51 protein-coding genes and 1 pseudogene (2 of these 52 running past the window's edge) are annotated in these 55938 nt (G+C 62.7%); 22 read left to right on the top strand and 30 right to left on the bottom strand.

All coding sequences use genetic code 11. From position 1 onward, the window contains the following. Positions 1-37, bottom strand: the 5' end (the start) of a protein-coding gene (locus ACLRDN_RS17975; RefSeq protein ID WP_413457396.1) for an MFS transporter. 1205 nt of this gene lie to the left of the window's left edge; 37 of the gene's 1242 nt are visible here — the first part of the coding sequence; its start codon is at positions 35-37; its stop codon lies beyond the left edge, outside the window. A gap of 108 nt (positions 38-145) precedes the next feature. After that, on the bottom strand, positions 146-1159 hold the full coding sequence (locus ACLRDN_RS17970; protein WP_413457395.1) for an aldo/keto reductase: 1014 nt from the start codon (positions 1157-1159) through the stop codon (positions 146-148). Positions 1160-1269: 110 nt separating this feature from the next. Between ACLRDN_RS17970 and ACLRDN_RS17965 the strand changes: the two genes are divergently transcribed. Continuing rightward, on the top strand, positions 1270-2166 hold the full coding sequence (locus ACLRDN_RS17965; RefSeq protein WP_413457394.1) for a LysR family transcriptional regulator: 897 nt from the start codon (positions 1270-1272) through the stop codon (positions 2164-2166). A gap of 248 nt (positions 2167-2414) precedes the next feature. Continuing rightward, a complete protein-coding gene (locus ACLRDN_RS17960; RefSeq protein ID WP_413460455.1) occupies positions 2415-2744 on the top strand; it encodes a hypothetical protein in 330 nt (109 codons plus the stop codon). A 235-nt stretch (positions 2745-2979) separates the two neighbouring features. Here ACLRDN_RS17960 and ACLRDN_RS17955 read toward each other — a convergent pair. Both ACLRDN_RS17955 and ACLRDN_RS17950 read right to left on the bottom strand, forming a co-directional pair. Next, positions 2980-3081, bottom strand: a pseudogene (locus ACLRDN_RS17955) (helix-turn-helix domain-containing protein); the annotation flags it as partial. An 816-nt stretch (positions 3082-3897) separates the two neighbouring features. Beyond that, positions 3898-4584 (bottom strand): glutathione S-transferase, encoded by a 687-nt coding sequence (locus ACLRDN_RS17950; protein ID WP_413457393.1) that lies wholly within the window; start codon positions 4582-4584, stop codon positions 3898-3900. A 125-nt stretch (positions 4585-4709) separates the two neighbouring features. On the opposite strand from ACLRDN_RS17950, the gene ACLRDN_RS17945 reads away from it, so the two are divergent. Next, a complete protein-coding gene (locus ACLRDN_RS17945; protein ID WP_413460410.1) occupies positions 4710-5306 on the top strand; it encodes a TetR/AcrR family transcriptional regulator in 597 nt (198 codons plus the stop codon). A 57-nt stretch (positions 5307-5363) separates the two neighbouring features. On the opposite strand, the gene ACLRDN_RS17940 is transcribed toward ACLRDN_RS17945, so the two are convergent. Then, complete coding sequence (locus tag ACLRDN_RS17940) at positions 5364-6314, bottom strand: NAD-dependent epimerase/dehydratase family protein (protein WP_413457392.1); 951 nt, start codon at positions 6312-6314, stop codon at positions 5364-5366. A 114-nt stretch (positions 6315-6428) separates the two neighbouring features. Between ACLRDN_RS17940 and ACLRDN_RS17935 the strand changes: the two genes are divergently transcribed. Next, complete coding sequence (locus ACLRDN_RS17935) at positions 6429-7325, top strand: LysR family transcriptional regulator (protein ID WP_413460409.1); 897 nt, start codon at positions 6429-6431, stop codon at positions 7323-7325. A gap of 200 nt (positions 7326-7525) precedes the next feature. On the opposite strand, the gene ACLRDN_RS17930 is transcribed toward ACLRDN_RS17935, so the two are convergent. Then, positions 7526-7915, bottom strand: coding sequence for a DUF4148 domain-containing protein (locus ACLRDN_RS17930; RefSeq protein WP_413457391.1), 390 nt, complete (start codon positions 7913-7915; stop codon positions 7526-7528). A gap of 285 nt (positions 7916-8200) precedes the next feature. Continuing rightward, positions 8201-10963: a magnesium-translocating P-type ATPase gene (gene mgtA / locus ACLRDN_RS17925; protein ID WP_413457390.1), complete on the bottom strand. Its 2763-nt coding sequence runs from the start codon at positions 10961-10963 to the stop codon at positions 8201-8203. An 884-nt stretch (positions 10964-11847) separates the two neighbouring features. Between mgtA and ACLRDN_RS17920 the strand changes: the two genes are divergently transcribed. Further along, on the top strand, positions 11848-12030 hold the full coding sequence (locus ACLRDN_RS17920; protein ID WP_413457389.1) for a hypothetical protein: 183 nt from the start codon (positions 11848-11850) through the stop codon (positions 12028-12030). A gap of 212 nt (positions 12031-12242) precedes the next feature. Here ACLRDN_RS17920 and ACLRDN_RS17915 read toward each other — a convergent pair whose 3' ends face one another. Further along, positions 12243-13487 (bottom strand): diguanylate cyclase, encoded by a 1245-nt coding sequence (locus ACLRDN_RS17915; RefSeq protein WP_413457388.1) that lies wholly within the window; start codon positions 13485-13487, stop codon positions 12243-12245. A 355-nt stretch (positions 13488-13842) separates the two neighbouring features. Here ACLRDN_RS17915 and dacB point away from each other — a divergent pair, with 355 nt between their 5' ends. Beyond that, entirely contained in the window at positions 13843-15282 is a 1440-nt protein-coding gene (dacB, locus tag ACLRDN_RS17910; protein ID WP_413457387.1) for a D-alanyl-D-alanine carboxypeptidase/D-alanyl-D-alanine-endopeptidase, read from the top strand. A 310-nt stretch (positions 15283-15592) separates the two neighbouring features. Here the strand turns inward: dacB and ACLRDN_RS17905 are convergent, their stop codons facing one another. Genes ACLRDN_RS17905 through ACLRDN_RS17895 form a run of 3 tightly spaced genes read right to left on the bottom strand, consistent with a single transcriptional unit; the run spans position 15593 to position 17603 of the window. Continuing rightward, complete coding sequence (locus ACLRDN_RS17905; protein ID WP_413457386.1) at positions 15593-16126, bottom strand: TPM domain-containing protein; 534 nt, start codon at positions 16124-16126, stop codon at positions 15593-15595. 1 nt (position 16127) lies between these two features. Beyond that, on the bottom strand, positions 16128-16988 hold the full coding sequence (locus tag ACLRDN_RS17900; RefSeq protein ID WP_413457385.1) for a TPM domain-containing protein: 861 nt from the start codon (positions 16986-16988) through the stop codon (positions 16128-16130). Positions 16989-17009: 21 nt separating this feature from the next. Further along, a complete protein-coding gene (locus ACLRDN_RS17895) occupies positions 17010-17603 on the bottom strand; it encodes a LemA family protein (RefSeq protein ID WP_413457384.1) in 594 nt (197 codons plus the stop codon). Positions 17604-17767: 164 nt separating this feature from the next. Here ACLRDN_RS17895 and pyrF point away from each other — a divergent pair, with 164 nt between their 5' ends. Further along, a complete protein-coding gene (gene pyrF, locus ACLRDN_RS17890) occupies positions 17768-18586 on the top strand; it encodes an orotidine-5'-phosphate decarboxylase (protein WP_134223034.1) in 819 nt (272 codons plus the stop codon). A gap of 73 nt (positions 18587-18659) precedes the next feature. Here pyrF and ACLRDN_RS17885 read toward each other — a convergent pair whose 3' ends face one another. The 3 genes from ACLRDN_RS17885 to thiL form a co-directional block, all read right to left on the bottom strand. Further along, positions 18660-19142 (bottom strand): CinA family protein, encoded by a 483-nt coding sequence (locus tag ACLRDN_RS17885; protein ID WP_008331030.1) that lies wholly within the window; start codon positions 19140-19142, stop codon positions 18660-18662. A 139-nt stretch (positions 19143-19281) separates the two neighbouring features. Continuing rightward, positions 19282-19827, bottom strand: coding sequence for a phosphatidylglycerophosphatase A (locus ACLRDN_RS17880; RefSeq protein WP_413457383.1), 546 nt, complete (start codon positions 19825-19827; stop codon positions 19282-19284). Beyond that, positions 19824-20789 carry a thiamine-phosphate kinase gene (gene thiL, locus ACLRDN_RS17875; protein ID WP_413457382.1) on the bottom strand — a complete coding sequence of 322 codons (966 nt, stop codon included), beginning with the start codon at positions 20787-20789 and terminating at the stop codon, positions 19824-19826. Before thiL ends, ACLRDN_RS17880 begins: the two co-directional genes overlap by 4 nt. Before the next feature lie 402 nt (positions 20790-21191). Here thiL and ACLRDN_RS17870 point away from each other — a divergent pair, with 402 nt between their 5' ends. From ACLRDN_RS17870 to ACLRDN_RS17855, 4 genes are all read left to right on the top strand, one after another. Continuing rightward, positions 21192-23504, top strand: a complete 2313-nt coding sequence (locus tag ACLRDN_RS17870; protein WP_413457381.1) for an NADP-dependent malic enzyme — start codon at positions 21192-21194, stop codon at positions 23502-23504. Positions 23505-23926: 422 nt separating this feature from the next. Continuing rightward, on the top strand, positions 23927-25318 hold the full coding sequence (locus ACLRDN_RS17865; protein ID WP_413457380.1) for an MFS family transporter: 1392 nt from the start codon (positions 23927-23929) through the stop codon (positions 25316-25318). A 108-nt stretch (positions 25319-25426) separates the two neighbouring features. After that, complete coding sequence (locus ACLRDN_RS17860; protein ID WP_413457379.1) at positions 25427-27247, top strand: sensor histidine kinase; 1821 nt, start codon at positions 25427-25429, stop codon at positions 27245-27247. Beyond that, positions 27240-28571: a sigma-54-dependent transcriptional regulator gene (locus tag ACLRDN_RS17855; RefSeq protein WP_413457378.1), complete on the top strand. Its 1332-nt coding sequence runs from the start codon at positions 27240-27242 to the stop codon at positions 28569-28571. Before ACLRDN_RS17860 ends, ACLRDN_RS17855 begins: the two co-directional genes overlap by 8 nt. 140 nt (positions 28572-28711) lie before the next feature. On the opposite strand, the gene ACLRDN_RS17850 is transcribed toward ACLRDN_RS17855, so the two are convergent. Genes ACLRDN_RS17850 through ACLRDN_RS17840 form a run of 3 tightly spaced genes read right to left on the bottom strand, consistent with a single transcriptional unit; the run spans position 28712 to position 30437 of the window. Beyond that, entirely contained in the window at positions 28712-29374 is a 663-nt protein-coding gene (locus ACLRDN_RS17850; RefSeq protein WP_413457377.1) for a DUF799 domain-containing protein, read from the bottom strand. Then, positions 29371-29742, bottom strand: coding sequence for a DUF4810 domain-containing protein (locus ACLRDN_RS17845; RefSeq protein ID WP_413457376.1), 372 nt, complete (start codon positions 29740-29742; stop codon positions 29371-29373). Before ACLRDN_RS17845 ends, ACLRDN_RS17850 begins: the two co-directional genes overlap by 4 nt. A 26-nt stretch (positions 29743-29768) precedes the next feature. After that, positions 29769-30437 carry a CsgG/HfaB family protein gene (locus ACLRDN_RS17840; RefSeq protein WP_413457375.1) on the bottom strand — a complete coding sequence of 223 codons (669 nt, stop codon included), beginning with the start codon at positions 30435-30437 and terminating at the stop codon, positions 29769-29771. Positions 30438-30737: 300 nt separating this feature from the next. Between ACLRDN_RS17840 and ACLRDN_RS17835 the strand changes: the two genes are divergently transcribed. Next, entirely contained in the window at positions 30738-31376 is a 639-nt protein-coding gene (locus ACLRDN_RS17835; protein WP_413460408.1) for a carbonic anhydrase, read from the top strand. A 113-nt stretch (positions 31377-31489) separates the two neighbouring features. On the opposite strand, the gene ACLRDN_RS17830 is transcribed toward ACLRDN_RS17835, so the two are convergent. After that, a complete protein-coding gene (locus ACLRDN_RS17830; RefSeq protein ID WP_413457374.1) occupies positions 31490-32194 on the bottom strand; it encodes a dienelactone hydrolase family protein in 705 nt (234 codons plus the stop codon). A 498-nt stretch (positions 32195-32692) separates the two neighbouring features. Between ACLRDN_RS17830 and ACLRDN_RS17825 the strand changes: the two genes are divergently transcribed. Next, positions 32693-33877, top strand: coding sequence for a thiolase family protein (locus ACLRDN_RS17825; protein WP_413457373.1), 1185 nt, complete (start codon positions 32693-32695; stop codon positions 33875-33877). A 78-nt stretch (positions 33878-33955) separates the two neighbouring features. Here the strand turns inward: ACLRDN_RS17825 and ACLRDN_RS17820 are convergent, their stop codons facing one another. Together ACLRDN_RS17820 and ACLRDN_RS17815 are read right to left on the bottom strand one after the other, a co-directional pair. After that, a complete protein-coding gene (locus ACLRDN_RS17820) occupies positions 33956-34930 on the bottom strand; it encodes an alpha/beta fold hydrolase (protein ID WP_413457372.1) in 975 nt (324 codons plus the stop codon). Positions 34931-34976: 46 nt separating this feature from the next. Continuing rightward, entirely contained in the window at positions 34977-35663 is a 687-nt protein-coding gene (locus ACLRDN_RS17815) for a glutathione S-transferase family protein (protein WP_413457371.1), read from the bottom strand. Positions 35664-36044: 381 nt separating this feature from the next. Between ACLRDN_RS17815 and ACLRDN_RS17810 the strand changes: the two genes are divergently transcribed. Further along, positions 36045-36617 (top strand): TetR/AcrR family transcriptional regulator, encoded by a 573-nt coding sequence (locus ACLRDN_RS17810; RefSeq protein ID WP_413457370.1) that lies wholly within the window; start codon positions 36045-36047, stop codon positions 36615-36617. 144 nt (positions 36618-36761) lie between these two features. On the opposite strand, the gene ACLRDN_RS17805 is transcribed toward ACLRDN_RS17810, so the two are convergent. Both ACLRDN_RS17805 and ACLRDN_RS17800 read right to left on the bottom strand, forming a co-directional pair. Next, positions 36762-37793 (bottom strand): aldo/keto reductase, encoded by a 1032-nt coding sequence (locus tag ACLRDN_RS17805; protein WP_413457369.1) that lies wholly within the window; start codon positions 37791-37793, stop codon positions 36762-36764. Beyond that, complete coding sequence (locus ACLRDN_RS17800; RefSeq protein ID WP_413457368.1) at positions 37790-38236, bottom strand: MerR family transcriptional regulator; 447 nt, start codon at positions 38234-38236, stop codon at positions 37790-37792. The genes ACLRDN_RS17805 and ACLRDN_RS17800 overlap by 4 nt, the downstream gene beginning before the upstream one ends. Positions 38237-38411: 175 nt before the next feature. Here ACLRDN_RS17800 and ACLRDN_RS17795 point away from each other — a divergent pair, with 175 nt between their 5' ends. Then, entirely contained in the window at positions 38412-39155 is a 744-nt protein-coding gene (locus ACLRDN_RS17795) for a 2-keto-4-pentenoate hydratase (protein WP_413457367.1), read from the top strand. Between the two features lie 14 nt (positions 39156-39169). Here the strand turns inward: ACLRDN_RS17795 and bla are convergent, their stop codons facing one another. Next, positions 39170-40069: a class A beta-lactamase gene (gene bla, locus ACLRDN_RS17790; RefSeq protein WP_413457366.1), complete on the bottom strand. Its 900-nt coding sequence runs from the start codon at positions 40067-40069 to the stop codon at positions 39170-39172. Between the two features lie 114 nt (positions 40070-40183). On the opposite strand from bla, the gene ACLRDN_RS17785 reads away from it, so the two are divergent. From ACLRDN_RS17785 to ACLRDN_RS17775, 3 genes are all read left to right on the top strand, one after another. Further along, positions 40184-41047, top strand: a complete 864-nt coding sequence (locus ACLRDN_RS17785) for a LysR family transcriptional regulator (protein ID WP_413457365.1) — start codon at positions 40184-40186, stop codon at positions 41045-41047. 207 nt (positions 41048-41254) lie between these two features. Next, complete coding sequence (locus tag ACLRDN_RS17780) at positions 41255-41404, top strand: hypothetical protein (RefSeq protein ID WP_008330992.1); 150 nt, start codon at positions 41255-41257, stop codon at positions 41402-41404. A 320-nt stretch (positions 41405-41724) separates the two neighbouring features. Next, the gene (locus ACLRDN_RS17775; RefSeq protein ID WP_413457364.1) at positions 41725-42966 is read left to right on the top strand and encodes an HD-GYP domain-containing protein; all 1242 of its coding nucleotides are present in this window, start codon (positions 41725-41727) and stop codon (positions 42964-42966) included. 72 nt (positions 42967-43038) lie between these two features. On the opposite strand, the gene ACLRDN_RS17770 is transcribed toward ACLRDN_RS17775, so the two are convergent. Both ACLRDN_RS17770 and ACLRDN_RS17765 read right to left on the bottom strand, forming a co-directional pair. Further along, positions 43039-44034: a M48 family metallopeptidase gene (locus ACLRDN_RS17770; protein WP_413457363.1), complete on the bottom strand. Its 996-nt coding sequence runs from the start codon at positions 44032-44034 to the stop codon at positions 43039-43041. 3 nt (positions 44035-44037) lie between these two features. After that, the gene (locus ACLRDN_RS17765) at positions 44038-45159 is read right to left on the bottom strand and encodes a YjgN family protein (protein WP_413457362.1); all 1122 of its coding nucleotides are present in this window, start codon (positions 45157-45159) and stop codon (positions 44038-44040) included. 354 nt (positions 45160-45513) lie between these two features. Between ACLRDN_RS17765 and ACLRDN_RS17760 the strand changes: the two genes are divergently transcribed. From ACLRDN_RS17760 to ACLRDN_RS17745, 4 genes are all read left to right on the top strand, one after another. After that, positions 45514-46281 (top strand): dienelactone hydrolase family protein, encoded by a 768-nt coding sequence (locus ACLRDN_RS17760; RefSeq protein ID WP_413457361.1) that lies wholly within the window; start codon positions 45514-45516, stop codon positions 46279-46281. A gap of 207 nt (positions 46282-46488) precedes the next feature. Continuing rightward, positions 46489-47211, top strand: coding sequence for a gluconate 2-dehydrogenase subunit 3 family protein (locus ACLRDN_RS17755; protein WP_134223018.1), 723 nt, complete (start codon positions 46489-46491; stop codon positions 47209-47211). Positions 47212-47213: 2 nt separating this feature from the next. Further along, entirely contained in the window at positions 47214-48995 is a 1782-nt protein-coding gene (locus ACLRDN_RS17750; protein WP_121045165.1) for a GMC family oxidoreductase, read from the top strand. 14 nt (positions 48996-49009) lie between these two features. Further along, positions 49010-50335: a cytochrome c gene (locus ACLRDN_RS17745; RefSeq protein WP_413460407.1), complete on the top strand. Its 1326-nt coding sequence runs from the start codon at positions 49010-49012 to the stop codon at positions 50333-50335. A 95-nt stretch (positions 50336-50430) separates the two neighbouring features. Here the strand turns inward: ACLRDN_RS17745 and ACLRDN_RS17740 are convergent, their stop codons facing one another. From ACLRDN_RS17740 to ACLRDN_RS17720, 5 genes are all read right to left on the bottom strand, one after another. Next, positions 50431-51312 carry a carbohydrate ABC transporter permease gene (locus ACLRDN_RS17740; RefSeq protein WP_039784561.1) on the bottom strand — a complete coding sequence of 294 codons (882 nt, stop codon included), beginning with the start codon at positions 51310-51312 and terminating at the stop codon, positions 50431-50433. Beyond that, complete coding sequence (locus tag ACLRDN_RS17735) at positions 51312-52211, bottom strand: carbohydrate ABC transporter permease (RefSeq protein WP_288063907.1); 900 nt, start codon at positions 52209-52211, stop codon at positions 51312-51314. The genes ACLRDN_RS17740 and ACLRDN_RS17735 overlap by 1 nt, the downstream gene beginning before the upstream one ends. A gap of 170 nt (positions 52212-52381) precedes the next feature. After that, on the bottom strand, positions 52382-53713 hold the full coding sequence (locus tag ACLRDN_RS17730) for an ABC transporter substrate-binding protein (RefSeq protein WP_413457360.1): 1332 nt from the start codon (positions 53711-53713) through the stop codon (positions 52382-52384). Between the two features lie 129 nt (positions 53714-53842). Beyond that, positions 53843-54934 carry an ABC transporter ATP-binding protein gene (locus tag ACLRDN_RS17725; protein WP_413457359.1) on the bottom strand — a complete coding sequence of 364 codons (1092 nt, stop codon included), beginning with the start codon at positions 54932-54934 and terminating at the stop codon, positions 53843-53845. Positions 54935-55149: 215 nt separating this feature from the next. Then, a protein-coding gene (locus ACLRDN_RS17720; RefSeq protein ID WP_413457358.1) for a C-terminal binding protein crosses the window boundary here: on the bottom strand, positions 55150-55938 show its 3' portion. It continues 171 nt past the right edge of the window; only the last 789 of its 960 coding nucleotides appear in the window; the start codon falls outside the window, past its right edge; the stop codon is at positions 55150-55152.

Below are 55938 nucleotides of genomic sequence, written 5' to 3'. Positions count from 1 at the left end.
GGATGGCCGACGGAGCGGGATGGGTTGGTTTGTGCATGGAATTTCTCCTCGATGATTGACATTGCAAGGACAAGCGCTCCCTCACCGGTAGCATTGCCCGGTGCCGGTCAGGCCGAGGAGGGAGGCCGATATGCGGTGTGGCCGATCAACTGCCTGCTGGCAGCGGTGCCTGCGGATGGATCAGGCCGGCTGCGCGCAGATCACGCCAGAAATCGGCAGGGATGATTTCGGCCAGGGCCGCGCGATCCTCGGCCAGGCGTTCCGGACGGCTTGCCCCAGGAATGACCGCAGCCACCGCAGGATGGGCCAGCGAAAACTGCAGGCCGGCGGCTTTCATGCTCACGCCGTACCGTTCGGCGAGCGTCTTGATGGCCTGGACGCGGGCCTGGATGGCGGGCGTGATGGGCGCATATTCAAAATTCGGCCCACCGACCAGGGCACCCGAGCTATAGGGACCACCGACCACGATACTCAGGCCGCGCTCGCTCACTCGCGGCATGACACGCTGCAGGGCGCGCTCATGATCGAGCAGGGTGTAGCGGCCGGCCAGCAGGAAGCCATCCGGGCGCGGCTCCTGCAGGTCCAGCAGCAGTTCGATCGGCTCCACCCTGTTCACACCCAGGCCCCAGGCACCAATCACGCCCTCATCGCGCAGCCGGTCCAGGGTCTTGAAGGCGCCATTGCGGGCGGTCTCGAAGACGCTCAGCCATTGGTCGCCATAAAAGTCCTGGGCGACGTCGTGTACCCAGACGATATCGAGCCGGTCGGTCTTGAGCCGTTGCAGGCTGTCGTCAATGGAGCGCAGGGTGGCATCTTCCGAGTAATCGTTGACGATGCGGTTGGCACGGCCGTGGCGGAAAACATCGCCTTTCTCGCCAAGGTCGCGTGCGCTCACATCTTCCAGTTCATCCATGACCAGCCGGCCGACCTTGCTGGCCAGTACATAGCTGGAACGGTCCTTGCCGGCGAGCGCGTCGCCCAGCCGCGCCTCGGCCAGGCCTGCGCCATAGAAGGGCGCGGTGTCAAAGAAGCGGATGCCGTCGTTCCAGGCAGCCTCGACGGTGGCGCGTGCTTCCTGCTCGGGAATGGCACGAAACATGTTGCCCAGCGGTGCGGTCCCGAAGCCCAGTGTGCCGGGGAGAAGATTCTTCAAGCTCATGGTGTACTCCTGTTCAGTTGTGGTTGCGATGAACGACATCTTCGGCATTGAGGAGAGATTCGGCAAATTTATTATTGATAAATCAGATTTATTGTGGAGAATATATCTCCATGAAATACGACCTGAATCTGCTCCCCGTTTTTGTTGCCCTGATGGAAGAACGCAGTGTCACCCGCGCTGCATTGCGCCTGGGCATGACGCAGGCTGCCGTGTCCAATGCGCTGGCACGGCTGCGTGGCACGCTGCAGGATCCGCTCTTCATCCGCGAGCGCTACAGCATGCGTCCGACCCCCAAGGCTGAGGCGCTGGCTCCGGTATTGGCCTCGGCACTGGCGTCGATGGATGCGGTGGTCCTGGGCCAGCAGGCGTTTGATCCGGCCCGTGCCGATCACCAGGTGACGATCGCCCCCAACAGTTACGTGGAGTTCGTGCTGGTACCCAGGCTGGTGGCCCGCCTGAGCCAGCTGGCGCCGGGAATACGGCTGCGCACCTTGAACTTTGGAACCGATCTGGCCGAGACCGGGGTCAGCGCGGGCGATACTGCCATGGTGCTGGGGAGAATCGAGGAGGCGCCCGACAATCTGGTGGTCCAGCACATCGCCGACGATGGGCTGGCATGCGTGGTCCGGGCCGACCATCCCGTCATCGGCAATCGCATCGGCAAGAACCAGTACGAGCGGCTCAAGCACGTCAACGTGCTGCCGTCGGGACGCCTGCGCACGGGCGTGTTCCAGGCCCTGCAGAGGCAGGGGCTCAAGCGGGAAGTGGTGGCGTCGGTCACGCACTTTGCATCGATTCCGGAAATCATCGCGGCCACCGATTATTGCGCCACCTTGCCCCGGCTGATCTGCCAGCGCCTGGTGCAGGATCGCCGGCTCAAGGTGCTGCCCACGCCTGTGGATCTGGGCAGCTTCCCGCTGCATATGGCGTGGCATGTGCGCTACAGGGATGATCCCGCGCACGGGTGGTTGCGCAAGCTGGTGGCCGAGACTGCGGCGGCGCTGTAAGGGCGGCGATGGATATGGCAGGGAAGGACTTCGATCCAGGCTGAAATATAATTTCTTCCTTCCCCTTATTTCCACTATCTACATGATCCATTTTTTCCGAACCTTATTTGGCCGCATATGGGCGCCTCCGTTCAAGCGGGCGAAAGAGGCAGATGATGCCCTCTCGGAGAAAATAAATCAGGAGCTTTCTGTTTAAGGTCTCCTAACGGCCAGGAGCTGACATCCCTATCGGCATTGAAGAGAAGAAAATGACATTGTTGACGAAAGAAGAGATCGTTCAGGGCTTGGAGCTTAAATATCGGGAGGACGTACAACAGTTTCCCACGTACTTCAATGGTGTCATTCCCAAGGCAGCGACAAAAGATCAGGAGAGAGAAATCTCGGCAGAGATATTTAACGTCTCCGGCATAAAGGCGCCTGATAGCTTTCGAGAGATGCTGCGTGAATGGGATTTAGGGGATTTGAAGCTTCTGAATTTTCGCTTTGGGAACGGAGGGAGCTTTTCCTCAGCGCTTCGAAAAATGAATACAGCGCCAGATGGACTAAATTGGTGGGTGTTGATTTGCTCGCAGATTTGACCCTCTCCATTTGACCCACCTTCCATTGCCTGCTGAAGGCAGCCACCCGGTCATACGACCCCTCGTATCCCAGCTCTCTTAAGTCCAGGAACATCTGTTTCAGGGTCCTTCTTTGCTTCCGAGATTTGACCGCCTCTGCGCTGAGCCAAGCGGAGAGCCTGGCGGTGAAGTCATCGAGCGAGCTTGGCGAACGCCTTGCTGGATAAGCAGGTTCGCTGACATCGGATCGGATGTAGCGGCGAACTGTGTTGCGGGATATGTCGAGCCTGCGGGCGATTTCCCGAATTGAGATGCGGTCTCTGATGTACCAGCGTCGAATAATTCCAAGTAGGGCCACGTCTATCACTCCGTTCTCCCGCTCGCTGTCATGAGCAGGATTGTGGTCTAAACATGGGTCAACTTTGGATGCAAATTTCCTGGGAAAGTGGGTCAGTTTTCAATGCAAATCAACAGGCCAAGAGGAGATTTTGTCGGTCGAGGACATTACCTCATTTGTTATGGAACAGCGTAAAAACGCTACGGGTGACTTTCAAAGCCTCATTGTTCCTACGGAATTTCCCTATCCATTTCCTGGCAAACGCTTGGGGCGTTAACCTAGGTCTGCAATTGGCCGAGGCTGTGTAAAAACGCAAATCTCCTGGGAAATCGTGGGTAGGGAGACTCTTACCGATATCGAGAAAATTGAATACGGCTCGATCTGATAGGTCGATTCTTCGATTGGTTAAAAATTCCAACGTTTTTACACAGCCTCGGCCAGAAGCAGATATCCGAACGCGTTGCCGAGCGATCATGCGCTTCCCTCAAAGATACCAATCAAGAAAAGCAAAAAAGCTCGGCCAGCTATTCTGAACAATGCCTTTCAGGAAATCATCGTGCCGGGCCAGGTCGAAATCCTGTGCTTCTCCGGTTTTATGTCGTAGAGATAGGCACCTTCACCTTGACAGCTGGTCATGCAGATATATCTGTCCGGAATTTTCCATGTTAGATGTATGAAGCGGGTTCCTGCCAATTCCGTTGTCGCAATGTTGCACAAGCTCATTGCTTGCCGCTTCTTTCGTAAAGCCGCCTCACTCGAGACGTCCGCTATCGGTGCCCAAAGCGGGCGTTTTCCCTCTCGCCCAACGCCCGCCTCTCGCAACCCCGAAAAGTCCTCTTATCCGGCAAACGCCGGCTGACTCGCCACGCTATCGCGCGCCTTCATTCTTTCGTACCAGGACAAAAGCGCTCTGCATTCCGCAGGAATTTCCAGCTTGACGATGGCTGCAAAGACGAGCGCACCGATGAGCGTGATGTCGGCCATCGAAAACTGCTCGCCAGCGACATACGGCTGGCGCTGCAGCACCTGGTCGATGTAATGCATGCCCCGCAGCGCCTTGTCGCGCTGGCGGAAACCCCACTCCGGATTCTGGTACAGCTCCACCAGCGGCCCCAGGCCTGGCGTGCCGTGGTGAAAATAGACGCTGATGGCGTCCAGCAATTCGATCTCCACCCGCTTGTTCATCATGTGGATCAAGCCTTGCTCCAGCGGCGTGGTGCCGGTCAGGCTGGGCGCACCCTCCAAGCTATCGAGATATTGCGTAATGGCCGTGCATTCGGCGATGAGGGTGCCATCGGCCAGCTCCAGGACAGGCAGCGTGCCCGAATAGTTTTTTTGCGCGATGAATTCCGGTGTCTTGTGCTCCCCCTTGTAGAGATCGACCAGCTTGAATTGGACCTTGTCCTGCAGCCCCTTCTCGGCGATGGCGATACGCACCCGTGTCGGGTACGGCCCGACCGGAAAGTCGTAGACCGTCATCAGGGAAGGGCTGTGCGGGTCTTTGTGTGTGGCGGTGGATGACATTGCATGCTCCAGAAGTAAATGAAAAGTGATGGGACCTCAACGAAAACTACCTAACGATCGTTAGGTTAACGATATTGCGTTATACTTTGCCGTGTCAACGCTTTTCTCTAGGAGCTGTGGTGAAAATGGAAGCAGGCGTCAATTCAAGGGAAAGAATCCTCGTGGAAGCCACGAGGATTGCGCAAGCGCATGGCTACAACGGCCTCAATGTGCGCGACCTGGCCAGTGCCGTCGGCATCAAGGCGGCCAGCGTCTATCATCATTTCGCCAGCAAGGCGGAGCTGGGCGCGGCCGTCGCCAGGCGCTACTGGGAAGACGCCGAGGCGGCACTGCGGGCGATGGAGGAGGCCGCGGCGTCTCCGCTCGAATGCCTGCGCAGCTACCCGGAGACCTTCCGCCATGCGCTTGACCGGGACAATCGCATCTGCCTGTGCAGTTTCCTGGCAGCGGAGACGGACGATCTTCCCGAGGAGATCAAGCGTGAGGTGAGGAAGTTTGCAGAGGTCAATGTGGCCTGGCTCAAGCGCATGCTGGCAAGCCACGCCCCGGCCTCCGACAAGGAAAGTACCCGCCGGGCAGAAGCCATTTTTGCGGCCGTGGCGGGTGCCCAGTTGATCGCACGCAGTCGTCGTGACATCACCGTGTATGACGAGCTCATTCGCAGCTATTTCGCTGCAGGCTTGTTGCCCGGCAAGCCCGCTTCGAGAAAAAAACCATCGTGATGGCCAGCATCGCAGTAGCGCGTGCAGCGATCAAGCCGTGCGGCCTTGTCGCCTTGCTCAGGAGCGCCTCCAGCCTTGGGCTTGCAGCGCCATCCGAATTCCCTCGCCATACGGCGTTTTCTTGATCGGCCCGATCAACTGCTGTAGCGCCGTATCGTCCATGATCACTGGCTGCGCCAGCAGATAGTGCATCTCCACCAGCTCGCGCATCATCGGATTGAAGAGTCCGATCAGACGCAGCATGGTCTTGCCTGCTACGCGTTTTTTCAGCTTGCGTCCGGTCTGGCGTTCCATTTCGTCTACCAGGGTCTGCTGCGTCGTCACGCCGGCACCGGCCAGATGCCACACCTTGCCGAAGGCGGCAGGCGTGCTCACCAGCCTGGCCACCACCGGCCCGACATCCGGCACGAAGACGAACTCGTGCGGACGGTCCAGCGGCCCGATCATGTCGGCCGTGCCACCCTGGGCTGCGGCCTTGATCGCGCCATGCAAGAAACTGGCCTCGACGCCCGGGCCGTAGAAATCCGGCAGGCGCAATACGGCTGTACGGACCTGTCCTTCCTTGTGTGCCTGCATCAGCAAGTCTTCCTGCGCCTTGCGCATGCGGCCCTTGAAAGTGTGCGGGTTGCGCGGATGGTCTTCCCGTATCGGCGCGGACTGTGGCAGACCATAGGGGTAGACCGTGCCGATGAGGAGGATCTGCTTGACGCCCGCACGGATGGCACCAGCCAGAGTCTTGCGCATCAGTTCCGGATGCAGTTCGAACTGCGTGTAGTGCACGCCCACCAGGTAGATCAGGGTTTCGACACCGTGCGCCGCCGCTTCGACCGAGGCCGGCGAATCGGGATCCCAGGTGCGGATCTCGGCCAGGGGATCGGCGCCGAAGGCCTGGCGCAAGCTGGTGTCGTTGCGCCCGACCACGCGGTAGGGCTGCCCTTGGGCACTGATGGCAGTGGCGATGCTTTGACCGATGGCGCCGGCGGCGCCGAAGAGGGCAATCCTGGACATGGGGTTCTCCTGGGTGAAGGTGTGTGTGTATGTGCGAACATCCCCAGTATGCAAAATTGCGGTATAAATGATAATTGCATAAAACAGCCTAGCCCCTATACATAAATGAATACCCTGGCCGAGATCGAACCCAACTGGGAGTGGTACCGCAGTTTCCTCAAGGTCCTGGAGACGGGATCGCTCTCGGCGGCCGGGCGCGAGATGGGCCTGACGCAGCCCACCGTGGGCCGCCATATCGAGCAACTGGAAGCGGCGCTCGGGCTCAAGCTCTTCGTGCGTTCGTTTGATGGGTTTTCGCCTACGGATGCGGCGCTGGAACTGAAGCCCTATGCGGCTGGCATCGCGGCCACTTCAGCCGCGCTGCGCCGGGTCGCCAGCAGCCACGGCAGGGAAGTGCGCGGCACGGTGAGGATCACTGCCAGTGAGGTCATCAGCGTGGAAGTGCTGCCGCCCATCCTGGCCGAACTCAAGCATCGCCATCCGGGGCTGTGCATCGAGCTGGTGATGTCGAACCGGGCCGATGACCTGCTGCAGCGGGAGGCCGATATTGCCGTGCGCATGTTCAAACCGGCCCAGGATGCGCTGGTGGCCAAGCGGCTGGGCAGCATCGAAGTCGGATTGCATGCGCACCAGCGCTACCTGGCCGCACACGGGGTCCCGCATTCGATCGCCGCGCTGGCCGGCCATGCGCTCATCGGCTTCGACCAGGAGAACGCCTACGTGCGCAAGGTGCAAGAGCAATTCCCCTGGCTCACGCGCGCCGGCCTGGCGTTTCGGGCCGATAGTGACCTGGCGCAATTGGCGGCTATTCGTGCGGGCTTCGGTATCGGGATTTGCCAGGTGGGCGTGGCCGCCAGGGAAGAGGCGCTGGTGCATCTGCTGCCCAGGAAATTCTCGGTCAAGATGGAAACCTGGATCGCCATGCATGAGGATCTGCGCGCCAGTCCGCGTTGTGCCGTGACTTTTGCTGCCTTGGTGGCGGGGTTGGGCGCGTATATACGTGGCGGCTGATGCGCCCCCGGGCTTTTTGCGAGAAGGCATGCATGGCCGATATGGCTGCGCCGCCCGGATCGTCGGGCAAAGATGCGCCATCCGCCTGATGCTGCGCTTGCATGCCGAACAGACGTTCTCGGTTCAGTGATTCCAGTGTGCGGGCCAAGGGCGACAGGGGAGAGAGCAACCAGCAGGCAGGCGGAAGGGGGCTGTCGTGATCAGTAGTCGCGGTACAGTTCGTTGATGTCACCGTGTCGCTGGGCTTCCAGCAATTCAGCTTTTACTTCTTCACGTGTCTTGCTGTAGGAAGGTGCAGGCGTAGGAGGATAGTCCACGTCATTGATGTTGAGGAGGCCTTGCGCGCGTGCTTGCTTCAACTCTTCGATGACCTGGCCACGGGTCTTGGTTGATGCAAATTCAGGCAGGATCGGATAATCGACATCCCCTCGGCTCACCAGTCCTGCGGCCTCGGCATCCTTCAGTTCCTGGATCACTTCTGCGCGTGTCTTTCCCTGGACAGGTGTTTCCTGGGCGTGGGCGGTGGCCGTCAACAGGCAGCCATTAGCGCAGATGATTGCAGTTAAAGCGAATAGCTTGAACGACTTCATTTTTTCCTCATGAGTTGATTTCTTCTTCGGACCTGCAGTGCTGTGTCGGCAAGGCAGGGCACCTGTCACACCGGCATCGAAGCGATATCGGGCGGCCATTGCAGTTTATTGTTTCGATTTCGAGGGATAAACTCGATATATGTAAAATAACCATTTCATAAAAAGAAATAATTTACGGGGAAGTGTCGGCAGGAGCTTGGCCTCGCCAAAATGGCTGCTTGAAAAAAAATGCCTGCTCCGTGGAGCAGGCATCTTCATTCTTCATTCCAGCACCAAGGCGCTGGGTTACTGCCACCCATACCGCTTGGCATACCACCCCTTCATCGCCTGGATCAGCACCGCATAGGCGACCAGGATCGCCACCAGCCACGGGAAGTAGGACAGCGGCAGCGCCTCCAGCTTGAAGTAATGTGCCAGCGGCGTCATCGGGATCGCAATGCCGATGGCCATGATGACCAGCGTCATTCCCATCAGCGGCCACGAGGCGCGGCTCTGGAAGAACGGGATGCGGCGCGTGCGGATCATGTGCACGATCAACGTCTGCGACAACAGCCCTTCGATGAACCAGCCGGACTGGAACAGGGTTTGATGTTCCGGCGAGCTGGCACCAAAGACATACCACATCAGGGCGAAGGTCGTGATGTCGAAGATCGAGCTGATCGGGCCGAAGAAGACCATGAAACGGCCAATATCCCCCGCATCCCAGCGCTGCGGCTTTTCCAGGAATTCCTTGTCGACGTTGTCGAAGGGAATCGAGATCTGCGAGACGTCATACAGCAGGTTCTGCACCAGCAGATGCAAGGGCAGCATCGGCAGGAAAGGCAGGAAGGCGCTGGCAATCAGGACCGAGAAGACATTGCCGAAGTTGGAGCTGGCCGTCATCTTGATGTATTTCAGCATGTTGGCGAAGGTCTTGCGGCCTTCCAGCACGCCTTCTTCCAGCACCATCAGGCTCTTCTCCAGCAAGATGAGATCCGCCGCTTCCTTGGCGATATCCACGGCCGTATCCACCGAGATGCCGATGTCGGCCGCACGCAGGGCCGGCGCATCATTGATGCCATCGCCCATGAAGCCGACCACGTGGCCACGGTCATGCAGCACGCGCACGATGCGTTCCTTGTGCGCCGGCGAGAGCTTGGCGAAGACGGTCACCGTTTCCACCGCCTCAGACAATTCGGCATCGCTCATCTTCTCGACATACGAACCCAGCAGCATGCCCTTGACCTCCAGCCCCACTTCGCGGCAGATCTTGGCGGTGACCAGTTCGTTGTCGCCGGTCAGGATCTTGACCTTCACGCCATGCGCACGCAAGGCGGCCAGGGCAGGGGCGGTCGATTCCTTGGGCGGATCGAGGAAGGCGATGTAACCGATCAGTACCAGGTCCGATTCGTCAGCGAGGCTATAGACCTCCTTGGTCGGCGGCAGGTCCCTGGCGGCCACACCGACCACGCGCAGGCCTTCGGCGTTGAGACTGCCGGTGGTGGCGCGGATCTCGTCGAGCAGGGCCGGCGTCAGCGGCACCACTTGGCCATTGACGCGGGCGCGCGAGCAGACCGAGACGATTTCCTCGACCGCACCCTTGCAGATCAGTTCGTGGTGATCCTCGCGCTCGGACACCACCACCGACATGCGGCGGCGCTGGAAGTCGAAAGGAATTTCGTCGACCTTGCGATAGGCCGAGGCGATGGACATTTCACGTTGCAGTTCGGCGTGCTCCAGCACGGCCACGTCCAGCAGGTTCTTCAGGCCGGTCTGGTAATAACTGTTCAGGTAGGCGTATTGCAGCACTTCGTCGTCGGGTGCGCCGTGGATGTCGGTATGACGTTCCAGGAAAATCTTGTCTTGCGTCAGCGTGCCGGTCTTGTCGGTGCACAGCACGTCCATGGCGCCGAAGTTCTGGATCGCATCGAGCCGCTTGACGATCACCTTCTTGCGCGACAGCGCCACCGCGCCCTTGGCCAGGGTCGAGGTCACGATCATGGGCAGCATCTCGGGCGTCAGGCCCACGGCCACGGAGAGGCCGAACAGGAAAGCCTCCACCCAGTCGCCCTTGGTGAAACCGTTGATGAAGAACACCACCGGCGTCATCACCAGCATGAAGCGGATCAGCAGCCAGCTGACCTTGTTGACTCCCGCCTGGAAGGCAGTCGGCGTGCGGTCCGTAGCGGTGACGCGTTCAGCGAGCGCGCCAAAATAGGTGCGCTTGCCGGTGGTCAGCACCACGCCCGTGGCCGAACCGCTGACCACGTTGGTACCCATGAAGCAAAGGTTGTCCAGCTCCAGCGGGCTGCTGGTGTTGAGGTTGCCGGGTGTGACGAATTTTTCCACCGGCAGCGATTCGCCGGTCATCGCGGCCTGGCTCACGAACAGGTCCTTGGCGGCCAAGAGGCGCAGGTCAGCCGGAATCATGTCGCCCGCCGAGAGCAGCACGATGTCGCCCGGTACCAGCTTGTGGATGGGCACCTCGACGCGGCGTGCGCCCTTCGGGTGCAGCATCACGTCAAAGTAACGCTGCGCTTCGGCGGCGATCTCTTCGACCTGGTCGTGGCGCATCACGGTGGCGGTGTTGCTGACCATGGCCTTGAGCTTGTCGGCGGCGGTGTTGGAGCGCGCTTCCTGCACGAAGCGCAGCAAGGTCGAGACCACCACCATGGTGCCGATGACGATGGCGGCCTTCATGTCCTCGGTGTAGAAGGAGACCGCGGCCAGCAGGGTCAGCAGCAGGTTGAAGGGGTTCTTGTAGCAGTGCCACAGGTGGACGTACCAAGTGAGCGGCTTTTCGTGCTCGACTTCGTTGGGGCCGCTGTGTTCACGGATGGCATCGGCTTCCGACTCGGTCAGGCCGTCGGGGCGCGACTGCAGGCGCTGCAGCAGGGCCTGGACCTCGCTGCGGGAAGCTTGGCTCAACTGCTCGGCCAGGGTTTGCGGGACTTCCTTGGTCACCTGGGCGCTGCGGAACATGTCCATGCCCAGGCGGCGGAAGTGACGATCCATACCGCGTGCGCGGATGAAGCTGACAAAGGTTTCTTTCAGCAGGTTCAGATTCATGGCGTGCTTCTTTTCTTGTTGGGCCTCGTCCCGTGGACGAAGCGGTTTGCATCGCGTCGGCCTGCAGCAGGGCAGGCCGGCATCGGGGTCAGCGCCGTGGACGGCCCCCGCCAAGACGGGCGGCCGCACGCGGCGCGCTGGGTCTTCGCGTGTTCATGATGGATGTGTCTGTCGCATTGCAGCCTCCGCCTGGTTGAGCGGAGTCCCTGTCATCGGCGCCTGAAGGCGCGAGCAGACGTGCAGCCGCATGGCGGTTGGCCATGCGGAAGGCGTTGCGTCATGGCGCGCGCGGCATCAGGCGAGCCGGCTGCCGGCTCGACGGAGCGGGCCATGCGGTCGCGATGCAGCTGCGTTCTGACGCCGTGTCTGCGGCGGTCGATCGTCGATCTGTCGTTGTGAGGGAATGTCGTGGTCAGCGGCGCTGCTGAAAACCGGCCCGTAAAGACCGTGCGCTGCCGACATGAATTGCCGTCATCTGCCTGGTGCAAGATGACGACAGGATGAAGTCCTGCTGAAATCCTTGCTGAGGCTTAACCCGGAATTAACCGGCAACAACTGTCACCCGAACAAGTGCCCATGAGAGGGACTCCAAAAAATGAGAACGGGCGAATTCTACGCCCGCGCGGAAAACAGGGTCAAGGCAAATTCGCCCGCGTTGCCGAAAATTTGTGCATCTGCAACAAGCCGGAGTGGAAGCTTTTTACTTCACGGTGGGGATCAGGAAGCTGATTTTTTCTGCTGCGGACGCTGCTCTGCAGCACCGATTCTCGCCCGCAGCGCCTTGTCTTCCATGGTGTACGGCCTATACTCGATACGAGGCAAGCCCGAACAGAGTACGCGCAGCAACCCGCGCAAAACCAATAAACTCGACCAGGAGACGCATCATGCCCAACCTCATCATGAACAATCTGATGTTCTTCGTTCCCATGGCGCTGGCGGGTTTGTTGCTATGCGGGGAGGTTCCGGTGGCCTCAAGGATGGTCCGAACCAGTTTGAGAGCAGTGGGCGCGGTCTTCGGCGCACTGCTCGCCCTCTTAGTACTGGAAGCATTGCCAGTGCTAATTTAGCGGGCTTTCTGCGGCCCGCTTTGCCGCTCGTTGCGGCAGTGGCCGGGGCATCGGCGCAGGCATTTTTTTAGGGAAGTACGCCTATCATTCCGTCATGCCGATCGCCCCGCCTTGATTTCCCTAGGTCGATGTTTTCACAGTGGTCTCGTGGCGGCCCCGAAAACATCGGCCTTTTTTGCGTCCATCGTTTTCGTGCGTTCATCGCCTGCGGCTCATGTGCAGCAGGGCGGCGGCGGTTGATTGGGCGCGCTGGCGCGTTCGAGCGCAGGATGCCAGACCACCAGCCGGTCCCGTCCGCTTTCCTTGGCGCAGTACATGGCGTGGTCCGCCCGTTGCAGCCAGACGAAATGGGCCTCCATGTCGGCCGAGAACGGCACCAGTCCTCCGCTGACGGTGCAGCCATATAAATTGTTTATATCATTATGGATGCGCGCCGCTTCAACCAGGCCCTGTGCCAGGGCCAGCGCGTCGGCGGGCCGCATGTCGCGCAGAATCACTCCGAATTCTTCTCCCCCGTAACGCCCGATCCAGTCCTGCTCGCGCAGCCGGGTGCGCAGCAGGCGCGCGAAGTTGCGCAGCACTTCGTCACCGATCAGGTGGCCCCAGGTATCGTTGATGCTCTTGAAGTAATCCAGGTCCAGCAACAGCAGGAAGGTCTGGGTCTCTCCCGGTAGCTGGCGGTGGCGGCGTTCGAATTCGTCCAGCAGCAGGCTTTCCCAGTAGCGGCGGTTGAAGAGCAGGGTGAGGCCATCGAGCTGGCTGACGATCTCGAACTGGCGCGAGCGCTCGGCCAGCTTCTTGGACATCAGGTAGGTGGACTGCCCCAGCGCCAGCGGATAGAGCGCCATCATGGGCAGGCAGGCGAGAATGGTCGTCAGGTCCGACTGCGGCAGGAAATGCGCACCCAGCAGCCACCACCCCAGTGCGCAGGCAAGGAGGCTGGCATAGAGCCCGCGCAGGAACAGGCGCAGTCCGCCGGCGGCAATATTGTCCATCGACAGCATGGAGATGATGACTGCGCTGGGCACCAGGTTGCCCTGCAGGGCGGCGATCCAGAAGCCGCCGAGGGCGGCATCGATGACCAGGTTGCGCCGTTCGGCGCGATAGGGAATGGCGCTGCGCAGCGCCCAATGGCGCGCGACGTGCGGCCATGCGTAGCCATGCGCCACCAGCAGCAGCCACAGCGGCCACGCGACGGGATGTTGCAGGAAGCCGGCAGCAACGCAGAAAAACCCCACACCCAGGCCGATCACCCGCAGACGGTAGATGCGCTGCACGAAGCGCACGCCCTTGCCGGCCAGTGCGGCCGTGGCGGCGTGGCTGTCACCGGCGGTGCGCGGGCGATACAGCGCCAGCGGATCCACGAGATTGAGCAGCAGGCGCCGCAGGCGCGGCCAGCCTGAGGGGGCGGAGTGCGCGGGTGAGCAATCGGGGTTGGAGGGGGAGGACATGTTCATGTTTTTCTTTCGTCGGGACCGCAGGCGCCGGCAGCCGGACAACGCCGCCTGAACGGCTGGTACGCGCCGGTTACATGGCAAGCATGATTATCGGTCACGCAGCGTAACGCCTTCTGGCGGCTCTTCGCAAGCCTGGCCTGCCCCGGCCTTGACCCTGATCTGCCGCCCACGGGGAACCGTTTCCTGCGGGCATCTGTCTTTGGGAAGCCGGGCCAATGCACCGTCCCTGTTCCTGTTGCTGGTGTAAAGCCCTTAGTGTCGCATGGCAAGGTGACGCGCCGATGTCCTCGGGGCAGCGTGCCGGCGGCCTGTCATGCATCCCCTATAATGCCTGCTCCTCACTTCTGCCTGAATCATGTTCCGCTTCCCCCGCCTCCTGCAGTGCCACCGGTTTGGTTTTTCTTCGTTCATCGTTTCGCTCCTGGCCAGCAGTGCCGTCTGCGCGCAGGGCCTGCCGCCGGCTGTGGTCGGTGCGCTGCGGGTGGCCCATATCCCGCAGCAGAACACGGGGGTGGTGGTGGTCGATGCCGAAAGCGGCAAGCGCATGCTGGCGGCCAATAATACCGCACAGCCCTTCAATCCTGCTTCCGTGATGAAGCTGGTGACCACGGATGCGGCCTTGGAGATCCTCGGCCCGACTTATACCTGGAAGACCCAGGCCTACATTGACGGCACGCTCTCCGGGGGCGTGCTCAATGGCGACCTGATCCTCAAGGGCGGGGGCGATCCCAAGCTGGTGCTGGAGAATTTCTGGCTGTTCCTGCGCCAGTTGCGCGCACGCGGCATCAAGGACATCCGCGGCAACCTGGTGCTGGACCGCACTTATTTTGCGGAGTCCAGCTATGACCCCTCGCAGTTCGATGGCGATCCGCAGAAGCCGTACAACGCGGGCCCCGATGCGCTGCTGATGAATTACCGCACCCAGGCTTTCCGTTTTGAACCGGATGCGGTCAATGGCGTGGTCAACGTGAGCATGGATCCGCCCATGGCCGGTATCACCCTCACGCCGCCACGCCTGTCGCAGGAACCCTGTGGCGACTGGCAGGGCAAGCTGAAGATGAACAACGACCCCAACGCCGTCAGTTTTACCGGCAGCTACAGCGCCGACTGCGGGCCGCGCGTATGGTATGTACATCCTTATCGCATGAATAATGTGCAGTATGTAGGCGCGAGTTTTGGTCAGATGTGGGCCGACCTGGGCGGCAGTTTTGCCGGACGCGTGCTCAACGGGCAAGTCACGCCTTCGGCGCGGCTGATGGCCGAAGTGCAGTCGCCACCGCTGCCGGAAGTCATCCGCGACATCAACAAGTACAGCAACAATGTGATGGCGCGCCAGGTGCTGCTCACGCTGGGGGCGGAGATGACCGGCCAGCCCGGTGACACCGTCAACGCCGCGCGCGCGGTGCGCGGCTGGCTCAATGACAAGGGCATCGATACCAATGGCCTGGCCATCGAGAACGGCGCCGGTCTTTCGCGCGTGGAGCGCGTGACGCCGGCGCTGCTGGCCAGCGTGCTGGTGCAGGCCTATCGTTCGCCGCTGATGCCGGAGTTCGTGTCTTCACTGCCGCTGGTCGGTTACGACGGCACCATGCGCCGTCGCCTGAAGACGCAAAGCGTGGCCGGACAGGCGCACATCAAGACGGGCACGCTCAATGACGTGCGTTCGATTGCGGGCTATGTGCAGGCGGCCTCGGGCAAGACTTATGTGGTGGTGTTCCTGATCAATCACGCTGCTGCGCCCAATGGGCAGCAGGCGCAGGATGCCTTGTTGCAATGGGTGTACGAGAACGGTTGAGATGAAGAGGAGGCGGCTTCAATCGCAGCCGCCACCGCCTCCGCCGTCACCCCCTCCGCCGCCGTCCCCGCCGCCGCAATCGCCCCCGCTTCCTCCATCGGAGCCACTGCCCGAGCTGCTGACGTCGCCCGCCCAGCCAGCGCCGTTGCTTGCAGGAACACCCGGTGAGCTATAGCGTGTCTTGCTGTAATAGGAGGGAGCGCGATAATGCACCGGTGGCTGTGGCCGGGGCATCACGCGGCGCATGATCATGCGCAGGAGCAGCAACAGCGCGGCAAGCGCTACCAGCCAGAACAGTATTTTCATGGCATCAAAGTAGCAACGGTTTGTCCGAGAGTTCGTTGCGCAGCTCGTCGTGACCTTCAGGGTCGCGCGGCAAGACCTTCGCCAAGAGGGCGTGCAGGCTGGCCAGCGCTTGCAGTGTGCTGGCCTCGTATTGGCCGGCGGCATATCCGGCAGTCATTTGCTTGCACACCTTCTGCCATTGCTCCCGCGTGACGCGCGCGTTGATGCCGCGATCAGCCACGATCTCGACCTTGCGGTCGGCCAGGTTGAGGTAGACCAGCACGCCGCAGTTTTCTTCGGTATCCCAGATGCGGTAATGCGAAAACAGCTCATGCGCGCGCTGGCGGGCGCTTTCGCCGCGCCGCACTGCGCCCAGCGTGAGCGCGGCTTCGACGATCACGCGCACTTGGGCGCGATGTTGCCTCTCTCCTTCGCCGATGCTGGCCTGGATCGCCTTGAGGGTAGAGGAGGGAAAGATGCGCCGCGCGGCCGCACGTGTCATGCGCAAGTGGCGCAGCAGGCGCGCAAACAGGGAAGGGGATGCGTTGTTGTGCGCCATGTCACCAATCTCCCGAGGCACCGCCGCCATCAAATGTACCGCCACCGCCGGAGAAGCCGCCACCCGACGATCCTCCAAATCCACCACCGAAGCCGCCGCCACCCGAACGCGAACCGCCCCGTCCGGAACTGGCCTGGCGCAAGGCCTCGTCGACCAGGCTGCCGATGATGACGCCGGCGGTCGTACTGCCGCCGCGTCCCCAGTCATTGCTGTTGAGGGCATTGCGGCTGCTGCGGCGCGACTTCAGCAAGACCGTAAAGAACACCACCAGGAACAGCCCGATCACCATCAGCGTGATCCAACCACCGCCATCATCGGTCTGTACCGAGCCGGAGGAACGTTTGGCCGGTGGCAGCTTTTCCTGTTCCAGCAAGGTGGTGATCGCCGTCACGCCCGCCGCCAGCCCGCCATAGAAATCGTTCTGGCGGAAATGCGGGGCGATCACGTCTTCCAGGATGCGCTTGGTTTGCGCATCGGTGAGGCTGCCCTGTACCCCACGCCCGGCTTCGATGCGCAGGCGGCGCAGGGATTTGGGATTGTCCTTGGCGACGATCAGGATCACGCCGTCATCCACGCCCTTGCGGCCCAGTTTCCAGGCGTCGGCCACGCGGATGCTGTATTGCTCGATGGCTTCGGGCGCGGTGGAGGACATCAGCAGCACGCCGATCTGGCTGCCGGTACGCTGTTCGATCTCGGCCAGCACGCCTTCGAGGGCCTGGCGCTGCTGCGGCTGCAGCAGGTGGACCTGGTCGATCACGCGGGCCGACAGCGGTGGCACCGGCACCAGGCCGTCATCGGCACGGGCCGGGGCCGCCAGCGCGATCCACGCCAGCAGCCAGCAGGTCAGGAGCAGCTTGCGCATGGCCAGTCGGGGCTCCCGTGCTTATTTGCCGAAGTTGACCGCAGGCGCGGTCGAAATGGCTTTTTCGTTTTCTACCGTGAACGAGGGTTTGACTTCATAGCTGAACAGCTTGGCCGTGAGGTTGGTGGGGAAGCTGCGTGCCAGGATGTTGTAATCCTTCACAGCGGCAATATAGCGCTGGCGGGCCACGGTAATGCGGTTTTCAGTGCCTTCCAGCTGCGATTGCAGGTCGCGGAAGCTGGTGTCGGCCTTCAATTGCGGATAGTTCTCGGAGACCGCCATCAGGCGCGACAGCGCCGAAGACAATTGCCCCTGTACTTCCTGGAATTTGGCAAAGGCCTTGGGATCGTTGAGCACTTCCGGGGTGATCTGGAAGCTGGTGGCCGCTGCACGGGCGCGGGTGACGGCTTCCAGGGTGTCCTTCTCGTGGGAGGCATAGCCCTTGACGGTGTTGACCAGGTTCGGGATCAGGTCGGCGCGGCGCTGGTACTGGTTGACCACTTCACCCCAGGCGGCCTTAGTGGCTTCATCCTTGGCCTGGAATTCGTTGTAGCCGCAGCCGGAGAGGGTGAGGGCCGTCATGGCGATGGCCAGCCAGGCGAAGAGTTTTTTCATGTTGTTTTCCTCGTAGCAAAAGTGAAGCAAAGGGAGCGCATGAGACCATGCAAACCTCCTGAAGTGCCCGATGTTCCGTGAAAAACCCTGAACATCAGTCAAAAATCGAGGTCTGGGCAGGCCGGCGCGCTACAATAGCGCATCTTTCAGTTAAAGGCATCACCGTGACATTCATCGAGAAACTCAACGCTGCGTGGACCTCGCGCAATTCCCTGCTGTGCGTCGGCCTGGACCCCGACCTCAAGAAATTCCCCGCCGAGCTGCAGGGCAAGCCGGACGCCATCTTCGAATTCTGCCGCGCCATCATCGATGCCACCGCCGAAGCCGCCTGTGCCTTCAAGCCGCAGATCGCCTATTTCGCTGCGCTGGGCGCGGAAGAGCAGCTGGAGCGCATCTGCGCCTATCTGCGCAGCAATTACCCCGAGATCCCGCTGGTGCTCGATGCCAAGCGCGGCGACATTGGCGCCACCGCCGAGCAGTATGCCCGCGAAGCCTTCGAGCGCTATGACGCCGATGTCGTCACGGTCAGCCCCTATATGGGCTGGGATTCGGTCTCGCCCTACCTGGAATGGAAGGATCGCGGCGTGATCGTGCTGTGCCGCACCTCCAACGCCGGTGGTTCCGACCTGCAATTCCTGGAAGTCGATGGCAAGCCGCTGTACCAGCACGTGGCGCGCCTGGTGGCCGAGAAGTGGAATACCAATGGCCAGTGCGGCTTGGTGGTCGGTGCCACCTTCCCGCACGAACTGGCCCAGGTGCGCGCCATCATCGGCGACATGCCGCTGCTGGTGCCGGGCGTGGGTGCCCAGGGTGGCGACGTGCAAGCGACGGTCACCTCCGGCAAGACGGCCTCGGGTACGGGCATGATGATCAATTCTTCACGTGCCATCCTCTACGCCAAGCCGGAAGCCGGCGAAGATTTCGCCGCTGCGGCGCGCCGGGTGGCCATCCAGACGCGTGACGAGATCAACCGCTTCCGCTGAACCGCGCAAGCAGAGATGAAGAAAAAGGCGGCGACTCCATGGGAGCGCCGCCTTTTTCTTCATGCGTGCCGCTTCAATCTGCCAGAAGCTTCAGCAAGCCCTTGAGCGAATGTTCCACCGTCTGGGCCCGCACCTGCTGGCGGTCGCCCTTGAAGACCAGGCGTTCGGTATAGGTCTTGTCGCCCACGCGCCAACCGAAGCAGACGGTGCCGACAGGCTTGCCCGGTACCGCGCCACCGGGGCCGGCGATGCCGGTGGTGGAGACGGCCACGTCCGAGCTGCTGTTGGCCACTGCCCCTTCGGCCATGGCGCCGGCGATTTCCTCGCTGACTGCGCCATGCTGGGCGATCAGCGCCTCGGAGATGTCCAGCAATTCGTTCTTGGAGGCGTTCGAATAGGTCACGAAACCGCAATCAAACCATTCTGAGGAGCCGGCGATTTCAGTGATGGCGTGGGCGATGCCGCCACCGGTACAGGATTCTGCAGTGGCCAGGAGCAGGCCACGGGCTTTGAGGGTGTGGCCTACGCGGGTGGCCAGGTCCAGGGTGCTGTCCATGAGTGTCATCCTCGGCTGTGCCGCAGTCGGCGCCACGTGGCGGACGCGCTGCGGTCGGTTGATCAACGAAGTGCGTGGACTAGGATACTCCGATGTCAGGAAATGTTGTATCGGACAAGCTCCGATTGTTCACTTCCCGTTACCAATAAGTGCGCCAGAACGCGAACACCAGCAGCGTATAGAAGGCTGCCACGATGTCATCCCACATCACGCCGAATCCGCCCTTGAAGCGCCGGTCGAACCAGGCGATCGGCGGCGGCTTGACCATGTCGAAAAAGCGGAACACCACAAAAGCCGCGAACTGCGTCTTCAGGCTGGCCGGCATCACCAGCACCAGCACCAGCCAGAAGGCGATGATCTCATCCCACACCATGCTGCCGTCATCGGGCGAATTGAGCGCCTGCCCGGTGCGATGGCAGGCCCAGATGCCGATGATGAACCCGGCCGCAATGATCACCAGCCAGTTGGCCGCCGTGAAGACCTGCGGCCAGCGTGTGGACAGCACCACGTAGGACAGCCACGCGAAGAGCGTTCCGGCCGTGCCCGGCATGATGGGCGAGAGGCCGCTGCCGAAGCCCTGGGCGATCCAGTGCGCCGGATGCGCCAGCATGAAGTGCGGGGTCGGCTTGCGTTTGCGGGGAGAGGCCGAAGGCGGCGGCGGGAAGGGTGAAGAAGCTTGGTTCATGAACGGAAATGATCGAAGGAATCCGGCGCGTCCTGCAACGGCTCACCGGCGGCATCCAGCAGCCGCAGGCCGGCTTGCGCATCGATCTGGCCGATGCGGGTGACGGCGGTGCCGGCGGACTGGGCTGCCTTCAGGACCGCCTCGCGCTGGCGTGCCGGGGCAGTGAAGCAAAGTTCGTAATCGTCGCCACCGGACAAGGTAAAGCGGCGGCGCAGGTGCAGGTCGCGCTGCTGCAAGGCCGCGCCGGGCGGCAGGGCGTCCACGTCCAGCGTCGCCCCCACATGTGAACGATCGAGGATGTGGCTGAGGTCGCCCGCCAGGCCATCGGAGATGTCGATGGCGGCATGGGCAATGCCGCGCAGGGCCAGACCCAGCGCTACGCGCGGGGTTGGCGCATGCATGCGCGGGGCGGCCAGCTGCAGTTCTTCGCTGTTGATGTCGAATTCCTGGCGGTAGCCTGCCAGCGCCAGGCGGGCATCGCCCAGCGTGCCGGAGACCCAGATGTCATCGCCTGCACGGGCAGCATCGCGGCGCAGCGCCTGTTGCGGCGGCACTTCGCCGAAGACCGTGATGCTGATGGTCAGTGGCCCCTTGGTGGTGTCGCCGCCGATGAGCTCGCAGCCATGGGCATCGGCCAGCGCCAGCATGCCTTGCGAGAACGGTGCCAGCCACTCGGCACGGGCTTCCGGCAAGGCCAGGGCCAGCGTGAAGGCAATCGGCTGCGCGCCCATGGCGGCCAGGTCGGAGAGATTGACGGCCAGGCACTTGTGGCCCAGCAGCAGGGGATCGGCATCCGGGAAGAAGTGGCGGCCCGCCACTAGCATGTCGCTGGAAATGGCCAGCTGCATCCCCGGGGCCGGTGTCATCAGCGCGCAGTCGTCCCCCACGCCCAGGGCCGTGCGGCTGTCGGGAGCGGGTGGGCGGCTGAAATAGCGCGCGATGAGTTCGAATTCGGAAAGCATGGCGCGATTGTAACCAATCCGTCACGGCTTCAGGCGCACAATATCCCGGCGACGATGCATGTTGCGATGCAGCGCAAATTGCCCGGATGCGGCGTCACGGCAGGGTGCGCGAGAGGCGGGTGAAGGGATAGGGGTTTTCCCCAATACCGGATAGACAAGGGCGGTGTCAGCCTCTCGTACGGGAAATCAAGCTGCGCGCAACTGCGCACATCAGGCGACAACTGGTCGTCATCTGGCCCCGGAAATGCCATGTTCGCGGTCATCACGGGTTTGGGTCGACAGGCCGCAAAGCCAGTCCGGAAAAGGCTTTGCGCGGAGCAGCATGAGCCCGGCGGCCTATGATTGAGGGCCGACCTCTGCTAGAATCGACCCCCTTCGCAAGTCAACTAGAGAATACAGAGTATGGATTCGATGATCAGTAAGAAAGAAGAAGTGCGTCAGCAACTTCGTCAGGCAGCGCTGGACTACCACGAGTTTCCCACCCCGGGCAAGATCGCGGTCACGCCCACCAAGCTCCTGACCAACCAGCGTGATCTCTCCCTCGCGTATTCTCCGGGCGTGGCGGCGGCCTGCGAAGAAATCGTCGCCGACCCGCTCAACGCCTTCCGCTACACCGCCCGTGGCAACCTGGTGGCCGTGATCACCAACGGTACCGCCGTGCTGGGCCTGGGCAACATCGGTGCGCTGGCGTCCAAGCCGGTCATGGAAGGCAAGGGCGTGCTGTTCAAGAAGTTCGCCGGCATCGACGTCTTCGACATCGAAATCAATGAAACCGACCCGGACAAGCTGATCGACGTCATCGCGGCCCTGGAGCCGACCTTCGGCGGCATCAACCTGGAAGACATCAAGGCACCGGAGTGCTTCTACATCGAGCGCAAGCTGCGCGAGAAGATGAAGATCCCGGTCTTCCACGATGACCAGCACGGTACCGCCATCATCGTTGGCGCGGCCATCCTGAACGGCCTGAAGGTCGTGGGCAAGGACATCAAGAACGTCAAGCTGGTGGTCTCCGGCGCGGGCGCGGCGGCGCTGGCCTGCCTGGACCTGATCGTCGACCTCGGCTTCCCGATCGAAAACATCTTCGTCACCGACCTGGCCGGCGTGGTCTACAAGGGCCGCAAGGAACTGATGGACCCGGACAAGGAACGTTTCGCCCGCGAAACCGATGCCCGCACCCTGGCCGAAGTGATCCCGGATGCCGACATCTTCCTGGGCCTGTCCGCCGCCGGCGTGTTGAAGCCCGAGATGGTCAAGCAGATGGCGGCCCGTCCGCTGGTGCTGGCCCTGGCCAACCCGACCCCGGAAATCCTGCCGGAAGAAGTGATGGCCGTGCGTGACGACGCCATCATTGCCACCGGCCGTTCGGATTATCCGAACCAGGTCAACAACGTGCTGTGCTTCCCCTACATCTTCCGCGGCGCGCTCGATTCGGGTGCCACCACCATCACCCGCGAGATGGAGATCGCCACCGTCCACGCCATCGCCGAACTGGCCCAGGCCGAGCAGTCCGATATCGTGGCCTCGACCTATGGCATCGCCAACCTGTCCTTCGGCCCGGAATACATCATTCCCAAGCCCTTCGACCCGCGCCTGATGATCAAGATCGCGCCGGCCGTGGCGCGTGCTGCCGAAAGCTCCGGCGTGGCGGCCCGTCCGATCCAGGACATGGATGCCTACATCGAGAAGCTGGAACAGTTCGTCTACCACAGCGGTACCTTCATGCGCCCGATCTTCCAGGTCGCCAAGAAGGCTGCCGAGGCCAAGAAGCGCATCGTCTACGCCGAAGGCGAAGAAGAGCGCGTGCTGCGTGCGGTCCAGGTGATCGTCGATGAAAACCTGGCCAAGCCGATCCTGGTGGGCCGTCCGGAAGTGCTGGAACAGCGCATCAAGAAGTTCGGCCTGCGCCTGCGCCCGGGGACCGACTTCGAGGTCATCAACCCCAATTTCGACAACCGCTACCGCGATTACTGGCAGAGCTTCCTGGAGATGTCGCGCCGCAAGGGCGTCACCGAGCAGTACGCCAAGCTGGAAATGCGCCGCCGCCACACCCTGATCGGCTCCATGGCCATCCACAAGGGCGATGCCGACGGCATGATCTGCGGCACCTACGGCACCACCCAGCTGCACCTGCACTACATCGACCAGGTGCTGGGCAAGCGCGAAGGCGTCAACGTTTATGCCGCGATGAATGCGGTGATCCTGCCCAATCGCCAGCTGGTGATGGTGGACACCCACGTCAACGAAAACCCCAACGCCCGCGAGCTGGCCGAGATCACCATGCTGGCCGCCGAGGAAATGCGCCGTTTCGGCCTGCATCCGCGTGCTGCACTGCTGTCGCATTCGAACTTCGGTTCCAGCAACAGCGAATCGGCCCGCAAGATGCGCGACGCCTTGGCCATCCTGCGCGAGATCGCGCCGGACCTGGAAGTCGATGGCGAAATGCACGGCGATACCGCGCTCGATTCCAAGCTCTTGAATGCGGTGATCCCGGATTCGCCGTTGAAGGGTGACGCCAACCTGCTGGTCATGCCCAACATCGACGCCGCCAACATCGCCTACAACCTGCTCAAGACCGCATCGGGCAACGGTGTGGCCATCGGCCCCATCCTGCTGGGTTGTGCCAAGCCGGTGCATATCCTGACCCCGTCGGCGACGGTGCGCCGCATCATCAACATGACAGCCTTGTGCGTCATGGATGCCTTGTCCGAACGCTGATCGCAGCCTCGGTCGGACCGTAAGACCGTAGACCGCAAGACCTTGAAAGCGGCGCATGTCGAAAGACATGCGCCGCTTTTCATTGTGCGCGTGGATGGATTCCCGGACATGCCGCGCAGCAGCATTCCGGGAATCCGCACCGGGTTGGCGGGTTCTTTTTGGGTGATTTTTATAAAACCGTTTGCAATCAATGGCTTGCGATCTGATTGCCCAGCTTTTCGTGCTGGCACGAAGCCTGCAATATGAACATCAAAACAAAAAAGCATACACGGAGACAGACACCTGATGCGCTCATGCATCGTCTTCACGCGCCTGGTCCCGCTGGCCTCTGCGTTATGCCTTGTTCCGGTTCTATCAAAGCAAGATGACCCGCCGCACGTCGCGTCCATCGGACAGGCCTGTGGCCATAACAGGAGATCTCCATGAGTGTCACCCCGCAAAGCAGCGCGCCCAGCACCACCAGCACGCCCTTGAGCGCCGCCGAATACCGCAAGCGCATCTTCGCCATCCTCGGTGCCTCCTCCGGCAACCTGGTGGAATGGTTCGACTTCTATGTCTATTCCTTCTGTGCGATCTACTTCGCGCCGGCCTTCTTCCCCAAGGGTGACGCTACCAGCCAGTTGTTGAACACGGCGGGCGTGTTTGCCGCCGGTTTCCTGATGCGTCCCATCGGCGGCTGGCTGTTCGGCCGCATCGCCGACAAGCACGGCCGCAAGACCTCCATGCTGATTTCGGTGTTGATGATGTGCGGCGGCTCGCTGGCCGTGGCCGTGCTGCCGACCTATGCCACCATCGGTGCCTGGGCACCGGCGCTGCTGCTGCTGGCGCGCCTGTTCCAGGGCCTGTCGGTGGGCGGTGAATATGGCACCTCGGCCACCTACATGAGCGAAGTGGCGCCCAATGGCCGCCGTGGCTTCTTCGCCTCCTTCCAGTACGTGACCCTGATCGGCGGCCAGTTGCTGGCCGTTCTGGTGCTGTTCGCCATGCAGCAGTGGCTGACCAAGGCCGAGCTGATGGCCTGGGGCTGGCGCATTCCCTTCGTGCTGGGCGCGGTCGGTGCGCTGGTGGCGATGTACCTGCGCAGCTCGCTGGCCGAGACCTCCTCGGCCGGTGCCCGCAAGAAGAAAGAGGCCGGTACCCTCAAGGGCTTGCTGCAGCACAAGCGCGCCTTCCTGAACGTGGTGGGCTTCACCGCCGGCGGCTCGTTGATGTTCTATACCTTCACCACCTACATGCAGAAGTATCTGGTCAACACCGCCGGCATGGACCCCAAGGTCGCCAACGGCGTCATGACCGGTGCGCTGTTCGTCTACATGATCCTGCAACCGATCTTCGGTGCCATCTCCGACAAAATCGGCCGTCGCAACTCCATGCTGTGCTTCGCCTTCTTCGGCATGGTCGGCACCTTCCCGATCCTGCATTTCCTCAAGGACGTCTCCAGCCCCGGCGTGGCCATGGCGCTGGCCATCCTGGCCCTGACCATCGTCAGCTTCTACACCTCCATCAGCGGCCTGATCAAGGCCGAGATGTTCCCGCCTGAAGTGCGTGCGCTGGGCGTGGGCCTGTCGTATGCGGTCGGTAACGCCATCTTCGGTGGTTCGGCTGAATTCGTGGCGCTGTCGCTGAAGTCGGCGGGCGTGGAATCGGCCTTCTACTGGTACGTGAGCGCACTGTGCCTGGTGGCGCTGATCATCAGCCTGCGCATGCCGGATCCGCAACGTGACGGCCACCTCAAGGGTGATGTCGCCATGAACCCGGACGATGAGCACGGCGAGGCCGATGCCGCTTCCGGCAAGCTGCACAAGCCGGCCTGATCGGCCCTTGTCCGCGCGCGGCTGCCTGCGGTGGCGCGCGGCGCGTTATCATGACGCCTCCAACGCGGCGCCCTGCGGGGCGCCGCGCTGCTTTTGACCCCAACCTTCATGCGCGCGCGACGAAACCTGCTGATCCTGACCCTGTTCCTGGCGGCCACCTTGCTGGTCTGCGGGCTGACCTATCGCATCGCGCTGGGACGGGCCGAGAGCGATCAGCAGAACCAGGCCGCCGCCCAGCTGCAGATCGCGGCACTGGACCTGGAATCGATCCTGCAGAAATATGAAGCCTTGCCCTTTGCCCTGGGCTTCCAGTCCGATGTGCGGCAGGTCTTGCAGCATCCTGAAGATGCGCTGTCGGTGGATCGGCTCAATCGCGCGTTCAAGACCATCCAGCAGCAGTCGCGTGCGGTCAATATCTTTATGCTCAACCGCCAGGGGGTGACGCTGGCTTCCAGCAACTGGGATGAAGAATTCAGTTACGTTGGCCGTGACTTCGGTTTTCGTCCCTACTTCCGCGAAGCCATCCAGGGCAGGGCAGGGCGCTTCTACGGCATCGGCAACATCTCCAGCGAACCGGGCTATTTCATCGCCCAGCCCATCTATCGCCGCCAGGACCAGGCCGAGGGCGACCTGCCCATCGGGGTGATGGTGGTCAAGGTGGACCTGGCCGAGTTCGAACATACCTGGCGCAGCAGCAGCGATCCGATCACGCTCACCGATGCCGGCGGCGTGGTGTTCCTCAGCAACCGGCCCGAATGGAAGTACCACAGCCTGCAAGCGCTGAGCGCGCCGGTGCAGCGCGAGCTGGAAGGCACCCATCAGTATGCGGACCTGCCCATCACGCCGGTCTCGACCTTGCCGCCGGCTTTGCAGCGCGGCTTCGGTACTCACGTATCGCGGCCGGTTGGGCGGCTGGGATGGCAGCTGATGCTGTTCCCCTCGCAGGCGCGCATGCAGCGTTCGGCCATGCTCTCGGCGATGGCGGCGGCGCTCTTCATGGTGGCGCTGGCCATTTCCTTGCTGGCCTGGTACCAGCACCGGCGCCGCCTGCAGGAACGGCTGGCCTCGCGCAACGCCTTGCGCCGCGCCGCCGAGGAGCTGGACCAGAAGATCGCGCAGCGCACCGAAGAGCTGACCGCCGCCAACCAGGCCATCGCTGCCAAGTACGCCAAACTGCAGCAGACCGAGAGCCTGTTGCGCACCACCCAGGACGAACTGGTGCAGGCCGGCAAGCTGGCCATGCTGGGCCAGATGGCGGCGGGAATGACGCATGAACTGAACCAGCCGCTGGCGGCCATTCGCGCCTTCGCCGACAACTCGGTGAAGTTTCTGGCACGCGGCCAGGCGGCGCAGGTGGCCGAGAACCTGGAGCACATCAGCCATGCCAGTGCCAGCATGGGCAAGATCATCGGCCAACTGAAGGGTTTTGCCCGCAAGAGTGGCCAGGCAGTGGCGGCGGTCGACCTGCGCCAGGCGGTGGAAACTTCGGTACGGCTGCTCTCCAGCGACTTCGAGAAGCAGGGCGTGGAAGCCCGCATCACCATGCCGGAGCCGGTCCAGGTGACGGGGGACGCGGTGCGTACCGAGCAGGTCATCATCAATCTCTTGCGCAATGCGCTCGATGCGGTGGAAGAGGCGCCGCAGCAGTGTGTCTGCGTGGTGCTGGAGGTCGATGCAGAGCGTCAGCAGGCCGTGCTGCGCATTCGGGACTCCGGCGCGGGCATCGCCGATGAAGTGGTGCCGCACCTGTTCGAGCCCTTCTTCACGACCAAGTCCTCGAGCAAGGGGCTGGGCCTGGGGCTGGCGATTTCTTCGTCCATCGTCCAGGCCATGAACGGCCAGTTGAGTGCACATAATCATGAACAAGGCGGCGCGGAATTCGTGGTGCGTCTGCCGCTGTTGAAGACGGAGAATGGATCTGATGGATAACCCCGCCGCTGCCCCCAGCGCCTTGCTGATCGAAGATGAACAGGCCGTGCGCCGCGCCACCGCCCAGGCCCTGGAGCTGGAAGGCTTTACGGTGACCGCCTGCGCCAGTGCCGAAGAGGCCCTGCCGCTGCTGACCCGGGATTTCCCGGGCGTGCTGGTGACCGACGTGCGCCTGCCGGGTTGGTCGGGTTTGCAGGTGCTGGCCCATGTGATGCGCATCGATGCGGATTTGCCGGTGATCGTGGTCACCGGCCATGGCGACGTCAGCATGGCGGTCGAGGCCATGCGCGCCGGCGCCTATGATTTCGTGGAGAAACCCTTCGGTTCAGACAGCCTGCTGGAGATCGCCCTGCGGGCCCAGGAGAAGCGCAGCCTGGTGCTGGAAAACCGCCGCCTGCGTGAAGCCTGGGCCCATGATCCCGAGCTGCCGCCGCTGGTGGGCCAGTCGCCGGCCATCGAGCGGGTGCGCACCCTCATCCGCAGCCTGGGGCCGGCCGATGTGGATGTGCTCATCAACGGGCAGACCGGCAGCGGCAAGGAGGTGGTAGCGCGCCAGCTGCATGCCGCCAGTGGCCGCAAGGGGCCGTTCGTGGCCCTGAACTGCGGGGCCTTGCCGGAGACCGTTTTCGAAAGCGAGATCTTCGGCCATGAAGCGGGGGCGTTCACCGGTGCCCAGAAGCGCCGCATCGGCAAGCTGGAATACGCCAACGGCGGCACGCTGTTCCTGGATGAAATCGAAAGCATGCCGCTGGCCCTGCAGGTCAAGCTGTTGCGCGTACTGCAGGAGCGGCGTCTGGAACGGCTGGGGGGCAATGAATCGGTGGCCATCGATTGCCGCGTGGTGGCGGCCAGCAAGGCTGACCTGCTCAAGCTGTCGGCCGACGGGCAATTCCGCGAGGACCTGTATTACCGCATCGGCGTGGTCTGTATCGACCTGCCGGCCCTGAACCAGCGCAGCAGTGATATCCCGCTGTTGCTGGCGCACTTCTGCCAGGCCGCATCGATACGCTACCGGCGCGAGGTGCCGCCGTGGACGGCGGCCCAGATGCAGCAGTGGCAGCAGCGCGAATGGCCGGGCAATGTGCGCGAATTGCGCAATTTTGCGGATCGCTGGGTGTTGGGGGTGGAGCAGATCGCCACGGCCGGTGCGCCGGTATCCTTGTCGCAATCTCTCCCCGAACAGGTGGAACAGTTCGAGGCGGGCCTGATTGCAGCCGCCCTGAAGGACAGCCAAGGCAGCGTAGCGCAGGCAGCCGACCGGCTGGGCATTCCGAAGAAGACGCTCTACGACAAGATCCGCAAATATCAGTTGGCCGGTGCTTGATGGCTTGAGCGTGCGTGCGCGTCTTTTCTTCAGGTGAGCCTGTGCGCAGATGAAAAAACGCCGCTGCGGTGATGATCCGCAGCGGCGTTTGTGCTCTTGAGCAGTGCTTGCATACGCAGGCACCGCGAGCAGGGTCCTGCTCAGTCCTTCTGGTATTGCGGCGAACGCGGGCCATACAGCAAGCCGTTGTTGCCACCGGCACGCAGCAGGCGGTTGCTGGTCACGCTGGCCATCTTGTAGCTGGCGTCGGTGGTGGTGCTGATGATCTGGTTGACCACGGCCGAGAGCAGTACGCCCAGCAGACCATTGCCCTGGTTCTGACGACCTTCCGCGCTGGAGGCGGTGGCCGAACCCTGCCACAGGGTCTTGCCGGAACGCAGGTCGACCAGCTTGGCCTCAGCCGACACCACCGTATCGCTCTGCACCACCTTGTAGGAGGTGCCATAGTCGGTGATGTTGATGTACAGCCCGGCGTCGGCGCCGAAGATATCACGCAGCTTCTTGACCGGCACTTCGTGAATGTCGGCCGCGTTGGCCAGACCGTTCTGCTTGAAGGTCTCGCTGGCCAGCGAGACCGGGATCACGTAGTAGCCCGATTCGGCCAGCGGCAGCGTGGCCTGCGCCAGCATGCCGTAGGGGGCGATGACTTCGGAAGAACTGTTCATCGGCGGCAGCACCAGGATCGAGGCCGGACGCGCTGCCTTGAACTCGGCATAGTCATACGGCTTTTGCTGGGTGGCGCAGCCCGAAGCCAGCAATGCCAGCAGTACGGCGCCAAGCGCCTTGAATTTGTTCAGCATCATTTGCTCAATCCCTTCTTGTAGTTGCGCATCAGGAAGTCCATGTAGGGTGCCGATTCCGGGAACAGCGACTTCTCGGTCTGCAGTTCCTGGATCAACTGGTCTTCCTTGCCGATGGAGGCGTACAGCAGGCCCAGGTGGGCGTGGTAGCCGGGGGGGACGGCGTCGTTGTTGGCGCGCATCTTCTGCAGGTTCTCTTCAAGTGCGGCGATCTCGGCGGCATTGCCGTTGCCTTCGGTCTTGAAGTGTTCGTACAGCTGGTCCTGGTAATTGCCCCAGCCATAGAGGGATTTCTGCTGGTGATTGGCGCAGCCGGAGAGGGCCAGCGCCAGGCCGAGGGCGAACCCGGCAGCGAGTTTCTTGTTCATCATGGTCAGTCTCGGTCGTGTAAGGGGGATCAGGGCTTCCATGCGCCGGAATCGATACCGGCCACGAGGTTCTGCACGGCTTCACGGATGGCCAGGTCCAGCACCTTGCCATTGAGCGTGGAGTCATAGCTGGCGGTACCGCCGAAACCGACGATCTCACGGTTGTCCAGGCTGTATTCACCCGCGCCTTGCGACGAATACACCACCTGCGAGGTGTTTACGTCCACGATGTTCAGGGCCACCTTGGCATAAGCCACCTGCGACTTGCCGCGACCGAGGATGCCGAACAGCTGGCGGTCACCGGTCTCCTTGCGGCCGAACTCGGTGACGTCGCCGGTGACCACGTAATTGGCACCCTTGAGGGATTGGGCCTGCTTGTTCAGCTTGGCTTCCTGGGCCAGCTCGCCCATGTTGTCGCGGTCCATGACCGAGAAGCGGTTGCTCTGCTGCAGATGCGTGATGAGGATGGTCTTGGCCTGGCCGCCCAGACGGTCCACGCCATCCGAGAAGATGCCGCGCAGATAGCTGGAGCGGTTGTCGAACTTGCCGACGGCGATCGGACTGCGCGCCCCTTGATAGGCCTGCTGCGCACTGGCCACCTGGGCCACCGGCAGACTGCGTGAGTTTTCCGTGGCGCAACCCCCCAGCGCCGTCACCATGGCGACCGCAGCCACGGTCGTGACATACCTGCTAAACATAGTTATTTCCCCGAATTGTTGATCTCGACCAGGGCAACCCAAATGCCCTTCGATATAAGTTTGATGCCCCCGAAAACGCCGCGCCTTGCGCGCTAGCAAGTTTCGAGACGGCAATTTTATCAGTAGACAAGAGTTTAAATGGTAGAAAAATCGCTATTTCTTGATGAAATTTAACGGGAAGCGGTAATTCGTTATTACGCTTATAACGTCGTGCGCAGGCTGGCCTGTTTGCTGGTGATATCATCCGCCTCACGCGGACGCCTGGCGTCCATCTTCATCAAGAATCAAGGCCATCCCTTCATGCGCGACATCATCAACGGCTTCCTGCGTTTCCAGCAGGACGTCTTCCCTTCCCGTAAAGAACTGTTCAAGAGCCTGGCCAACGGCCAGACGCCAACGACCCTGTTCATTTCCTGTTCCGACAGCCGCATGGTGCCCGAGCTGGTGACCCAGCGTGAGCCGGGCGACCTGTTCGTCATTCGCAACGCGGGCAACATCGTGCCGTCATTCGGTCCGGAGCCGGGCGGCGTGAGTGCCACGGTGGAATATGCGGTGGCCCAGCTGAAGGTGTCGGACATCGTCATCTGCGGCCACTCCGATTGCGGCGCCATGACGGCGGTGGCCACCTGCGCCTGCCTGGACCACATGCCGGCCGTGCGCAACTGGCTGCACCACACCGATGCTGCGCGGATGATCAACGAGTCGCGTCATCACGAGACCGAAAAGGACCGCATCGATGGCATGGTGCGCGAGAACGTGATTGCGCAACTGAACAACATCCGCACCCATCCTTCGGTGGCCGTGGCGCTGGCGCAAGGCCGTCTGGGTTTGCACGGCTGGGTCTACGACATCGAAAGCGGCTCCATCCTGGCGCACGACACGGCCACCAATACCTTCGTGCCGCTGGCGCAGCATCCTGCGGCCAGCAGCGACGAGTGATCCGCACCCCACCTCTGAAGCGATTGAGCAGCTGTTTGCCTGGCTCATGGCTTACCGGGCCGACCAGGCAACAGGCTGATCACTGAAGCGATGCTCAGTGTGGTGGCACCACCTCAGCCGGCCTTGAGATGCCGCTCGAAGAAAGCCGCCGTGCGCGCATTGGCCAGCGCCGCATCAGCGGCGTGATAGTGTTGTCCGTCCGGGCGCGCGAAGGCGTGATCCCGCTCTGGATAGCTGTATATCTCCGACTCGGGCAGAGGCTGAAGGGCCTTTTTGATCTGCTGCTGGCTGGCGTGGTCGATGTACTCGTCTGCCTCCGCCAAATGGTAGATCAGCGGCGCCTTGATCAGCGCGGCCCGGTCCAGGTACTGTTCGGTCGCACCACCGTAGTAGGCTGCGAAGGCATCCGCATCGGTGCGCGCTGCGCTCAGGTAGGTCAGCAGGCCACCCAGGCAGTAGCCGGTCACGCCTACCTTGCCATTGCTGTTGGCCAGGGAGCGCGCGGCGCCAATGGTGGCCTGGATATCGGCAACGCCCTTCTCCAGGTCATAGCCGGTGTAGAGGGCAAATCCCCGTTGCCAGTCTTCCTGCCTGGCATCTGACAGTTCCAGTCCCGGGGCCTCGCGCCAGAACAGGTCCGGTGCCACCGCAATATAACCTTGCGCTGCATAGGCTTGGGCAATCTGGCGGATGCCCGCATTGACGCCAAAGATCTCCTGCAGGACCACAATCACAGGATGGCTTCCGGCTGTCTCTGGCCAGGCCACGTAGCAGTTGAACCCACCTTCGGCTACCTCGATTTTCAATGACTGTTGCATGTTTGCTCCTTCTGAACGTGATGGTAAGCAGCCTTTCCGCAGGGGCGGAGGTCTGCAATGGTGCTAGCGCAAGAATACGGCCTTGATCTCGTGTGCAATCTCTGCGCTCTTTTCTTCAAGCGCAAAATGGCCCGTGTCGTCATGACGCAGGGTGGCCGAAGGAATCAGGGTCTTGACGATATCGCCGGCCGCTGCGGGCGAAGATTAAGATTATTATGATAATCCAAAAAATAACGACGAGATGCTCTTTGGGGAAGATGGTGAAAGACACCGCGAGCCCTCTTTACTGAGCGCGGATATCTAAGGCTGTGTCTGGATTCCTTGAAATTCAGAAAGATCATGGATTTTTCCGGCCACGACAACAGCAAAACTACGAGATGCCAAGCCAGCACCAGAATGATAGGATATATTCACTTGCATAGTGAAAGTTAACTCTTTGTTGCCGAATTAGAGGTCTAACAACTTCTTATCTTCATCTTTTTTAGGAAAGAGCTGCTCATGCCACAGGAAATCGTGATTTGTTCGCCGCTGCGCACCGCCATCGGCAGTTTCAACGGCAGCCTCAAGGACGTGCCTGCCGTCGCCTTGGGGGCGCATGCCATCGGCGCCGTCTTGCAGCAGACCCGTATTGCGCCCGAGCGCGTCGATGCGGTCATCATGGGTAACGTGATCCAGGCCGGCAATGCCATGAATCCGGCACGCCAGGCCGCCATCAAGGGCGGGCTGCCGGTTGAGACACCGGCCATGGCGATCAACCGCGTCTGCGGTTCGGGGGCGCAGGCGGTGGTCTCGGCGCTGGCCGAAATCAGGGCGGGATTGGCCAGCGTGGTCATCGCCGGCGGGATGGAGAACATGGAGCGTGCCCCCTACCTGCTGCCGGGCGCGCGCGCCGGCATGCGCATGGGCGATGGGGCGGTGATCGACGCCATCCTCAGCGATGGTCTCAATGATGCCTTCTCCGGCAAGCATTCCGGCTGGCACACCGAAGACCTGGTCACGCAATTCGGCCTGAGCCGCGACCAGCAGGACAGCTATGCAGTGCAAAGCCAGCAGCGTTTCGCGGCGGCCCAGCGCAGCGGTTTCTTCGCGCGCGAGATCGTGCCGCTCACCTTGGCCGGCAAGGGCGGCGAACGCCGCTTCGACCAGGATGAATCGGTCCGGCCGGATACCACCGTGGAATCGCTGGCACGCCTGAAGCCCGCCTTCCGCAAGGACGGCACCATCACGGCCGGCAATGCGCCCGGCATCAATGCAGCGGCGGCCGCGATGATCGTCTGCACCCGCGAGACGGCCGATGAACTGGGCCTGCAAGCGCTGGTCGCCGTGCGCTCGGCCGGGGTGTCGGGCGTTGAACCGGGCATGTTCGGCCTCGGGCCGGTGCCGGCGATCCGCCAGGCGCTGGGACGCGCCCAATGGACGCTCGGGCAAGTGGATCGCTTTGAGATCAACGAGGCCTTCGCCGCCATCGCGCTGGCAGTCCAGCGTGAGCTTGCCATCCCCGGCGAGCGCCTCAACATCGACGGCGGCGCGATCGCCCACGGGCATCCGATTGGTGCCACCGGCGCCATCCTCATCACCAAGGCGGCGCACGCCTTGCAGCGCACCGGCCAGCGGCGCGCGGTGGTGTCGCTGTGCATCGGCGGAGGCCAGGGCATCGCCTTGTGCCTGGAAGCCTTGTCCTGATCGGCAGGAGGCTCGGGTGACTTGTGCACCCGAGCCTCCCGCACGCGCAGTTCGGCTACCTTGTCCCGACAACGCGCTTCAACTCCGCAGGAAGTCCAGCAGATCCTTGTTCACCTGATCCTTCTGCGTGAGGATCAGCCCGTGCGATCCCCCCGGATAGACCACCAGCCGCGCCTTGGTCAACTCGGCGGTCAGCTTGCCGGAGATCGCCAAGGGCACGATCTGGTCGTCATCACCGTGCAGCACCAGCGCTGGCACGCGGATCTTCTTGAGGTCTTCGCGGAAATCGGTCTGGCCGAAGGCGCCAATGGCGTGATAGGCCGCCGGCAGGCCGGTGGCCATGCCTTGGCGCCAGTAATCCTCCCGCACCCCTTCCGACACCACGGCCCCTGGCCGGTTGAAGCTGTAGTAAGGCAGCGTGACGTCACGGTTCCACTGCGAGCGGTCCTTCAGCACGGCGGCCCGAAAGCCGTCGAATACCTCGACCGGCGCGCCGTGGGGATTGTTTTCGGTCTTGAGCAGGAAGGGCGTGACCGCGCTGACGAAGGCGACCCGGCGCACGCGCTTGTCACCATGGCGAGAGAGGTAGCGGGCCACTTCACCCCCACCCATGGAATGGCCCACCAGCGTGATGTCCTTCAGGTCGAGCATATTGATGAGCGCGGCCAGGTCGTCGGCAAAGGTATCGAAGTCGTAGCCGCCCGCAGGCTGGCTCGAACGCCCGAATCCGCGACGGTCATGGGCCACCACCCGGTAACCCTGGTTGAGCAGGAAGAACATCTGGTATTCCCAGGCGTCCGAGGACAAGGGGTAGCCGTGACTGAACACCACCACCGGGCCGCTGCCCCAGTCCTTGTAGTACAGCACCGTGCCGTCTGCAGTAGTGAGGGTGTTGCTGGTGAGCTTGCCGGGTTTGGTTGGATGAGGCTGGCGCTGGTCGGCGCCCACGCTGTCCGGCACTGCGGCCGAGGCCAGCACACCCAGGCTGGCGGTGGCCGCACCCAGCAGCAGCTTGCGGCGGGAGGAAGGCTTGCTTGAAACAGGATGGGACATGAGGACTCCTGGCAGTAAAGTTCAGTGGGTAGGGAGGGCGTGACGATCAGAAGCCGAAGCGCTTCAGGTCTTCCGCCGGGAAGTGTTGACCGCTGCGGTTCTTCACGGCGGGCAAGGCCGCGACCTTGGCGCGCCAGGCATGCAGGGCCGAATGCTCAGGCGCAATGGCCAGTCCGGCCGCTTCGGCAAAGGCCAGTGCGACGAACACGGTGATATCGGCCATCGAAAACTGCGGACCGGCGACGAACTCCCGTGCCTGCAGCACTGCGTCGAAATAGGCCATGCCGTGCAGGGCGCGCGCGCGCTGGCGCTGCGCCCATTCGGTACGGCCCTCCCATTCAGGGGCGGTGTAGGGCAGCATGGCCGGACCCAGGCCCGGCGTGCCGTAATGGAAGTAGCCGTCGACGCACTCCAGCAATTCGGCTTCGGCCCGGCGCTGCATCATGTGCACCATGGCCTTTTCGAGTGCGGTCTTGCCGGTCAGGATGGGATCGCCATCGAGGTTGTCCAGGTATTCGGTGATGGCCGTACTTTCGGTGATGAGCGTGCCGTCATCCAGTTCCAGAACGGGTACCTTGCCCGATGGATTGAGCGCCAGGAAAGCGGCCTGCTTGTGCTCGGCGGCAATCAGGTCGACCGGCGAGAAACGGACCCGATGCTCCAGATTCTTGGCGGCGAGCACGATACGAATGCGTGCCGGATTGGGGAAGCCTTCGCGGTCATGGATCTTCATGATTTTCCTTTAAGTGACTATTTGACTATCAATAGATAGAAAGAGATTATTCAGTGAAATAGATCAACTTGGTTTGTTTATCTATCGGTAGATAGATAGTATTTCCGGAGCTTTTATCCGGTCAAGCTGTTTTTTGAAAATTGGAATGGGTGTGACGGGAAACGACACCAGGCATGTCATGTGCCCGGCACCGGCAGCAGCGTTGCATATCGGGATTGGCGGAGGTGTGCGGGCATCCTGGCCCCCGGGAAATCAGCAGCAGCTCAAACGTTTCGCGGGCACACCGGGTGGCGTACCGTTTTTGATTAAGGGTAAAATCCGCAGCCTGGCGATGCGATGGCGCGCCACGGCGGTAGAGGCTCTCACGGTAAAGGACAGGTTGTGACCACCAAGGATAAAAAGCAGGAAATTCTGACCATGGCGCGCGGCATGGTGCAGGCGCGTGGCTACAACGCCCTGAGTTTCCGTGATCTGGCTGCGGCCGTGGGCATCAAGAGTGCCAGCGTGCACTATTACTTCCCGACCAAGGGTGACCTGGCCGCGACCCTGGCCCATGAGTACACCGATGAATTCCTGGCCTACCTGAATGGCCTGGTGGAAGAGGGCGTTCCCTGGGATCAGTGCATCCACGCTTTCGCCGGCGTATTCCGCAAGACCTTGCTGCGTGAGAACCGGATGTGCCTCGGCGGCATCCTGGCCGCTGAGCGCCCCGACCTCGACCTGGCGGTGCAGGCCGAGGTCGAGCGCTTTACTGAGCTGCTGGTGCAATGGCTCTCCGGCATACTGGCCAATGGCAAGCCCAAGATGAAACCCAAGGAATTGCGCCGCCAGGCGCTGGCCATCTTTGCCGCCATCGAAGGCGCGCAGTTGATGGCACGCGGCAGCGGAGACGTCGCGGTCTTCGATGATGCCATCGAAGCCTATTGCGACATCGGATTGCTGCCACCCAACTGATCAACGGCAGCGGTTCAGCCAGCGCTGGCGTGAGTCATCCTTCCTTGTTCCTCGCCGGCCTGCTGTTTTACCTGGTTTGTCTATCGATAGATAGTCCGGTGCCAGGCCATGGGTTGCGCCTGCGGCCAGCAAGCCGCTTGTCCCTCAGCGGTTCAGCGTAGCCATGCCTGCCTCGGCATAGCGCTCGCCCGCTGCCGCCCCGCGCGGGAAGACCGCATCCAGCGCCAGCAGGTCCTCGGAAGACAGCTTCACCGAGAATGCGCCCGCGTTTTCTTCCAGATAGCGGCGGCGCTTGGTGCCGGGGATGGGCACGATGTGCGGATCCTGCGCCATCACCCAGGCCAGCGCCAGCTGGCTGGGCGTGCAGCCGTGCTTTGCCGCCATTTTCTTCACTTCCTCTACCAGACGCAGGTTGCGGGCGAAATTCTCGCCCTGGAAGCGCGGATTGGTGCGGCGGAAATCATCTTCGGCCAGATCCTCGAAGCGCTGCAGCGCGCCGGTCAGGAAGCCCCGTCCCAGCGGACTGTAGGCCACGAAGCCGATGCCCAGCGCGCGGCAGGTGGCCAGCACATCGGTTTCCGGATCGCGGGTCCACAGGGAATATTCGCTCTGCAGCGCCGTCACCGGATGCACCCGGTGCGCTCGCTCCAGCGTGGCCGATGAGGCCTCCGACAAGCCGATGTAGCGGATCTTGCCGGCGTCCACCAGGTCGGCCAGCACGCCCATGGTGGCTTCGATGGGCGTATTCGGATCGATGCGGTGCTGGTAGTAGAGATCGATGGTCTCGATGCCCAGGCGCTTGAGGCTGCCTTCGACCGCCTGGCGGATATAGGCCGGGCTGCCGTCCACGCCGCGTGCGGCCGGGTTGGCCGGGTCGCGCCGGATGCCGAACTTGGTGGCGATGAAGAACTTGTCGCGGCGGCCGCGGATGGCGCGGCCGATCAGTTCTTCATTGGTGTAGGGGCCATACATGTCGGCCGTGTCGAGCAGGTTGATGCCAAGGTCCAGGGCGCGGTCGATGGTGGCCAGCGATTCGGCGTCGTCGCGCTGCGCATAGAAATCGCTCATGCCCATGCAGCCCAGGCCGATGGCCGAGACCAGCGGGCCGTTGCTGCCCAGGCGGCGGGTGCCGACGTGAGAATCGGGTTGCAGGTGGGTGGTGAGGGGTTCGGTCATGGTGCCATCCTTTCGGGGTGAGGAGCGACGGCCTTGGTGCCGCGGGTTGCGCGGGCAGGTTCAGCACGGGCTTGTTGCTCCAGTTCGTCGTACAGGACCAGCTTGCGCTGCAGGACGGCCAGGTTCTCCTGCAGCTCGGCCAGGGTGTGTTGCACGCAAAGCGTATGCGCTTGCAGCATGGCCTTGCGTTCAGTGACGCTTTCCAGGGTATTGCCCTCGCGGCGCAGCTCGGCATAGCGCAGCATGGCGCGCACCGGCAGGCCGGTGGCCTTGAGCTTCTTGAGGAAGTCGATCCAGTTCAGGTCTTCCTGGGTGTAGCGGCGATGGCGGTTGTCGCGCCGTTCCACCGGATCGAGCAGGCCGATGCGTTCGTAGTAACGCAGGGTATGCACCGACAGGCCGGTGGCCTCGGCCGCTTGGGCAATGCTCAGGGAAGTCGTCATGGCAGCCAGTCTAGAAGTTGGAGTGCGCTCTAAGTCAAGCGCTGCCTGCCATTATCGGCATTCAGGTCGGAGTGCGCTGGTGCAGGCGAGTTCATTGCCGCGCTGCAGGTGGGCGAGCGGCCATCGAGCCAGTACAATGCGCGCTGCCATTATTTCTGTCCCGGAGATTTTTCGCATGCACATCGATGCCGCCACGCAACTTCTGCTCGACGCCCGCCACAGCGGCCTGGCGCTGGACTGGCGCCGCCTGGCCGTGGGCGACGCCGAGACCGCCTATGCCGTACAGGATGCGCAATTGCGCCGCCTCGGTCCGGTCGCCGGCTGGAAGGTCGGCAGCAAGGGCGACGGCAGCCTGCCGGGGTGTGCGCCTTTGCCTGCTTCGGGGGTCGTCGCATCAGGGACCGAATTGCGTGGTCCGCAATGGCGCATGCGTGGGCTGGAAGTGGAATTGGCCTTGCGGGTGGGGCGGGACTACGATCCCGGCGAGCAAGTGCCGGATGAAGCCGAACTGCGCACGGTCTTCGATGCCATCCTGCCGGCCATCGAAGTGGTGGAGACGCGTCTGGGTCATCCACCCTGCACCAATCCCTGGGCCGGCATGGCCGACCTGCAAAGCCATGGCGCCCTGATCGTCGGCACTGCGCAGCCGCTGCCGCCCACGCTCTCGCTGCGCCAGATCGCGGCCAGCCTGCACATCGATGGACAGGAAATCACCCGCACCACCGGCGGCAATCCGGCCGACCTGTGGCCCATGCTGGGCTGGCTGGCCCTGCATTGCGCACGCCGCGGCCAGCCCTGGCGCCAGGGCCAGGTCATCACCACCGGCTCCTGCACCGGCCTGCAACTGGCGCGTGGCGGGCGGCTAATCGAGGCTGCGCTGGAGGGGGGCGGCGCGGTCTCGTTCAGCTTTGCAGGCTAGGGCCCAGCCACTGCTCAGGCCATCACTTGGCCGATCAGCCGGCCGACTTCCGCATGCACCGCATCGCGCCGCGCATCGGTGGCGGCGTTTTCCGTGAGATAGACCGCAAAGAGCAGCGGTGCGCCCTTGTCCGTCCACACCACGCCCACATCGTTGGCCGTGCCCAGACGCCCTGTCCCCGTCTTGTCACCGACCTTCCAGCCCTTGGGCAGGCCGGCGCGCACGCGCTTGTCACCGGTCTGGTTGGCTACCAGCCATTGGGTCAGCTGCTGGCGTGAGGCCGGCGTGAGCGCATTGCCCAGCACCAGCTGGCGCAGGTCGGCCGTCATTGCGGCCGGGGTGGTGGTGTCGCGCGGGTCGCCGGGCGTCGCTTCGTTGAGCGTGGGTTCATTGCGGTCCAGGCGCGTGAGCTCGTCGCCCAGCGTGCGGATGTAGCGCGTCAGTCCGGCCGGGCCGTTCATGCTGTCCAGCATCAGGTTGGCTGCCGTGTTGTCCGACAGGGTCACCGCCGCCTCGCACAACTGTGCCAGCGACAAGCCTTGGCCACCGGTGTGCTTGCCCGTGGTGGGCGAGTAGGGCACCAGGTCCTGCTGGCGATAGACGATGCGGCGCTCCAGCTGCTCCCGGCCTTCATCCACGCGGCGCAGCACTGCAGCGGCGGCCAGCAACTTGAAGGTGCTGCACATGGGGAAGCGCTCGTCAGCCCGATAGCCCCAGTGGCGGCCGCCGGCAGTATCCACCAGGGACACGCCGAGACGCCCGCCGATGTCGGCCTCCAATCGCGACAGGGTGGCGGTCAGTGTGGATGAGTCCTCAGTTTTACTTGTTCTGGTGGCATCGGCCGCCCAGCTGCGGCTGATCAGGCCGGCGCCGGCCAGCGCCGCCAGGGACAGGAAATGGCGTCTTCCGGTCATGCTTTCTCCTTGATGAATGGTGACAACAGGGCTGCATGATAGGCAGTAGCCGTAGCGCACACAATTCACGATAATTGGACACAAGCCCAAGAAAAACTGATGCCTGGAGTGTCCATGTACCTGCCCTTGAACGCCTTGCGCGCCTTCGAAGTCTCAGCCCGCCATCTCTCCTTCACACGGGCCGCCGAGGAATTGAGCGTGACCCAGACCGCCGTGAGCATGCAGGTCAAGAACCTGGAGCAGCGGCTGGGCGTGACCCTGTTTCGTCGCCTGCCACGCGGCCTGGCCCTCACCGACGAAGGGCTGGCGCTGCTGCCGGTGGTGGCGCAATCCTTCGGGCGCATCGCCGATGTACTGGCCCAGTTCGAAGATGGCCGCCGCCGCGAGGTGCTCACCGTCGGTGTCGTCGGGACCTTCGCCGTGGGTTGGCTCATGCCGCGCCTGCGTGAATTCCAGCAGCAGCATCCCTTCGTGGACCTGCGTCTGCTCACCAACAACAACCGGGTCGACCTGGCCGGGGAGGGGCTGGATTATGCGATCCGTTTTGGCGATGGTGCATGGCATGGCACCGAGGCCGATCGTCTGTTCGATACACCGCTGGCCCCCATGTGTGCGCCCGACATTGCCGCGCGCCTGCGCACGCCGGCCGACCTGGGGGCGGAGACGCTGCTGCGTTCCTATCGCAGCGATGAATGGCGCCGCTGGTTTGCAGCGGCCGGCGTGCCTTGCCCGCCCTTGCGTGGTTTCGTGTTCGATTCCTCCCTGGCACTGGCCGAGGCCGCCGCACAGGAGGCCGGTGTGGCGCTGCTGCCGGTGATGATGTTCGAGCGCGAGCTGCGCCAAGGGCGCCTGGTCTGCCCGTTCAATCAGCGTATCGTGCTGGGGGCCTACTGGCTCACGCGCTTGAAGTCGCGTCCGCAAACCGCTGCCATGGCGGCTTTCCGGACATGGCTGAAGGGACAGGCAAGCTGCACGTAGGTGTGGCTGAGGTGATGACTGCGCGCAACAACTACAGCGATGTCAGAGAAATCCTGATAGACGCCCGGCCTGCATGCACATAGAATAAATGATATAAACAATTTATACGGTTCGTGCCGGCCGTATGAATCGAGTCCATGGACAGACCGGCACTGGCAGAAAACCCTCGGGACCCTGCCATCAGTCAACAGTGAAAGGGGGTAAGTCATGCGCTACTTCGCACAACTCTATCGCAAGCTGGTCGATTTTCTCAACGACTCCAGTGAACTCGATACCGGATCGCATCGCGGTGCGCCGCATTGCTGCAGCCTGTATTCGGGCTTGTCGAGCATGTCGCAGGATGAGCAGCGTCACTGACGTCTCGGGTTACTGACCCTCACGCCTGCATCACCTGCCAACCCGGGCCGCGCCAGCGCCCCGGGTTTTTCTTTGCCCGGCCATGGGGGAGGGCGCGCCAAGCGCAGGCCCGCTCACCCTCTGCACAGCTGCCGGTTTCCTTGCGAGGTCTTTTAGATTATGCAGATTCGCTAAAGAGTGTCATCAGGAATTTCCTGCTAATCATTTCAGCGAAGATGTAATACAGTCGGAGTGTCGGGTAATACGCTCCCGCAGCGGTCCCTGCGGACCGTTGCGAGCAGGAAGCGGCCACCCGCAGCAGCAACTTCTCTCGGGCTCAGATGACACAACTCAAAAAAATCAGCGTCAACGACTTGGCCGTGGGCATGTATTTTTCCGGCTTCGACGGCCCCTGGATCGAGAATCCCTTCTGGCGCAGCAAATTCCTGATCGAACACCCGGCCGACGTGAGCCGCGCGCGCAGCGCCGGCTTCGAGTTCTGCTGGATCGATATCTCACTGGGGCGCGATGTCATTGCCGCCAGCCCGGTCCAGGACGGGCCCGAGCAGGTTGCCGTGGCGCCGGCCGCTGCGGTCACGCCCGAGGACCAATACCGGCACGAACTTGGCGAAGCCTTGCGGCTCTACGAGAGCGCCAAGGAGTCGACCCAGCTGATGTTCAAGCAGGCCCGCCTGGGCAAGACCCTGGATGTCGAGCGATGCCAGGATCTGGTGGAGGAAATTGCGGACTCGGTGACCCGCAATTCGAATGCCCTGCTCAGCATCATCCGCTTGAAGCGCGCCGACGAATATACGTACCTGCACTCGATTGCGGTGTGCACCATGATGGTGGCGCTGGCGCGCACGCTGGGCATGGACAACACCGCCTGCAAGGAAGCCGGCCTGGCCGGCTACCTGCATGATGTGGGCAAGGCTTTCATCCCGCTGGAGGTACTTAACAAGCCCGGCAAGCTGAGCGACCAGGAATTTCGCATCATCCAGCGCCACCCGGTGCTGGGCTACGAATACCTGAGCGGCTTTGCCGGCGTGCCCGACTATGTGCTGGACGTCTGCCTGCACCACCACGAGAAGATCGATGGCAGCGGCTACCCGGGGCGCCAGCAGGGCAACCAGATCGACCTGTACTCCCGCATGGCGGCGGTGTGCGACGTGTATGACGCCATCACCTCCGACCGCAGCTACAAGGCCGCCTGGGATCCGGCCGAATCGCTGGCCCGGATGGCGAGCTGGAACGGGCACTTCGACCGCCCCATCTTCCTGACCTTCGTCAAGACACTGGGCATCTATCCCATCGGTTCCATCGTCAAGCTGCGCTCGGGCCGTACCGCCCTGGTCATCCGCCAGAACCACAAGGACCTGACCAAGCCGGTCGTCAAAGCCTTCACCACCGTGCTGTCGATCGAGGCGCTGGAGAGCGAGATCATCGACCTTTCTTCACCAGACCAGGAGGATGTCATCAGCGAGCGCAGCGGACAGGACTGGATTCGCAGCAACGGACTGGTGCTGGATTCGCTCAAGGCGCTGGTGGAGGGAAGCGACGGCGCGGGCGAGCCGGCGCCATAGCCGCACGCTTGATGATGACCGAGCAACCCGGTGCGCGCGAGCGCCCGGGTTTGTTGTTGTCAGTGAATCTCCTCAGCGGGCGCCGAGGATGTGCGCGATGCGTTCCTCATTGGCCGGATGGCTGGAGAGGTAGCGTGCAGCCGGACTATCCTTGCTCTTGCCCAGGTCTTCCAGCTTCTCGAACACCAGTGCCAGCTTCTGGCGCGGCAGGCCATTGGCCTTGAACATGGCGATGGCGTAATCATCGGCCTCGCGTTCGATATCGCGTGAATACTTCAGGTCCAGCAAGACCGTCGGGATGTTGGCCAGCACCGCCGAGACATCGCCAAAGAGCAGCGTGGCTGCGGCGGCAATGGCCGAACTCTGGATCAGCCGCCGCATCAGGTGGCGCCGGTGCACATGCCCCAGTTCATGGGCCAGCACCCCCATGAGGGCGTCATCATCGTCAAGCAGCTGCACGATCTCATCGGTGACTACGATCTGGCCCGAGGGCAGGGCGAAAGCGTTGGGGCCGATGCGGCTCTTGCGGAACACGATCTGGTAGTCGGGCGCATCCGACATCGGCATGGTCAGGGCGCGAAAGCGCGACGTGATGCCCTTGGCCCGCTGGGTGTCGAGCTGGCTGGGTGCCAATACGTGCTGGTCGAGGAAGTCCAGCGTCCCTTGACCGACCTGGCGATCCACCGCCACCGGCAGGATGGCCGTGATGCCCTGCGCGGCCAGCGGCAGCAGGTACAGGTAGCTCAGTACCACCACCGCGACCAGCGCCGCGCATGCCGCCAGCGCATGGCGCCAGCTTTGCTGCAACCGGACCACCAGTGAATCCCGGTGGCCGGTCTCGTGCAGCAAGGCGCTGAAGGCCGTCCCATCGATGATTTCCAGATAGGCACCGTCAGGGAAGCTGACCTTGCGCGCAGCCCGGTTCAGGCGCTCGGAGACGCGCAGTTGGGCGATCGGACAGTCCCGCTCCACCTCGCCGCGCACTTGAGCCACGCCATCGCTGACGGTCAGCGTCACCAGATGGCGCCGGGAGGTTTTGCCGTCAAAGTAGGAAGCGGAGACTGTCATGGCTTACATCGAGAGATCGAAGTCGAGCAGGTCGCCCAGGCCTTCGCCGGTGGCCGAGCCGGGCGATTCGCTGGAAGCGATGAAGTCATCCAGGCTACCCGCCGGCAGCAGCGTCACCGACTCGATGCGGTAGCGCATCATGCGGATTTGCGCGAAGGGAGTGAATAGTCCCAGCGTGAACGCAATGCCCAACACGTTGGTGAGCAGGATGACGGCGGTGCGGCCCCAGCGCATGCGGCTTTCGAAGCGATGCTCGCCCAGGCGGGTGTTGTTCCACACCAGGTTCTGCAGCAGCGTGATCCACAGGGGAATGATCAGGAAGGACCAGGCATAAAGAGCGAACAACATCAGCCCGAACGCGGCGATCGAGCCCGTACCCGATTGGACTGATTGGAACAGTGCCACGCCGCCAAAGCCGACCACGATGAGCACCGAGCCGGCGATCCAGCCGCCGATGCCGGCCGCAAAGGCCAGGTAGAACGCGCCCACCGAACCGTGGAAGGAAAAGTGGGTGGCGCCGAAGCGCGCTTCATTGTGCTGGAAGCGCTTGAAGCGCTGCGCCGCCATCGGCATCAACAGGCCCAGGCTGACACCCGACATCAGGGGCCACAGCAGGAAGTTCTTGAAGGCGCCGCCGAAGCTGCCACGAAAACCGAAGCGGATGCCGCGATAGCTGGTGTTGTAGAGCTTGAACTGCAGGCTGCGCCAGATCAGCCAGGGGCTGGCCAGCATCAGGGCCAGCGCGGCCAGCAGGCCCAGCAGGATGTTGAGGTAGCCGGCGACCTGGTACGCCACCAGCAGCACCACGGCCAGGATGCGTCCCTTGAGGTTGGCCACGGGATTGCCGTGATAGTCGAAGCTGGCCCCGGCCACCGAGGTATTGTCGTAGAAGTAGCGCAGCCGCCGCACCTTGGCCCAGGCCGAATAAATGCCCAGGGTGACCACGGAGAGCAGCAGGTTGACGATCCAGATGCGGAAATACTCGGCGCCGCGGCCGCTGAAGGTAAACGCCTGCGGCGCACTGTGGTCGGCCGAGTCACGCAGGACGGTCGCGAAATTGCTTGAGGCAGCGGGAGCCGAGGGGGAGGGGGAAGAGGATTCAGGCAAGTCAGGATGATCGTTCATGGAAGCTCTTGTGTTGGTCGTTGTATGGAAGAGGTCTGCCGATGGGGTCGGGCAAGAATCCATTGCTCGCAAGTAAAAGTCAAGTTGCCGCTTAACACCATGCGCCTTGTATGGGTTTTGTATGGATGGCCCTCGCATTTTTTCGAGCCTCAGTGGTATGACCTCCTGCAGAAATGCACTGTTTGTGCGAACATTGCTGCCCAAATGCGGTCAAGGCCGTGGCATGGCTGAGCTGGAAACGGCGCGGTCCTGCTGCATTGTTGATCCGCATTGTTCAACTTCGCGCCAAACACAAGTTTCCTGAACGCCGCCCGGCCTCCACCCGGGCGGCGTTTGCCAACCAAAGGAGCCTCCATGTCCACGTCCTGGAATACCGCCGCCATTGCCGAGAAGCTCGGCCTCCCCGCCGCCGACCTCGGTATCGAGACCATTGCCCATAGCGCCGACGGCATCGATTACGAAAGCGTCCTGCTCTACAACAAGGCGCAGCCGCCGGTGTCGGGCGTGCTGACCGTCCCCAACTATTTCGGTCTGCGCCAGCAGGCGCTGGAAATCGCCGCCACCACCATCGGTGCCGGCCATGCCATCCTGGTGGCCGACGTGTTCGGCAAGACCCTGCGCCCGACCAATCCGGATGAAGCGCTGGCCGCCATCATCCCGCTGAAAAAGGATCGCGCCGAACTGCGCAAGCGCATGCACGGTGTGCTCAAGGTCTTGCGCGAGCAGAGCTTCGTCAAGCTCGATGCCGGCAAGCTGGGCGCCAGCGGTTTCTGCTTCGGCGGCACCGCGGCGCTCGAACTGGCGCGCGATGGTGCGGACGTGCGCGGCACGGTCTCGCTGCACGGCGCGCTCGATACCCCGGTCCCGGGCCAGAGCAAGGTCAAGGGCGCGGTCCTGGTGCTGCACGGTGTGCAGGACCCGTCGGTGCCGCGCGATCAGGTCAATGGCTTCATCGACGAGATGAGCGCCCTCAAGATTGACTGGCAACTGGTCAACTATGGCCTGGCCGGCCACTCCTTCACCGATCCGGATGCCAACCATCCCGGCTTCTTCTACCACCGCCAGACGGCCGAGCGTGCGGCCGCAGCACTGCAGGCTTTCTTCGGCGAAGTGCTGGCGTAATGGCGGCCGGCCGGGCATGAAGGCTGGCCCGGCCGACCTGGTTTGTATCCCTGCGCGGCAGTGCCCGTAGCTGCTGCGCAGGGAGCTTCACCACAACAACAAGAGACGGCGTCCATCCGGCACGCAGGGGAGCGTTCATTCACCTTCTGCGTATCGCGCCAGCGTCCTGCCATTCCCTCGTCAAAATCCCACGTCCAAAGGATACTCATGTCACAAGATAAAGAGCCCAGGCGGCGCTTCCTGCGCCAGGTGTTGGCCATCGTCCCAGCCGCGACCACGCTAGGCGGCGCCACCACCGTAGCAGTCAGCCAGCCGGCAATGGCCGACAGCAGCGAGCCGGGCAAGCCCCGCGCCTACACGCCGACCTACTTCACTGCGCCCGAATGGGCCTTCCTCAACGCCGCCGTCGATCACCTCATCCCTTCCGACCAGTACGGTGCCGGTGCGCTCGAAACCGGCGTGCCCGAGTTCATCGACCGCCAGATGGAAACCCCCTATGGCGCCGGCAAGCTGTGGTACATGCAAGGCCCCTTCCATCCGGACAGCGTGCCCGAACTGGGCTACCAGCTCTCGCTGGTGCCGCGCGACATCTACCGCCAGGGCATCGCTGCCTGCAATGACTGGTGCAGCAAGAACCACGGCAAGGTCTTCGCCGAACTCGACAAGGCCAAGCAGCTGGACGTGCTCAAGATGATGGAAGGCGGCAAGATCACGTTCGATACCGTGCCCGCCAAGACCTTCTTCAGCTTCATGCTGGGCAATACCAAGGAGGGCTATTTCGCAGATCCGATGTACGGCGGCAACCAGAAGATGGGCGGCTGGAAGATGGTCGGCTTCCCCGGTGCGCGCGCCGATTACGCTGACTGGGTTGATCAATACAACGTCAAATATCCATACGGCCCCGTGTCGATTCTGGGAGAGAAGGGCTGATCATGGCTATCAAAAAAGACAAAGTGGATGTAGTGATGGTGGGCCTGGGCTGGACCGGTTCCATCATGGGCATGGAGCTCACCGAAGCCGGCCTGAACGTGCTGGCGCTGGAACGCGGCGACATGCGTGACACCAACACCGACACGCCTTATCCGAAGGCAGTCGATGAACTGAAATACTCCGTGCGCGGCGCGCTGTTCCAGGACCTCTCGCGCGAGACCGTGACGATTCGTCATACGCTCTCGGATGTGGCCGTGCCGTACCGCCAGCATGGTTCCTTCCTGCTGGGCGATGGCGTGGGCGGCGCCGGTTTCCACTGGAACGGCATGATGTACCGCAACCTGCCCGAAGAGCTGGAAATGCGCACGCACCACGAGCAGAAATACGGCAAGAAATTCATCCCCGAGGACATGACCATCCAGGACCATGGCGTGACCTACAAGGAGCTGGAGCCCTTCTACGATTTCTCGGAAAAGGTCATGGCGGTTTCCGGCAAGGCCGGCAACCTCAAGGGCCAGATCGTGGCCGGCGGCAATCCGCTGGAAGGCGAGCGCAGCGATGAATTCCCGACCCCGCCGCTGCAATACCAGTACAGCGCCTCGCTGGTCGAGAAGGCCATGCGCGACGTCGGCTACCACCCTTATCCGGCGCCCGCGGCCAATGCTTCGCAGCCCTTCACCAATCCGTATGGCGTGCGCATCGGCCCCTGCAATTACTGCGGCTTCTGCGAAAACTACGGCTGCTACATGTATTCCAAGGCATCGCCGCAGACCACCATCCTGCCGGTGCTGTTGAAGCGCAAGAACTTCGAGGTGCGCACCAAGGCCCAGGTCATCAAGGTCAACCTGGATGCCTCCGGCAAGCGCGCCACCGGCGTCACCTACATCGACGCCCAAGGCCGCGAAGTCGAACAGCCCGCCGACCTGGTCCTGCTGACCGCCTTCCAGACCCACAACGTGCGCCTGCTGCTGCTCTCGGGCATCGGCAAGCCCTATGACCCGGTCTCCGGCGAAGGCGTGGTCGGCAAGAACTTCGCCTACCAGTACAACGGCGGCATCAACGTGGTCATGCCCAAGGGCACGCAGTTCAATCCGTTCATCGGCACCGGTGCCGGTGGCGTGGGCATGGACGACCTCAACGCCGACCAGTTCGACCACGGTCCGCTGGGCTTCATCGGCGGTGCCTCGATTCGTCACGTGCGCTATGGCGGCCGTCCCATCAAGCAGGCCGGTACCATGCCGGGCGAGAAGGTTCCCAACTGGGGTTCCGAATGGAAGGCCAGCGTGCAGGATGCCTACCAGCGCACGCTCACCATCGGCATGTCCGGTTCGGTGATGGCGTATCGCGATTGCTACCTGTCGCTGGATCCGACCTACAAGGATGCCAATGGCCAGCCGCTCTTGCGCATGACCCTGAACTGGAAGGAGAACGAAGGCAAGATGCTGACCTACATCGCCGGCGAGATGGAGAAGGTCGGCCAGGCCATGAATCCGGAGAAGGTCGTCAAGGCCGTGCGCAAGACTGGTTCGTCCTGGGATACGCGGGTCTATCAATCGACCCACCTCACCGGGGGCGCCATCATGGGGACCACACCCAAGAACAGCGTGGTCAACAAATACCTGCAGAGCTGGGATGTGCCCAACGTGTTCGTCTACGGCGCCTGCGCCTTCCCGCAGAACATGGGCTACAACCCGACCGGGCTGGTCACGGCGCTGGCGTATCACTCCGCCAAGGCCATCCGTGAGCAGTATCTGAAAAACCCCGGCCCGCTGGTGCAGGCATAAGGATGACGACCATCATGATCAAGCATTATTTCATCGCCGCCTGTGCGGCTGTCATGTCGCTGTCCGCCTTCACCGCAGCAGCGCAGAACAATGCCGCCGCGCCTTCGGCGGACCAGCAGCTGGTGCAGCGTGGCGAGTACCTGGCCAAGGCCGGTGACTGCGTGGCCTGCCACACTGCCAAGGGCGGCAAGCCCTTTGCGGGTGGCTTGCCCATTGCCACGCCCATCGGCACGGTGTATTCGTCCAACATCACGCCGGACAAGGACCACGGCATCGGCGGCTACAGCGAAGAGGATTTCGACCGTGCGCTGCGTCACGGCATCCGCAAGGATGGCGCGTCGCTCTATCCGGCCATGCCGTATCCTTCCTACGCCAAGGTCAAGCCGGCCGACGTGAAGGCGCTCTATGCCTACTTCATGCAGGGCGTCCAGGCTGATCCCGCACCCAATCGTGGTGTAGACATCACCTGGCCCTTGTCGATGCGCTGGCCGTTGTCGGTGTGGCGCAAGGTGTTCGCACCGGCGGTGGCGGCCGATGGTCCTGAGGACAACAGTCCCCTGGTCCGCGGCCAATACCTGGTCGAAGGCCTGGGCCACTGTGGCGCCTGCCATACCCCGCGCGGCGTGGGCATGCAGGAGAAGGCGCTGTCCAATGACAGCAGCCAGTTCCTCTCCGGTGGCGTGATCGACGGCTACCTGGCCAACAACCTGCGCGGTGACGCCCGCGACGGTCTGGGCAACTGGAGCGAGGCCGACATCGTGGCCTTCCTCAAGACCGGCCGCAACAGCCATTCCGCTGCTTTTGGCGGCATGGCCGATGTGGTCGCCAACAGTACCCAGTACATGACCGGGGAAGATCTCTCGGCCATGGCCAAGTACCTGAAGTCCTTGAAGGCGGTGAAGGAGGGCACGGCTGCGCTGGCCTATGACGACAAGACCCACCAGGCCTTGCGCAAAGGCAGCGACCAGAGTCCGGGCGCCATGGCCTTCCTGAACAACTGCGCGGCCTGCCACCGCAGCAGCGGGAAGGGATATGAAGAAACCTTCCCGACCCTGGCCTTGTCGCCGACGGTCAATGCCGAGAACCCGGCTTCGCTGATCCGCATCGTGCTGGAGGGTGCCGAGATGCCGTGGACCCACAAGGCCCCGACGCAATTCGCCATGCCGGGCTTTGCCAGCCGCCTGTCGGACCAGGAAGTGGCCGATGTGGTCAGCTTCATCCGCAGCAGCTGGGGCAACCAGGCTTCTTCGGTGAGCGCATCGGATGTGGCCAAGGTGCGCAAGCAGCTGCCGGAAAAGAAGACGGTGGAGGCGGGGAGTGCGCCGCTGGCCAAGCAGTAAGCGCTAGTCGGCCTGCTGCAGCGCTGTAAAGAAAAGCCCGGCGTTCTTGCGAACGCCGGGCTTTCTTTTTGCCGCACAGGATGCAGGGTGAAGCTTTATTCCTTCACCGCCCCCGTCATCCCCGACACGTAATACTCCACAAAGAACGAATACACCACCGCCACCGGCAGCGAGCCCAGCAGCGCCCCGGCCATCAGTGCGCCCCAGTGATAGACGTCGCCTTCCACCAGCTCGGTGACGATCCCCACCGGCACCGTCTTCACCTCGGAGGAGGAGATGAAGGTCAGCGCATAGATGAACTCGTTCCACGACAGCGTGAAGGCAAAGATGCCCGCCGAGATCAAGCCCGGCACCGCCAGCGGCAGGATGATCTTGACCAGGATCTCCCAGCGCGTAGCACCATCGATGAGCGCGCACTCTTCCAGCTCATAGGGAATCGAGCGGAAGTAACCCATCAGCAACCAGGTGCAGAACGGGATCAGGAAGGTCGGATAGGTCAGGATCAGCGCCCAGCGCGTATCGAACAGGCCCAGCTTGAACACGATCGCCGCCAGCGGAATGAACAGGATCGAGGGCGGGATCAGGTAGGCCAGGAAGATGCCCAGGCCGACCTGCTTGGAGCCCTGGAAGCGCAGGCGTTCGATCGCATAGGCAGCAAAGACGCTGGCCGCCAGCGAGGCGAAGGTCGACACCACCGACACGATCACCGTGTTGAGCAGCCAGGCCGGATACTGGGTCTGGAACAGCAGCTTCTTGAAGTGCGCCAGCGTCGGGGCAACCACCCAGAAGGGGTTGCCGGTCTGCGAGAGCAATTCATTGTCCGGCTTGAAGGCCGTGATCACCATCCAGTAGAACGGGAACAGCAGCACGAACAGGAAGATCAGCAGCGGAATGTAGATCGTCACCCAGCGGCGCGGTGTCGATTGCAGGAAATCCATGCCCTGGGTTTCCTGCTGGTCGTCTTTTTTCTTGGCCATTATTTGTCACCTCCTTGTTGCCAGCCGCGACGTTGCAGGCCGAAATACGAGAACATGATCGCTGCCAGGAGGAAGGGAATCATGTAGGTTGCCAGTGCCGCGCCTTCACCCAGGGCGCCGCCCGGAATGGCGCGCTGGAAGGAGAGCGTGGCCATCAGGTGCGTCGCATTGAGCGGACCGCCACGGGTGAGCACATAGATCAGCTGGAAGTCGGTGAAGGTGAACAGCACCGAGAAGGTCATCACCACCGCGATGATGGGCGTGAGCAAGGGCAGCGTCACGTGGCGGAACTGCTGCCAGGGCGTGGCACCGTCGATGGCGGCCGCTTCATAGAGCGAGGGCGAGATCGTCTGCAGGCCCGCCAGCAGCGAGATCGCCACGAAGGGAATGCCGCGCCAGACGTTGGCAAAGACGGTGGACCAGCGCGCATTCCAGGGGTCGCCCAGGAAGTCGATGTAGCGGTCGATCAGGCCCATCTTGTGCAGGGCCCAGCTGATCACGGAGAACTGTGCGTCATACAGCCACCAGAAGGCCAGGGCCGAGAGCGCAGTCGGCACGATCCAGGGCAACAGCACGATGGCGCGGAAGAAGGTCTTCAGCGGCACGTTCTTGTTGAGCAGGATGGCCAGCCACAGGCCCAGTCCGAATTTCAGGATGCTGGCGCTGACCGTGTAGAACACGGTATTGAACAGCGACAGCTGCGCCAGCGAATCGCCGGCCAGGTAAGTGTAGTTGTCCAGGCCGATGAAGCTGCCTTCGCCGCCGATCTTGGTATCGGTGAAGCCCAGCCAGATGCCCAGGCCCAGCGGGTAGGTCAGGAACACCACCAGCAGGATCACGGCCGGGGCCATGAACAGCATGCCCAGTACGTTACGGTTGTTCAGGAATCGGGATAGCATGATGTGCCTCGATGAAAGGGCCGCAAGCCAGGCCTGCGGCCAGTACTGTTGTGACGCGTCGCGATGCGCCAGCGCGGCGGGACCGGGTCGGCAGGCCCTGACAACCTGCCCCTTTGCCCGCTGTCCCGAGGGAACCCGGACCCGCCTTGCTGACGTTCAGGCCGATGCCATCAGGTCTTGTAATACCGCTTGGCGCGTTCGGCCGCCCGGTCGATGGCCTGCTGCACGGTCTTGGCACCCGAGGCGGCCTCGGCCACCATGTCCACCACCACGTAGTCCGCCATGCAGGCCGCCGAGGCTTGTCCCAGCGGGCCTTCGTGGCCGTGGTCCAGCATCAGCGAGGCCGAGTCGCGGTAGACGGTGGCCTTCGGGTCGTCGGTCCAGACCGGGTTCTTCTCGTAGGCCTTCAGCGGCTGGCTGACATAGCCGATGGAGGCCTTCATCCACGGGTTGTACTGGTCCGGCTCGAACATGAATTGCACGAAGGCCTTGGCCGCATTGGGGAACTTGGTGTGCTTGAACACCATCATCTGCGTGATCTGCATCAGCTCGGTGGGCTTGCCGGCCGGACCGACCGGGAAGTGCGCGTGCTGGGTATCCTTGGCGATGTCCTGCAGCTTGGGGTCCGGCGAATTCTTGGCGGCGTAATACACCGAGATGCCGTTGGCCGTCAGGCTGATCTGGCCATCCAGGTAGGCCTTGTTGTTGGACGGATCCTGCCACGACAAGGTGCCGGGCACGAAGGTGGCATAGAGCTGCTTGGCGTATTCCAGCGCGGCGCGGGTCTCGGCCGAGTTGATGGCGACCTGGCCGTTCTTGTCCACCAGCTTGCCGCCGTGCGACCACAGCAGCCAGTGCGCCCAGTTGTTGGCGTCACCGACGGCCTTGCCCAGGGCGAAGCCGACCGGGGTGTCCTTGGCCTTCAAGGCCTGGCACAGCTTGAGGAAGCCGGCCGTGTCCTTGGGAATGGCATCGAAACCGGCGGCCTTGATCTGGCTTTCGCGATAGACCAGGGCATTGCCGATCACGCCCAGCGGCAGGGCGATCCACTTGCCGTCCTTGGTGCCGTACTTGCGGCAGACGTCGTACCAGCCGCCATAGCGCTTGCCCAGCGAATCGGCCAGGTCGGTCATGTCGATCAGCTTGGTCGGGTACTGCTGCGGATCGTCGAACCAGCCCAGCACGATGTCCGGACCGCTGCCCACGTTGGCGGCCACGGCCGACTTCGGGCGCACGTCTTCCCAGCCTTCGCTGTCGGTACGCACGGCTACGCCGGTCAGTTCGGTGAATTTCTTGACGTTGGCGTTCCACAGGTCTTCATCGCCCTGGACGAAACGCTTCCAGCGCAGGATGCGCAGAGTCGCGCCCTGTTCGATGGGGTACTTGATGCTGTCGGCACCGGCCGCGCCGGGGCCTGCGGCAAAGGCGTTCACGCCCATGCTTGACGCGGCTGCGGCAGCAGCGCTGGTGACCAGGAATTCGCGTCGTGTCAGCTTGCTCATGTCTCCTACTCCTTCGGTTGAAAGTCGAATTGGACCGCTCTCGAACGGCTGTTCTTGCGGATGGACTCTTTTTCTTGTGATGCTGCGCTACGGGTGGTGCTTGGGTTACTGCAGTGATGGTGCGTTGGATCAGCGGGCCGCCAGCGACTTGCCCGATTCGGCGTCAAACAGGTGCGTGCGGCTGTGGTCGGGAACCAGATGGATCACGTCGCCCGCGCCGAAGTCATGGCGTTCGCGGAAGATCGAGGTGAGGCTGGTGTCGCCGAAGCGCGAGAACACTTCGGTATCGGCCCCGGTCGGCTCCACCACGATGACCTTGGTGGCGATGCCTTGCCCGGCCGCACCGATGGAGAGGTGCTCGGGACGCACGCCGTAGGTGACCTTCTGTCCGTCATTGCCCTGCAGGGCGCTGCCATAGGGCGCGGGCACGCGGGTGCCGTCGGCGAACTCGACCTCGGCTGCACCACCGCCAGCATTGCGGCGCAGGGTGGCGGGGATGAAGTTCATCGCGGGCGAGCCGATGAAGCCGGCCACGAACAGGTTGGCCGGATGGTCGTACAGGTCCAGCGGACGGCCGCGCTGCTCCACCAGGCCATCGCGCATGACCACGATCTGGTCGGCCATGGTCATGGCTTCGATCTGGTCGTGGGTCACATAGATGGAAGTGGTCTTGAGGCGCTGGTGCAGTTCCTTGATCTCGGTGCGCATCTGTACGCGCAGCTTGGCATCGAGGTTGGAGAGCGGTTCGTCGAAGAGGAACACCTGCGGATCGCGCACGATGGCGCGGCCCATGGCCACGCGCTGGCGCTGGCCGCCCGAGAGCTGGCGCGGATAGCGGTCCAGCAGCTGGTTCAGGCCGAGGATGTCGGCGGCCTTCTTGACGCGCTCGTCGACAAAGGACTTGTCCTTCTTGGCCAGGGTCAGCGAGAAGGCCATGTTGTCGCGCACCGTCATGTGCGGATAGAGCGCGTAGTTCTGGAACACCATGGCGATGTCGCGGTCCTTGGGCTGGACGTTGTTGACCACGGTACCGCCGATGAGGATCTCGCCGCCGGTGATCTCCTCCAGCCCCGCCAGCATGCGCAGCAGCGTCGACTTGCCGCAGCCGGACGGGCCGACCAGGACGGTGAATTCGCCATCGGCGATATCGATGTCGACGCCCCGGATGATCTGGGTGCTGCCGAACTGTTTCTTGACTGCGCGGATCTGTACTGATGCCATCAAATGCTCCTCGTGTCTATCCTCGTATCGACGCTGCGGAACCGGTTCCAGACGGAGCCGTTCACAACGCACTTTGTTCAGGCACGTCCTGTGGAGGGACGCGTGGAAGATCCTGCCGGTCTTCCTTTTTTTCGTTGTCTACACTGATGCAGCGCCGGCTGGCGGCCGGCGCGGTGCTGCGTTGGCGCCCCGTTTCCCGGGGTGATTGTTTTGACTTATTTGTTCTTGCCCTGAACGACCACGTAGGAGGGTCGCCCGTTGCGGTCCCAGTCGATCAGGTTCTGGGCCGCCTTGCGCCGCAGTTCGCGCGCTGCGACATCCGAGAAGAAGGCCGCGTGCGGGGACAATAGCACACGTGGATGCTGCACGATAGCCGAGGCCTTCTGCGGCGGCTCCACCGGCAGCACATCCAGCGCCGCCCCCTTGAGCTGGCCGTTTTCCAGCGCAGCGAGAAGGTCGTCGATCTTGATGAGGCCGCCGCGTGCGGAGTTCACCAGGTAGCTCTGCGGCTGCAGCAGACCGAGCAGCGAAGCGTCGATCATGTTGCGCGTCTCGTCGTTCAAGGGCGTATGCAGCGACACCACATGCGCCTGGCGGAACAACTCTTCGCGGCTCACGCGTTCCACGTAGGCGGGGAAATCGCCATCGATGATGTAGGGATCATAGGCAATGACGCGCTTGAAGAGATTGCGCGAGATATGCGCCATGCGCTTGCCGATGCGGCCCAGGCCGATGATGCCGATGGTGAGATCGGAGGCGCGCGGAATGATGCCGGCCGTGGTGTAGTGCCATTGACCGGCTTTCACGGCCCGGTCATAGACGGTGATGTTGCGGATCAGGTCCAGCGCCATGGCCAGCGCATGGGTGGCCACTTCGCCCACGCCATAGTCGGGCGAGTTGGCGACCCACACGCCGTGGGCTGCGGCGTCAGCCGTGTTGATGGTGTCGAAGCCGGCGCCATAGCGGCTGGCGATGCGGATTTCAGGACGGGCCGCGAAGACCTT

Origin of the sequence: Herbaspirillum huttiense (assembly GCF_047300815.1) — a bacterium.
Taxonomy (GTDB): domain Bacteria; phylum Pseudomonadota; class Gammaproteobacteria; order Burkholderiales; family Burkholderiaceae_D; genus Herbaspirillum; species Herbaspirillum huttiense_A.
This window is presented reverse-complemented; position numbering and strand designations above follow the sequence as displayed.

What these genes read in the sequence shown, in the direction of transcription:
- ACLRDN_RS17740 (WP_039784561.1), bottom strand. Translation starts at nt 51,312, where the DNA reads ATGGCCAAGAAAAAAGACGACCAGCAGGAAACCCAGGGCATGGATTTC.
- thiL (WP_413457382.1), bottom strand. Translation starts at nt 20,789, where the DNA reads ATGCTTTCCGAATTCGAACTCATCGCGCGCTATTTCAGCCGCCCACCC.
- ACLRDN_RS17820 (WP_413457372.1), bottom strand. Translation starts at nt 34,930, where the DNA reads ATGTCCCATCCTGTTTCAAGCAAGCCTTCCTCCCGCCGCAAGCTGCTG.
- ACLRDN_RS17940 (WP_413457392.1), bottom strand. Translation starts at nt 6,314, where the DNA reads ATGTCCAGGATTGCCCTCTTCGGCGCCGCCGGCGCCATCGGTCAAAGC.
- ACLRDN_RS17815 (WP_413457371.1), bottom strand. Translation starts at nt 35,663, where the DNA reads ATGAAGATCCATGACCGCGAAGGCTTCCCCAATCCGGCACGCATTCGT.
- ACLRDN_RS17840 (WP_413457375.1), bottom strand. Translation starts at nt 30,437, where the DNA reads ATGTTTAGCAGGTATGTCACGACCGTGGCTGCGGTCGCCATGGTGACG.
- ACLRDN_RS17905 (WP_413457386.1), bottom strand. Translation starts at nt 16,126, where the DNA reads ATGGCGCACAACAACGCATCCCCTTCCCTGTTTGCGCGCCTGCTGCGC.
- bla (WP_413457366.1), bottom strand. Translation starts at nt 40,069, where the DNA reads ATGACCGGAAGACGCCATTTCCTGTCCCTGGCGGCGCTGGCCGGCGCC.
- ACLRDN_RS17915 (WP_413457388.1), bottom strand. Translation starts at nt 13,487, where the DNA reads ATGAACATGTCCTCCCCCTCCAACCCCGATTGCTCACCCGCGCACTCC.
- ACLRDN_RS17735 (WP_288063907.1), bottom strand. Translation starts at nt 52,211, where the DNA reads ATGCTATCCCGATTCCTGAACAACCGTAACGTACTGGGCATGCTGTTC.
- ACLRDN_RS17805 (WP_413457369.1), bottom strand. Translation starts at nt 37,793, where the DNA reads ATGACCGAACCCCTCACCACCCACCTGCAACCCGATTCTCACGTCGGC.
- ACLRDN_RS17725 (WP_413457359.1), bottom strand. Translation starts at nt 54,934, where the DNA reads ATGGCATCAGTACAGATCCGCGCAGTCAAGAAACAGTTCGGCAGCACC.
- ACLRDN_RS17845 (WP_413457376.1), bottom strand. Translation starts at nt 29,742, where the DNA reads ATGATGAACAAGAAACTCGCTGCCGGGTTCGCCCTCGGCCTGGCGCTG.
- ACLRDN_RS17780 (WP_008330992.1), top strand. Translation starts at nt 41,255, where the DNA reads ATGCGCTACTTCGCACAACTCTATCGCAAGCTGGTCGATTTTCTCAAC.
- ACLRDN_RS17730 (WP_413457360.1), bottom strand. Translation starts at nt 53,713, where the DNA reads ATGAGCAAGCTGACACGACGCGAATTCCTGGTCACCAGCGCTGCTGCC.
- ACLRDN_RS17785 (WP_413457365.1), top strand. Translation starts at nt 40,184, where the DNA reads ATGTACCTGCCCTTGAACGCCTTGCGCGCCTTCGAAGTCTCAGCCCGC.
- ACLRDN_RS17835 (WP_413460408.1), top strand. Translation starts at nt 30,738, where the DNA reads ATGCGCGACATCATCAACGGCTTCCTGCGTTTCCAGCAGGACGTCTTC.
- ACLRDN_RS17850 (WP_413457377.1), bottom strand. Translation starts at nt 29,374, where the DNA reads ATGATGCTGAACAAATTCAAGGCGCTTGGCGCCGTACTGCTGGCATTG.
- ACLRDN_RS17950 (WP_413457393.1), bottom strand. Translation starts at nt 4,584, where the DNA reads ATGTCATCCACCGCCACACACAAAGACCCGCACAGCCCTTCCCTGATG.
- ACLRDN_RS17825 (WP_413457373.1), top strand. Translation starts at nt 32,693, where the DNA reads ATGCCACAGGAAATCGTGATTTGTTCGCCGCTGCGCACCGCCATCGGC.
- ACLRDN_RS17945 (WP_413460410.1), top strand. Translation starts at nt 4,710, where the DNA reads ATGGAAGCAGGCGTCAATTCAAGGGAAAGAATCCTCGTGGAAGCCACG.
- ACLRDN_RS17960 (WP_413460455.1), top strand. Translation starts at nt 2,415, where the DNA reads ATGACATTGTTGACGAAAGAAGAGATCGTTCAGGGCTTGGAGCTTAAA.
- ACLRDN_RS17760 (WP_413457361.1), top strand. Translation starts at nt 45,514, where the DNA reads ATGTCCACGTCCTGGAATACCGCCGCCATTGCCGAGAAGCTCGGCCTC.
- ACLRDN_RS17865 (WP_413457380.1), top strand. Translation starts at nt 23,927, where the DNA reads ATGAGTGTCACCCCGCAAAGCAGCGCGCCCAGCACCACCAGCACGCCC.
- ACLRDN_RS17770 (WP_413457363.1), bottom strand. Translation starts at nt 44,034, where the DNA reads ATGACAGTCTCCGCTTCCTACTTTGACGGCAAAACCTCCCGGCGCCAT.
- ACLRDN_RS17920 (WP_413457389.1), top strand. Translation starts at nt 11,848, where the DNA reads ATGCCCAACCTCATCATGAACAATCTGATGTTCTTCGTTCCCATGGCG.
- ACLRDN_RS17855 (WP_413457378.1), top strand. Translation starts at nt 27,240, where the DNA reads ATGGATAACCCCGCCGCTGCCCCCAGCGCCTTGCTGATCGAAGATGAA.
- ACLRDN_RS17755 (WP_134223018.1), top strand. Translation starts at nt 46,489, where the DNA reads ATGTCACAAGATAAAGAGCCCAGGCGGCGCTTCCTGCGCCAGGTGTTG.
- mgtA (WP_413457390.1), bottom strand. Translation starts at nt 10,963, where the DNA reads ATGAATCTGAACCTGCTGAAAGAAACCTTTGTCAGCTTCATCCGCGCA.
- ACLRDN_RS17795 (WP_413457367.1), top strand. Translation starts at nt 38,412, where the DNA reads ATGCACATCGATGCCGCCACGCAACTTCTGCTCGACGCCCGCCACAGC.
- ACLRDN_RS17895 (WP_413457384.1), bottom strand. Translation starts at nt 17,603, where the DNA reads ATGAAAAAACTCTTCGCCTGGCTGGCCATCGCCATGACGGCCCTCACC.
- ACLRDN_RS17765 (WP_413457362.1), bottom strand. Translation starts at nt 45,159, where the DNA reads ATGAACGATCATCCTGACTTGCCTGAATCCTCTTCCCCCTCCCCCTCG.
- ACLRDN_RS17870 (WP_413457381.1), top strand. Translation starts at nt 21,192, where the DNA reads ATGGATTCGATGATCAGTAAGAAAGAAGAAGTGCGTCAGCAACTTCGT.
- ACLRDN_RS17750 (WP_121045165.1), top strand. Translation starts at nt 47,214, where the DNA reads ATGGCTATCAAAAAAGACAAAGTGGATGTAGTGATGGTGGGCCTGGGC.
- ACLRDN_RS17745 (WP_413460407.1), top strand. Translation starts at nt 49,010, where the DNA reads ATGATCAAGCATTATTTCATCGCCGCCTGTGCGGCTGTCATGTCGCTG.
- ACLRDN_RS17880 (WP_413457383.1), bottom strand. Translation starts at nt 19,827, where the DNA reads ATGAACCAAGCTTCTTCACCCTTCCCGCCGCCGCCTTCGGCCTCTCCC.
- ACLRDN_RS17970 (WP_413457395.1), bottom strand. Translation starts at nt 1,159, where the DNA reads ATGAGCTTGAAGAATCTTCTCCCCGGCACACTGGGCTTCGGGACCGCA.
- ACLRDN_RS17965 (WP_413457394.1), top strand. Translation starts at nt 1,270, where the DNA reads ATGAAATACGACCTGAATCTGCTCCCCGTTTTTGTTGCCCTGATGGAA.
- ACLRDN_RS17860 (WP_413457379.1), top strand. Translation starts at nt 25,427, where the DNA reads ATGCGCGCGCGACGAAACCTGCTGATCCTGACCCTGTTCCTGGCGGCC.
- ACLRDN_RS17885 (WP_008331030.1), bottom strand. Translation starts at nt 19,142, where the DNA reads ATGGACAGCACCCTGGACCTGGCCACCCGCGTAGGCCACACCCTCAAA.
- ACLRDN_RS17775 (WP_413457364.1), top strand. Translation starts at nt 41,725, where the DNA reads ATGACACAACTCAAAAAAATCAGCGTCAACGACTTGGCCGTGGGCATG.
- ACLRDN_RS17830 (WP_413457374.1), bottom strand. Translation starts at nt 32,194, where the DNA reads ATGCAACAGTCATTGAAAATCGAGGTAGCCGAAGGTGGGTTCAACTGC.
- ACLRDN_RS17930 (WP_413457391.1), bottom strand. Translation starts at nt 7,915, where the DNA reads ATGAAGTCGTTCAAGCTATTCGCTTTAACTGCAATCATCTGCGCTAAT.
- ACLRDN_RS17900 (WP_413457385.1), bottom strand. Translation starts at nt 16,988, where the DNA reads ATGCGCAAGCTGCTCCTGACCTGCTGGCTGCTGGCGTGGATCGCGCTG.
- dacB (WP_413457387.1), top strand. Translation starts at nt 13,843, where the DNA reads ATGTTCCGCTTCCCCCGCCTCCTGCAGTGCCACCGGTTTGGTTTTTCT.
- ACLRDN_RS17800 (WP_413457368.1), bottom strand. Translation starts at nt 38,236, where the DNA reads ATGACGACTTCCCTGAGCATTGCCCAAGCGGCCGAGGCCACCGGCCTG.